This window comes from Stenotrophomonas sp. ATCM1_4, assembly GCF_004348115.1.
Lineage (GTDB): Bacteria > Pseudomonadota > Gammaproteobacteria > Xanthomonadales > Xanthomonadaceae > Stenotrophomonas > Stenotrophomonas capsici.
The window spans coordinates 3,663,723-3,721,216 of record NZ_QPFB01000001.1; the positions used below are offsets into that span (position 1 = coordinate 3,663,723).

General features: G+C 68.6%; 50 protein-coding genes and 1 pseudogene (2 of these 51 cut by a window edge). 22 read left to right on the forward strand and 29 right to left on the reverse strand.

Going from position 1 to position 57,494, the window contains the following annotated elements:
* Together ATCM_RS16725 and bla are read right to left on the reverse strand one after the other, a co-directional pair.
* Window positions 1–1,205, reverse strand: partial view of a serine hydrolase domain-containing protein gene (locus ATCM_RS16725; RefSeq protein WP_132865607.1) — the 5' portion only. 496 nt of this gene lie to the left of the window's left edge; 1,205 of the gene's 1,701 nt are visible here — the first part of the coding sequence; the start codon lies at window positions 1,203–1,205; its stop codon lies off the left edge, out of view.
* Between the two features lie 185 nt (window positions 1,206–1,390).
* Entirely contained in the window at window positions 1,391–2,251 is an 861-nt protein-coding gene (bla, locus tag ATCM_RS16730; protein ID WP_132865608.1) for a subclass B3 metallo-beta-lactamase, read from the reverse strand.
* 239 nt (window positions 2,252–2,490) lie between these two features.
* On the opposite strand from bla, the gene ATCM_RS16735 reads away from it, so the two are divergent.
* Window positions 2,491–4,173 carry a tetratricopeptide repeat protein gene (locus ATCM_RS16735; RefSeq protein WP_132865609.1) on the forward strand — a complete coding sequence of 561 codons (1,683 nt, stop codon included), beginning with the start codon at window positions 2,491–2,493 and terminating at the stop codon, window positions 4,171–4,173.
* 178 nt (window positions 4,174–4,351) lie between these two features.
* Here ATCM_RS16735 and ATCM_RS16740 read toward each other — a convergent pair whose 3' ends face one another.
* Window positions 4,352–4,765, reverse strand: a complete 414-nt coding sequence (locus ATCM_RS16740) for an H-NS histone family protein (protein WP_132865610.1) — start codon at window positions 4,763–4,765, stop codon at window positions 4,352–4,354.
* A 121-nt stretch (window positions 4,766–4,886) separates the two neighbouring features.
* Window positions 4,887–5,768, reverse strand: a complete 882-nt coding sequence (locus tag ATCM_RS16745; RefSeq protein WP_132865611.1) for a LysR substrate-binding domain-containing protein — start codon at window positions 5,766–5,768, stop codon at window positions 4,887–4,889.
* 167 nt (window positions 5,769–5,935) lie between these two features.
* Here ATCM_RS16745 and ATCM_RS16750 point away from each other — a divergent pair, with 167 nt between their 5' ends.
* Together ATCM_RS16750 and ATCM_RS16755 are read left to right on the forward strand one after the other, a co-directional pair.
* Window positions 5,936–6,565 carry an ankyrin repeat domain-containing protein gene (locus ATCM_RS16750; protein ID WP_343145380.1) on the forward strand — a complete coding sequence of 210 codons (630 nt, stop codon included), beginning with the start codon at window positions 5,936–5,938 and terminating at the stop codon, window positions 6,563–6,565.
* A 49-nt stretch (window positions 6,566–6,614) separates the two neighbouring features.
* The gene (locus tag ATCM_RS16755) at window positions 6,615–8,069 is read left to right on the forward strand and encodes an amidohydrolase family protein (RefSeq protein WP_132865613.1); all 1,455 of its coding nucleotides are present in this window, start codon (window positions 6,615–6,617) and stop codon (window positions 8,067–8,069) included.
* 95 nt (window positions 8,070–8,164) lie between these two features.
* On the opposite strand, the gene ATCM_RS16760 is transcribed toward ATCM_RS16755, so the two are convergent.
* The 5 genes from ATCM_RS16760 to cyoA all read right to left on the reverse strand — a co-directional run bounded on the left by ATCM_RS16760 (window position 8,165) and on the right by cyoA (window position 12,786).
* On the reverse strand, window positions 8,165–8,860 hold the full coding sequence (locus ATCM_RS16760) for an SCO family protein (RefSeq protein ID WP_132865614.1): 696 nt from the start codon (window positions 8,858–8,860) through the stop codon (window positions 8,165–8,167).
* A 77-nt stretch (window positions 8,861–8,937) separates the two neighbouring features.
* On the reverse strand, window positions 8,938–9,270 hold the full coding sequence (gene cyoD, locus ATCM_RS16765) for a cytochrome o ubiquinol oxidase subunit IV (RefSeq protein ID WP_132865615.1): 333 nt from the start codon (window positions 9,268–9,270) through the stop codon (window positions 8,938–8,940).
* A 2-nt stretch (window positions 9,271–9,272) separates the two neighbouring features.
* Window positions 9,273–9,902, reverse strand: coding sequence for a cytochrome o ubiquinol oxidase subunit III (gene cyoC / locus ATCM_RS16770; RefSeq protein ID WP_132865616.1), 630 nt, complete (start codon window positions 9,900–9,902; stop codon window positions 9,273–9,275).
* Window positions 9,899–11,881 (reverse strand): cytochrome o ubiquinol oxidase subunit I, encoded by a 1,983-nt coding sequence (gene cyoB / locus ATCM_RS16775; protein ID WP_132865617.1) that lies wholly within the window; start codon window positions 11,879–11,881, stop codon window positions 9,899–9,901. Before cyoB ends, cyoC begins: the two co-directional genes overlap by 4 nt.
* Before the next feature lie 5 nt (window positions 11,882–11,886).
* Entirely contained in the window at window positions 11,887–12,786 is a 900-nt protein-coding gene (gene cyoA, locus ATCM_RS16780; RefSeq protein ID WP_132865618.1) for a ubiquinol oxidase subunit II, read from the reverse strand.
* A gap of 185 nt (window positions 12,787–12,971) precedes the next feature.
* Here cyoA and ATCM_RS16785 point away from each other — a divergent pair, with 185 nt between their 5' ends.
* The 4 genes from ATCM_RS16785 (at window position 12,972) to ATCM_RS16800 (ending at window position 16,877) form a co-directional block, all read left to right on the forward strand.
* Complete coding sequence (locus ATCM_RS16785; RefSeq protein ID WP_132865619.1) at window positions 12,972–14,384, forward strand: PLP-dependent aminotransferase family protein; 1,413 nt, start codon at window positions 12,972–12,974, stop codon at window positions 14,382–14,384.
* Between the two features lie 70 nt (window positions 14,385–14,454).
* On the forward strand, window positions 14,455–14,718 hold the full coding sequence (locus ATCM_RS16790; RefSeq protein ID WP_132865620.1) for a hypothetical protein: 264 nt from the start codon (window positions 14,455–14,457) through the stop codon (window positions 14,716–14,718).
* Complete coding sequence (locus ATCM_RS16795; RefSeq protein ID WP_243694042.1) at window positions 14,715–15,320, forward strand: DUF6436 domain-containing protein; 606 nt, start codon at window positions 14,715–14,717, stop codon at window positions 15,318–15,320. Before ATCM_RS16790 ends, ATCM_RS16795 begins: the two co-directional genes overlap by 4 nt.
* Window positions 15,321–15,515: 195 nt before the next feature.
* Window positions 15,516–16,877 (forward strand): PLP-dependent aminotransferase family protein, encoded by a 1,362-nt coding sequence (locus ATCM_RS16800; protein ID WP_132865621.1) that lies wholly within the window; start codon window positions 15,516–15,518, stop codon window positions 16,875–16,877.
* 12 nt (window positions 16,878–16,889) lie between these two features.
* Here ATCM_RS16800 and ATCM_RS16805 read toward each other — a convergent pair whose 3' ends face one another.
* The 11 genes from ATCM_RS16805 to ATCM_RS16855 form a co-directional block, all read right to left on the reverse strand.
* Window positions 16,890–17,945, reverse strand: coding sequence for an AAA family ATPase (locus ATCM_RS16805; RefSeq protein ID WP_132865622.1), 1,056 nt, complete (start codon window positions 17,943–17,945; stop codon window positions 16,890–16,892).
* On the reverse strand, window positions 17,942–18,511 hold the full coding sequence (pnuC, locus tag ATCM_RS16810; protein WP_132865623.1) for a nicotinamide riboside transporter PnuC: 570 nt from the start codon (window positions 18,509–18,511) through the stop codon (window positions 17,942–17,944). Before pnuC ends, ATCM_RS16805 begins: the two co-directional genes overlap by 4 nt.
* Complete coding sequence (locus ATCM_RS16815) at window positions 18,508–19,857, reverse strand: AMP-binding protein (protein WP_207911829.1); 1,350 nt, start codon at window positions 19,855–19,857, stop codon at window positions 18,508–18,510. The genes pnuC and ATCM_RS16815 overlap by 4 nt, the downstream gene beginning before the upstream one ends.
* A complete protein-coding gene (locus ATCM_RS16820) occupies window positions 19,854–20,450 on the reverse strand; it encodes a hypothetical protein (protein ID WP_207911830.1) in 597 nt (198 codons plus the stop codon). The genes ATCM_RS16815 and ATCM_RS16820 overlap by 4 nt, the downstream gene beginning before the upstream one ends.
* A 25-nt stretch (window positions 20,451–20,475) precedes the next feature.
* Window positions 20,476–22,245 (reverse strand): VWA domain-containing protein, encoded by a 1,770-nt coding sequence (locus ATCM_RS16825; RefSeq protein WP_132865624.1) that lies wholly within the window; start codon window positions 22,243–22,245, stop codon window positions 20,476–20,478.
* A complete protein-coding gene (locus tag ATCM_RS16830; protein ID WP_132865625.1) occupies window positions 22,242–23,234 on the reverse strand; it encodes a hypothetical protein in 993 nt (330 codons plus the stop codon). The genes ATCM_RS16825 and ATCM_RS16830 overlap by 4 nt, the downstream gene beginning before the upstream one ends.
* Before the next feature lies 1 nt (window position 23,235).
* The gene (locus ATCM_RS16835) at window positions 23,236–24,816 is read right to left on the reverse strand and encodes a MoxR family ATPase (RefSeq protein ID WP_132865626.1); all 1,581 of its coding nucleotides are present in this window, start codon (window positions 24,814–24,816) and stop codon (window positions 23,236–23,238) included.
* A 160-nt stretch (window positions 24,817–24,976) separates the two neighbouring features.
* Window positions 24,977–25,615 (reverse strand): glutathione S-transferase family protein, encoded by a 639-nt coding sequence (locus tag ATCM_RS16840; protein ID WP_132865627.1) that lies wholly within the window; start codon window positions 25,613–25,615, stop codon window positions 24,977–24,979.
* Between the two features lie 67 nt (window positions 25,616–25,682).
* Window positions 25,683–26,045, reverse strand: a complete 363-nt coding sequence (locus ATCM_RS16845; RefSeq protein WP_132865628.1) for a hypothetical protein — start codon at window positions 26,043–26,045, stop codon at window positions 25,683–25,685.
* Window positions 26,046–26,066: 21 nt separating this feature from the next.
* Entirely contained in the window at window positions 26,067–26,957 is an 891-nt protein-coding gene (locus ATCM_RS16850) for a sulfotransferase (protein WP_132865629.1), read from the reverse strand.
* Window positions 26,954–27,958: a glycosyltransferase gene (locus ATCM_RS16855; RefSeq protein ID WP_243694043.1), complete on the reverse strand. Its 1,005-nt coding sequence runs from the start codon at window positions 27,956–27,958 to the stop codon at window positions 26,954–26,956. Before ATCM_RS16855 ends, ATCM_RS16850 begins: the two co-directional genes overlap by 4 nt.
* 175 nt (window positions 27,959–28,133) lie before the next feature.
* Here ATCM_RS16855 and ATCM_RS16860 point away from each other — a divergent pair, with 175 nt between their 5' ends.
* Together ATCM_RS16860 and ATCM_RS16865 are read left to right on the forward strand one after the other, a co-directional pair.
* The gene (locus tag ATCM_RS16860; protein ID WP_132865631.1) at window positions 28,134–28,847 is read left to right on the forward strand and encodes a response regulator; all 714 of its coding nucleotides are present in this window, start codon (window positions 28,134–28,136) and stop codon (window positions 28,845–28,847) included.
* Complete coding sequence (locus tag ATCM_RS16865) at window positions 28,844–30,298, forward strand: ATP-binding protein (protein WP_132865632.1); 1,455 nt, start codon at window positions 28,844–28,846, stop codon at window positions 30,296–30,298. The genes ATCM_RS16860 and ATCM_RS16865 overlap by 4 nt, the downstream gene beginning before the upstream one ends.
* A 101-nt stretch (window positions 30,299–30,399) precedes the next feature.
* Here the strand turns inward: ATCM_RS16865 and ATCM_RS16870 are convergent, their stop codons facing one another.
* Window positions 30,400–31,764, reverse strand: a complete 1,365-nt coding sequence (locus tag ATCM_RS16870) for a glutamate--cysteine ligase (protein WP_132865633.1) — start codon at window positions 31,762–31,764, stop codon at window positions 30,400–30,402.
* Between the two features lie 238 nt (window positions 31,765–32,002).
* Here ATCM_RS16870 and ATCM_RS16875 point away from each other — a divergent pair, with 238 nt between their 5' ends.
* From ATCM_RS16875 to ATCM_RS16885, 3 genes are all read left to right on the forward strand, one after another.
* Complete coding sequence (locus ATCM_RS16875) at window positions 32,003–32,701, forward strand: VIT family protein (RefSeq protein WP_132865634.1); 699 nt, start codon at window positions 32,003–32,005, stop codon at window positions 32,699–32,701.
* A gap of 3 nt (window positions 32,702–32,704) precedes the next feature.
* Entirely contained in the window at window positions 32,705–33,538 is an 834-nt protein-coding gene (locus ATCM_RS16880) for an AraC family transcriptional regulator (RefSeq protein WP_132865635.1), read from the forward strand.
* Between the two features lie 99 nt (window positions 33,539–33,637).
* Entirely contained in the window at window positions 33,638–34,624 is a 987-nt protein-coding gene (locus ATCM_RS16885; RefSeq protein WP_132865636.1) for an MBL fold metallo-hydrolase, read from the forward strand.
* A 240-nt stretch (window positions 34,625–34,864) separates the two neighbouring features.
* On the opposite strand, the gene yihA is transcribed toward ATCM_RS16885, so the two are convergent.
* Window positions 34,865–35,500: a ribosome biogenesis GTP-binding protein YihA/YsxC gene (yihA, locus tag ATCM_RS16890; protein ID WP_132865637.1), complete on the reverse strand. Its 636-nt coding sequence runs from the start codon at window positions 35,498–35,500 to the stop codon at window positions 34,865–34,867.
* Window positions 35,501–35,672: 172 nt separating this feature from the next.
* Here yihA and ATCM_RS16895 point away from each other — a divergent pair, with 172 nt between their 5' ends.
* From ATCM_RS16895 to ATCM_RS16910, 4 genes are all read left to right on the forward strand, one after another.
* Complete coding sequence (locus tag ATCM_RS16895) at window positions 35,673–36,458, forward strand: c-type cytochrome (protein ID WP_132865638.1); 786 nt, start codon at window positions 35,673–35,675, stop codon at window positions 36,456–36,458.
* A gap of 93 nt (window positions 36,459–36,551) precedes the next feature.
* Complete coding sequence (locus ATCM_RS16900; RefSeq protein ID WP_132865639.1) at window positions 36,552–37,202, forward strand: thiol:disulfide interchange protein DsbA/DsbL; 651 nt, start codon at window positions 36,552–36,554, stop codon at window positions 37,200–37,202.
* A gap of 128 nt (window positions 37,203–37,330) precedes the next feature.
* Window positions 37,331–38,134, forward strand: a complete 804-nt coding sequence (locus ATCM_RS16905) for a thiol:disulfide interchange protein DsbA/DsbL (protein ID WP_132865640.1) — start codon at window positions 37,331–37,333, stop codon at window positions 38,132–38,134.
* A 70-nt stretch (window positions 38,135–38,204) separates the two neighbouring features.
* Window positions 38,205–38,942: an endonuclease/exonuclease/phosphatase family protein gene (locus ATCM_RS16910; RefSeq protein WP_132866222.1), complete on the forward strand. Its 738-nt coding sequence runs from the start codon at window positions 38,205–38,207 to the stop codon at window positions 38,940–38,942.
* A gap of 118 nt (window positions 38,943–39,060) precedes the next feature.
* On the opposite strand, the pseudogene ATCM_RS16915 reads toward ATCM_RS16910, so the two are convergent.
* Window positions 39,061–39,471: pseudogene (locus ATCM_RS16915) on the reverse strand (biopolymer transporter ExbD).
* 178 nt (window positions 39,472–39,649) lie between these two features.
* Here ATCM_RS16915 and ATCM_RS16920 point away from each other — a divergent pair.
* Window positions 39,650–41,593 carry a transglycosylase SLT domain-containing protein gene (locus ATCM_RS16920; protein WP_132865641.1) on the forward strand — a complete coding sequence of 648 codons (1,944 nt, stop codon included), beginning with the start codon at window positions 39,650–39,652 and terminating at the stop codon, window positions 41,591–41,593.
* A gap of 111 nt (window positions 41,594–41,704) precedes the next feature.
* A complete protein-coding gene (locus ATCM_RS16925) occupies window positions 41,705–42,925 on the forward strand; it encodes a multifunctional CCA addition/repair protein (protein ID WP_132865642.1) in 1,221 nt (406 codons plus the stop codon).
* A gap of 102 nt (window positions 42,926–43,027) precedes the next feature.
* Here ATCM_RS16925 and ATCM_RS16930 read toward each other — a convergent pair whose 3' ends face one another.
* From ATCM_RS16930 to ATCM_RS16955, 6 genes are all read right to left on the reverse strand, one after another.
* The gene (locus tag ATCM_RS16930; RefSeq protein WP_132865643.1) at window positions 43,028–44,104 is read right to left on the reverse strand and encodes a S41 family peptidase; all 1,077 of its coding nucleotides are present in this window, start codon (window positions 44,102–44,104) and stop codon (window positions 43,028–43,030) included.
* Between the two features lie 175 nt (window positions 44,105–44,279).
* Window positions 44,280–45,347, reverse strand: a complete 1,068-nt coding sequence (locus ATCM_RS16935) for a DUF5009 domain-containing protein (protein WP_132865644.1) — start codon at window positions 45,345–45,347, stop codon at window positions 44,280–44,282.
* A 5-nt stretch (window positions 45,348–45,352) separates the two neighbouring features.
* On the reverse strand, window positions 45,353–46,501 hold the full coding sequence (gene nagA, locus ATCM_RS16940; protein ID WP_132865645.1) for an N-acetylglucosamine-6-phosphate deacetylase: 1,149 nt from the start codon (window positions 46,499–46,501) through the stop codon (window positions 45,353–45,355).
* Window positions 46,501–47,529: an SIS domain-containing protein gene (locus tag ATCM_RS16945; protein ID WP_132865646.1), complete on the reverse strand. Its 1,029-nt coding sequence runs from the start codon at window positions 47,527–47,529 to the stop codon at window positions 46,501–46,503. Before ATCM_RS16945 ends, nagA begins: the two co-directional genes overlap by 1 nt.
* Before the next feature lie 6 nt (window positions 47,530–47,535).
* A complete protein-coding gene (locus ATCM_RS16950; protein WP_132865647.1) occupies window positions 47,536–48,612 on the reverse strand; it encodes a LacI family DNA-binding transcriptional regulator in 1,077 nt (358 codons plus the stop codon).
* Between the two features lie 43 nt (window positions 48,613–48,655).
* Window positions 48,656–49,945 (reverse strand): sugar MFS transporter, encoded by a 1,290-nt coding sequence (locus tag ATCM_RS16955; protein WP_132865648.1) that lies wholly within the window; start codon window positions 49,943–49,945, stop codon window positions 48,656–48,658.
* 369 nt (window positions 49,946–50,314) lie between these two features.
* On the opposite strand from ATCM_RS16955, the gene ATCM_RS16960 reads away from it, so the two are divergent.
* The 4 genes from ATCM_RS16960 to ATCM_RS16975 form a co-directional block, all read left to right on the forward strand.
* Complete coding sequence (locus ATCM_RS16960; RefSeq protein ID WP_132865649.1) at window positions 50,315–51,337, forward strand: glucokinase family protein; 1,023 nt, start codon at window positions 50,315–50,317, stop codon at window positions 51,335–51,337.
* 92 nt (window positions 51,338–51,429) lie between these two features.
* Window positions 51,430–54,102, forward strand: coding sequence for a TonB-dependent receptor (locus ATCM_RS16965; RefSeq protein ID WP_132865650.1), 2,673 nt, complete (start codon window positions 51,430–51,432; stop codon window positions 54,100–54,102).
* Between the two features lie 291 nt (window positions 54,103–54,393).
* Window positions 54,394–56,697, forward strand: coding sequence for a family 20 glycosylhydrolase (locus tag ATCM_RS16970; protein WP_132865651.1), 2,304 nt, complete (start codon window positions 54,394–54,396; stop codon window positions 56,695–56,697).
* 391 nt (window positions 56,698–57,088) lie between these two features.
* Window positions 57,089–57,494 carry the 5' end (the start) of a glucokinase gene (locus ATCM_RS16975; protein ID WP_132865652.1) on the forward strand. Its footprint extends 695 nt past the window's final position, so 406 of the gene's 1,101 nt are visible here — the first part of the coding sequence; it begins with the start codon at window positions 57,089–57,091; its stop codon lies beyond the right edge, outside the window.

Genomic DNA, 57,494 nt, shown 5'->3' on the forward strand with positions numbered 1-57,494 from the left:
CGCACCCGCGCCGGGGTCGGATGGATCGTGGCCAGCGCCGAGGCCGGCAACCGCGGTGCGCGTGGCCCGAAGCGGGCCGCCAGCAATTGATCGATCACCGCGTCACCAAAGCGATAGCCGGCCGAGGTGGCGCGATTGAACATGGCCGCGAAGCCCACACCCGCTTCCACGCAGTAGGTGAACACGCAGCCGAAGCCAAAACCTCCGCCTCGATGGTGCAGCAGGCGCACCGGACTCTGGCCGTAGCGTCGCTCGGTACGCATCACGCCCAGCCCGTAGTCACCGCCCAGCCCGAAGCCATGCATCTGCTTCCATGACGCCGGCGCCAGCAGCTGGCGGCCCGCGTGGCGTCCGCCGGAAAGCATGAACGCCAGGTAGGTCGCCATGTCGCGGGCACTGGTCCACACCCCGCCGGACACGAGCAGCGGCGTCACCGAAGGCACTTCCGCATGGCCCTCCTGGAGACCGCGCGCGCGGTTGGCGCGCGCCTGGTGGACCGCCGCGTCGGCGGTGCTGTCCTGCATGCCGAGCGGCGCGAACAACCGCGTCTGCAGCCATTGCGCATACGGCATGCCCACGGCCCGCTCCAGGATATGCCCGGCCAGGTCGAAGCCGAGGTTCGAGTAGCGGTAACGCTCACCCACCGGGAAGCGCAGCCAGGTCTTCTCGATGCTGCGCACGTGCGTCTCGAAATCGGGAGAAGCAGCGTCATAGTTGTTTCCCACCGGTGCTTCATGGGTGAAGCCGGCGCGGTTGGCCAACAACAGGCGCAGGGTGATCCGCTCCTGCGGCGCGCGCTCGAAGCGGCTGTTCACCGTGAACGCCGGCAGGTAGCGGGTGATGGGCGCATCCAGATCGAGCAGGCCATCCTGCACCGCCAGCAACACCGCGACGGCGGCGAAATGCTTGGAGGTGGACTGGATGCTGAAAAGCGTGCGGGCATCGACCGCCTGCCCGTCCACGTCGGTGGTGTGGCCAAACCCTTCCACCCACTGCGGTGTCCCATCCTGCACAAGGCAGACCGCGGTCGCGCCGATCCTGCTGCCGGCCATGGCGGACACGATGGCGCTGCGCTCGCCATCGATGAGTGAAGCCATGCCGGCAGGCGCCGCGGCGGCGAGCGCGGCACTGGCAGGAACCAGGCCCACGGCCGGCAGCGCGGCCGTGCTGGCCAGGAAAGAGCGGCGATTGAGCGTGTAAGCCATGGATGCACCTGCCCTCTGCAAAGGGGCGATGCTTGCACTCCAGCAGCGCGCGGACATGTGTCGTTGGACACAGAAGCGGAAACTCCCTCGATTGCTGTCGCCCAACCACACCGGCTCGATGTCTCCGATCATCGCCTGCAGCGAGGCTGCGCCATGCCAGCACCCTCACCGGCCCCGGAGCATTCTCAGGGCTGACTGGCCTTGACCAGCGTCTGCTCGAATTCCTGGCTGAACTGCCGCACCAGCCGCGGCAGCAACGCCGGATCAATGAATGCATCATCGTCCCCGCGCGCACGCTGCTGCTCCCGCTCCAGTACCTCGGCCACCGACGGGTGGCTGGTCAGCACGATGTCGGCGCGCATCACCGCCAGCTTGGCGAAGGTGGTGCGGTAGTCCTCGACGATGCGGGGATAGGCACGATTGCCGACCAGGGTATTGCCGGCCACGGTGATGCTGCACAGGAACAGCACCTCGCGCGGCGTGCCCCGGTCGTTCACCGTCATGCTCCAGCTGGTGCAGCCACGCGTATGCCCCGGCGTCAGGTGCGCGGTCAGTTCGACATCGCCCAGGCGCACCCGTTCGCCGTCGCTGACCACCTGGTCGACCCGGATTGGCTCAAATGGCTGGATGCCGTAGTTGTTGTCGCCCTGGTTGCGTCCGTTCTCCAGGGCCCAGCGGTCACCCTCGCTGGCGATCACGCGTGCGCCGGTGTCGCGCTTGATCCGCGCCATCGCACCGACATGGTCGGCATGGGCGTGGTCGCTGATCAGCAGCTTCACCTCGGCCAGGCGTACGCCGAGGCTCTCGATGTTGCGTTCGATCAGTGCCGCGTTCTCCGGCAGGGTGGCATTCAGCAGGATCGCCCCCGCCTCCGTGGTGATGAGGTACGCGGACAATCCTTCGGTACCGACGTAGTGCACGTTCCCCGCGACCTGGAAGGGCGCGACCGGTGCCGACCATTCCGCCGGATCGGCCGCCAGCGCCGGCCAGACGCTGGCCGCGGCCAGTGCGGTGGCGAGGATGCCAAACCCGTTGCCAATCTTCATGCGTGCGCCTTCGTTGTGTGGAGGGAACCGAACGATGCGCCGCACCGGCATCGCCCACAATCGAGCAGATTTCGGCCCAGCCATCAGGTTTTCTCATGCCACGCCGGGGGCGGTGGCGCGCGGCGCCGGACTGGCGCCGATGTGCCGGAATCAACATTTGGCGCGTGCTTAACGCGGCGCTATCACATCCCGCATTCGCCGGCAGTATCGTCCGCCGTGCCTGTCATGGAGTGACCCCGATGACCCGTCGAACCCCGCTCCTGCTGTCCCTCGCCGCGCTTGCCACGCTGTTGTCGGCCAGCTGCGACCGCGGCACATCGCAACCGGCCGGGACCGCGGCGGCACCGCCCGGCACGGCCGTGCCGCTGTTCGAAACGTTCGGGGACCTGCATCGTGACGTTGGCACCCGCGTGCCGGCTGCCCAGCGCTATTTCGACCAGGGCCTGCGCCTGGCCTACGGCTTCAACCACGAGGCTGCGGCCCGCTCCTTCGCCGAAGCGGCGCGGCTGGACCCGCAGTGCGCGATGTGCGTGTGGGGCCAGGCACTGGTGCTCGGGCCGAACATCAACCTGCCGATGGATCCGTCGCTGGCCGGTGACGCCGCGATGCTCGCGGCCAAGGCCGCCGCACTGGCCGGCAATGCGCGCCCCGCCGACCGTGCGCTGATCCAGGCGCTGCAGGCCCGCTATGCCGCGCCCGCACCGGAAGACCGCAAGCCGCTGGACCGGGCCTATGCCGATGCGATGGCGCGCGTGGTCCAGGCGTTTCCCGCCGATGACGATGCCGCGACGCTGTACGCCGAAGCCCTGATGGATCTCTCGCCCTGGGCCTACTGGAGCGCGGACGGCACGCCCGCCGAATTCACCGCACGCCTCGTCGGCGAACTGGAACGCGTGCTGGCCCGCAATCCGCGCCATATCGGCGCCATGCACTACTACATCCATGCGGTCGAAGCCTCCCCCGACCCACGCCGCGCCGAGCGCCACGCCGACGCCCTGGCCGCGCTCGCCCCCGGTTCCGGCCATCTGGTGCACATGCCGGCACACATCTACATCCGCCTGGGCCGCTACCACGACGCCACCCTGACCAACCTGGCAGCGAGCACCGCGGACAAGGACTTCCTCGCGGTCTGTCGCGGCAGCAACGGCGTCTATCCGCTCGGCTACGTGCCACACAACTGGCACTTCGCGACAATGACCAGCGGCCTCACCGGCTCGCGCACGCTGGCGATGGAAGCGGCCAGCCAGACCGCGCGACGTGCCGACCAAGCCGCGATGGGCGAGGCACCGATGCAGTTCATGCAGCAGTTCGTGGTCACGCCGTTGCTCACCCAGGTGCGCTTCGGTGACTGGGACGCCATCCTCGCCGACACCGCGCAGGCACCGGCATTGCCGTATCCCTCGGCGATCGGCCATTTCGCGCGCAGCATGGCGCAGCTGCGCAAGGGGGCCCTGGCCGATGCCGCGCGCGAAGCCGAGGCATTGCACGCGATCACGCTGGACCCGGCGATGGCGCAGGTGAGCTTCTTCGACATCAACCACGCCGATGCCGTGTTGCGCATTGCCGACGCCCTGCTGCGCGGCGAACTGCTGCGCGCACAGGGCAAGCCCGCCGACGCCATCGCCGCACTACGTGAGGCCGCCACCGCCGAGGACGCACTGGCCTACAACGAGCCCGCCGATTGGCCGTTGCCGATCCGTCCCTACCTGGGCGCCGCGCTGCTGGAAGCGGGCGATGCCAAGGCCGCCGCCGATGTCTTCCAGCAGGACCTGAAGACCTATCCCGCCAACGGCTGGTCGCTGTTCGGCCTGGCGCAGGCGCAACAGGCGATGGGCCAGGCCGACGCCGCACGCGAGACCTCGCGCCAGCAACGTGACGCCTGGCAATGGGCCGATGCGCCGCTGACCTCGGCGCGGTATTGAGTGCCTGCTGCCACGTCACGATACGGACGTAGCCGCACTTCGTCCCAGGTGCACTTCATCGCGCGCCATCACGACGCGGACCGGCGCCGGCGTCGAGGTGCCTGCGCGGTGTGCCCTGCCCTCTGTTCGTCGTCATTGGCATGCCCTTGCCGCATATGTGCGCAAGGGGCACGAGCCATCAGCCCTGCTTGAACAACTTGCGCTTCGGGTTGGCCGGGGCCGCCTTGGGCGTGAGCTTGGCCACGCCGGGGACGAGGAAATCGACCGGGTCCTGGCCGAAGCGAACCTTGGAGGCGAGCCAGCGCGGCATCTTGCCGCGGCCGGTCCAGGTGTAGCGGCGGTTCTCCGGGTCACGGTACTTGATGGCCACCTTGGGCAGCTTGCGGCGGCGCGTACGCGGTGCAGCGCCTCCGTCCGTGCCTTCTCCGAACACTTCCTCGATCGTGTAACCGGCCTTCCTGGCCAGCGCGGTCAGCTGCTTCTTCACCTTCTCGGCAGGTGGGCGGCTGACAAGCGCCTTGCGCGTCTGTTCCGCGGTGCGGATCAGCTGGTTCAACTCCCGCACGCTCAAGGAAGTCAGGTCTATCGTCATTGGTAGGGATCCCATGAAAAACAGGCCGGGGCATGGACACCCGGTTGCAGGCAGTTTAGCGCGTCGCCGCCCTCGTCCGGACATGCGGCGGCGGATACCCCGCCAGCACCGGCACCCGCGATCAGGCCGGCTCCTCGCCGAGCATCCGCACCAGCATCGCCGCCAGCGTCTTGACCTCCGGTTCGGCCGAGGGACGCTGCAGCAGCACCCGCTCGATGCTGTCCACCACCGGCAGTCCACTCGCCGGACCCAGCACCACGTGCGCGGCGGTCACCGCGCGTGCCGGCAGCAGGCTGATGCCCAGGCCGTCGGCGACCGCGGCCTGGATCCCGCCCAGGCTGGAGCTGGTGAAGCTGATCCGCCAGCGCCGGCCCAGCGCCTCGACGGCATCGATCATGTCCTCGCGGTACAGCCCACGCGGGGGGAAGGCCACCAGCGGCACCGGGTCCTGCGCGAAGGTGGGCGCGGCGGCGGCGTCGATCCAGCACATCGGCTCGGGCCAGCAGGCCAGGCCCTCGCGGCTGCCGCGGCGCTGCTTGACCAGCACCAGGTCCAGTTCGCCACGGTCGTAGCTTTCGGCCAGGCCGCGGCTCAGCCCGCTGCTGACCTCCAGCTTCACGCGCGGGTGGTCACGGCTGAAGTCGGCCAGCAACCGGGTGGTGCGGCCGGCGGCGAAGTCCTCGGGCACGCCGATGCGGATGGTGGTGCCCGCTCCTTCGCCGGACAACGCGGCGGCCAGTTCCTCGTTCAAGGCCAGCATCCGGCGCGCATAGCCGAGCACCGTCTCGCCGATGTCGGTGGGGCGCGCATCGCGCACGCCACGGTCGAGCAGGCGCTGCCCCGCCAGCTCCTCCAGCCGCCGCACCTTCTGGCTGATGGTGGACTGGGTCGAGTGCAGGCGCGTGGCCGCGGCCGTGAAGCTGCCGCAGTCAGCCACCGTCACCAATGCACGCAGCAGATCGAGGTCGAAGATCGACCTATTTGATTTCTGAATATCACCCATCGCCATATTTCATTTCTGGATGGAGCGGCCGACTTGTAGCATCGGCGCCAGCCCCGGGCAACTGCGCCGGCGGTCTGGAACGGCAAGCGGCGCGCCCGCGCCACGCATCTGGAGACGACATCATGGCTACCCGGCATTGGGTCACCACGCATGCATTGGCCGCGGCCATGCTGACCTCCTGTTCGGCCGGCGCCGGCGAGCCGGCACTGGCTGAAGCGCTGCACCAGGCCGCCACGCACGGCGACGCCCGGCAGGTGACTGCCCTGCTCGAACGCGGCGCCCCGCTGGAGGCCCGCGACGGGGAAGGCCGCACCCCGCTGCTGGCCGCCGTGCGCCAGCGCCGCGCCGATACCGCGCGCGTGCTGATCCATGCCGGTGCCGACGTCAACGCCAAGGACCGGATCATGGACAGTGCCTACCTGCTCGCCGGTGCCAGCGGCCAACGCGAGATCCTGGAACTGACGCTGCAGCACGGCGCCGACCTGCGCAGCACCAACCGCTATGGCGGCACCGCGCTGATCCCGGCGGCCGAACGCGGGCACGTGGAGGTGGTGCGCACGCTGATCCAGGCCGGCGTCGATGTCGACCACGTCAACCGGTTGGATTGGACCGCGCTGCTGGAGGCCATCATCCTCGGCGACGGCGGCCCCGATCACGTGGCCATCGTGAAGCTGCTGATCGACGCCGGGGCCGACGTCAACCTCGCCGACGGCAATGGCATCACGCCGCTGCAGCATGCCCGTCAACGCGGCCAGGCCGAGAACATCCGCCTGCTGCTCGCCGCCAACGCGCGATGAGCACGGCGTCCTTTCCCCTGCGCACCCGCGCGGCCCACGAGAACCCCTGATGAAGACCACGCTTTCCCTGGCCATTTCGGCCCTGTTCGCGGTTGCGCTGCCGGCGCTGGCTGCCCCGTCCAGCGCCGATGTGCTGATCCGCCATGCCACCGTGGTCGACGTGGAGCACGCCCGCCTGCAGCCCGGCCAGGCGGTGGCCATCCGCGGCCAGGACATCGTCGCGGTCGGCGATGACGCCAGCTTGGCCCGGCAGTGGCGGGCCACGCAGGTGGTCGATGCCGGCAACCGTTACCTGATCCCCGGGCTGTGGGACATGCACGTCCACTTCGGTGGTGGCCCGGCCCTGGTCGAGGAGAACAAGGCGCTGCTGCCGCTGTACGTGGCGCATGGCATCACCACTGTGCGCGATGCCTCCGGCGACCTGCCCGAGCAGGTGTTGTCGTGGCGCGGGCAGATCGCCGCCGGCCAGCTGTTTGGCCCGCAGCTGTTCACCTCCGGCGCCAAGATCGAAGGCATCGCGCCGGTCTGGAAAGGCACCCTCGAGGCCGGCGACGAAGCCGGCGTGGACGCGGCGCTGGACCGCGAGCAGCGCGACCAGGTGGACTTCGTGAAGATCACCGACAGCACGCTCAAGCCCGAGCTGTTCCTGTACGCGCTGCGCCAGGCCAAGCAGCGTGGCCTGCGCACCTCCGGCCACATCCCGATGGCGTTGACCGTGGAACAGGCCGTCGATGCGGGCATCAGTTCGATCGAACACCTGGACTACGCGTTCAAGGCGGGCGTGAAGGACGAGGCGGCCATCGCCGCCGACTTCGCCGCCGGGCGCATCGACCGCGCCGAGGCCAACGCGCGGCTGCGGCGTGGCTTCGACCGGGACACCGCGATGGCGGCCTACCGCCGCTTCGCCGCACACGGCGTGGCGGTGACCCCGACCCTGGACGGTGGGCGCATCATCGATTTCCTCGACGTCGAACCACATGCCGACGACGCCTACCTGGCCTATATCGGCCCGGGCCTGCGCAAGACCTACGCCTGGCGCGTGGACCGTGCCGCCAAGGCCACGCCACAGCAGATCCAGGACCGCCATGCGCACTACGCGCAGGTCGCCGCGGTGTTGCCGATGCTGCAGCAGGCCGGCGTGCAGATCATGGCCGGCACCGATGCGGGTTTCCTCAACTCGTACAACTATCCCGGCATCGGCCTGCACAACGAACTGGCGTTGTACGTGCGTGAAGGGTTGAGCGCACCGCAGGCGCTGGCGGCGGCGACCCGCGCCGGCCCGGCCTGGTTCGGCAAGCTCGACCGCTACGGCGCGGTGCAGGCCGGCAAGGCCGCCGACCTGGTGCTGCTGGAGCGCAACCCGCTGCAGGACATCGGTGCGACCACCGCAATCAATACAGTGATCCTGCGCGGCCAGGTCCAGGACCGCGCGGCGCTGGATGCACTGCTCGACGCCACCCGTGCGCAGGTGAAGGCCTGGAACGCAGCCGACGCCGCCGATTGAACCGGCACTTCGGCCGGCGCGCGTGACCGCATGGCGCACGCGCGCCATCCGTGGATTCGACCAAGGGGACGTGCAGGCGTCCCCGCCTGACCGGCTCAGCCCTTGCCGGCCACGCCCGGGCACTGCCCCGCACCCGGTGCCTTGACTGGATGGTCCGGCTCCAGCGTGAGCCGCTGGATGTCGGAGAACAGCTGCTCCACCGGCATGCCGAACGGCACGAACAGGCGCACCTTGCCCTGGCGGTCGAACAGGTAGCCGCCCGCGGTATGCGTCATCGCGTACGCGCCGGGCACCGGGCCGTCCTCGCGCTCATAGAACGCCTTGAAACGCGACGCCATGGCGGCCAGTTGATCGGCATCACCGACCAACGCGGTCGCGCTGGGATCGAAGGCTTTCACGTAAGTCTGCGCGACCGCGGGCGTATCCCGCTCGGGGTCGACGGTGACGAACACCACCTGCAACTTGTCCGCGTCCGAACCCATCAGGTGCTTGACCTGGCCCAGCTCGACCATCGTGGTCGGGCACACGTCCGGGCAGCTGGTGAAGCCGAAGAACAGGTAGGTGACCTTGCCCTGGAAGTCGGCCGGCGAGCGGTTGACGCCGCTGCTGTCGGGCAGCGTCCAATGCTGGCCCAGGTCCTGGCAGGAGATGTCCTTGCCGTAATAGTCGAGCTTGGGCTTGGCCGCGCAGGCGACCAGCAGCAGGCTGGCGGCGGTGACCAGCACGACGGGAAGGGAAAACGTGCGTGCCAGCGCGGCCAGGCCGGTGGCAAGGGGAAAATGACGGGACATGGCGTTGGCAATGCGAGGGACGGCCTGCGACGGACACGCAACGGGCCGGCAGTTGCCTGCCGGCCCGTGCGACGGCGTCAGTTGACCATCATGTGGAAGTGCATGCTCCAGATGATCCAGACCGAAAGCGCGACCACGATGAAAAGGATGACCAGCGTGAAAACGAAACTGGCCAGGTTCCAGCCGCCTTCCGAGGAGCGGTTCATGTGCAGGAAGTAGACCAGCTGCACGATGATCTGCACCACGGCGAAGGCCACCAGCAGGAACAGCGTCAACGGCCGCGACAGCGTCGGGTTCATCACCAGCAGGAACGGGATGACGGTCAGTACCGCGCAGATCACGAAGCCGATCAGGTAGGAACGGGTGGAACCGTGGCCGCCACCGGCGCGGGAAGTATCGATGTCGGACATGCTCAGAACGCTCCAACCAGATAGACGAAGGTGAACACGCAGATCCAGACCAGGTCCAGGAAGTGCCAGAACAGGCTCAGGCAGGAAATGCGGGTGACGTTGGTGGCGGTCAGGCCGCGGCGATGCACCTGGTGCATCACCACCGCCATCCACAGCAGGCCGCTGGCCACATGCAGGCCGTGCGTTCCGACCAGCGCGAAGAACGCCGACAGGTAGGCACTGGTGCTGGGCCCGGCACCTTCCTGGATCAGGTGGCTGAACTCGAACAGCTCCATGCCGATGAAGGTGGCGCCGAGCGCGAACGTCACGCCCAGCCACGCCAGCACAGCCTGCTTGTTCCGGCGGTGCATGGCCAGCACGGCCTGGCCGTAGGTGATGCTGGAGAACAGCAGCACGAAGGTTTCCACCATCACGAACGGCAGCGAGAACAGCTCCTTGCCGGTCGGGCCGCCCGCATACTCGGTGCTGAGCACCGCGTAGGAAGCGAACAGCGAGCCGAACAGCACCAGGTCGGACATGAGGTAGATCCACATGCCGAAGACCTTCATGCCGCCCTGCGCATGGCCGTGGTCATCGTGGCCGTGGTCGGCCACCGGCTCGGTGATGGCGGCGGTGTTGGACATCAGGTTCATGCGGTCACCCCGTGCTGCTTGAGCTTGCTCTGGTGCTGGTTCTCGATGCGCGTCACTTCCTCGGCGCTGACGTAGTAGTCCACGTCCTCGTCGTAGGAGCGCACGATCAGGGTCACGATCATCGCCACGAAGCTGGCGCCGGCCATCCACCAGATATGCCAGATCAAGGCAAAGCACAGCGCCAGGATCCAGACGTTGAGGATCAGCGGCACGCCGGTGTTCTTCGGCATGTGGATCGGCGCGTAGGCCTTCGGTGGCGGTGGCAGGCCTTGCTTCTTGGCCTCATGGAACGCATCCAGCTGGTCGGCCTTCGGTACCACGGCGAAGTTGTAGAACGGCGGCGGCGACGGCGTTGCCCATTCCAGCGTGCGGGCATTCCACGGGTCGCCGGTGACGTCCAGGTTCTTCTTGCGGTCGCGGATGCTGACGTAGATCTGCACCAGCATCAGCACGATGCCCGCGAACACGAACAATGCACCGACGAAGGCCACGATCAGGTACGGTGTCCACGCCGGGTTGTCGTACTGGTTCATGCGCCGGGTCATGCCCATGAAGCCGAGCATGTACAGCGGCATGAAGGCCAGGTAGAAGCCGATCACCCAGCAGGCGAAGGACCACTTGCCCAGGCGCTCGTTGAGGGTGAAGCCGAACACCTTCGGGAACCAGTAGGCGAAGCCGGCCAGGTAGCCGAACAACGCGCCACCGATGATGGTGTTGTGGAAGTGGGCGACGAGGAACAGGCTGTTGTGCAGCAGGAAGTCCGCGCCCGGGATGGCCAGCAGGACGCCGGTCATGCCGCCGATGGTGAACGTCACCAGGAAGGCGATGGTCCACAGCATCGGCACGCTGAACTCCACGCGTCCGCCGTACATGGTGAACAGCCAGGTGAAGATCTTCACGCCGGTGGGGATGGCGATGATCATCGTCATGATGCCGAAGAACGCATTGACGCTGGCGCCCGAGCCCATAGTGAAGAAGTGGTGCAACCACACCACGAACGACAGGATGCCGATCGCCAGCGTCGCGCCCACCATCGACTTGTAGCCGAACAGCTTCTTGCGCGCGAAGGTGGCGGTTACTTCAGAGAAGATGCCGAACGCCGGCAGTACCAGGATGTACACCTCCGGGTGGCCCCAGGCCCACACCAGGTTGACGTACATCATCGGGTTGCCACCCAGGTCATTGGTGTAGAAGTGGAAGTCCAGGTAGCGGTCCAGCGTCAACGCACCGAGCGCGACGGTCAGGATCGGGAACGCGGCGATGATGATCACGCTGGTGACCAGCACGGTCCAGGTGAACACCGGCATCTTCATCAGGGTCATGCCCGGCGCACGCATGCGCAGGATGGTGATGAACAGGTTGACGCCGGTCAGCAGTGTGCCCACGCCCGACGCCTGCAATGCCCAGATGTAGTAATCGACACCCACCCCCGTGCTGAACTCCAGCCCCGACAGCGGCGGATAGGCGACCCAGCCGGTCATCGCGAACTCGCCAACCCCCAGCGAGATCATCATCAACGCGGCGCCGACCACGAAGATCCAGAAGCTGAAGGCATTGAGGAACGGGAACGCCATGTCGCGCGCACCGATCTGCAGCGGCACGATGATGTTCATCAGGCCGACCACGAACGGCGTGGCGACGAAGAAGATCATGATCACGCCATGCGCGGTGAAGATCTGGTCGTAGTGCTCCGGCGGCAGGAAGCCCTCGCTGCCCGGGCCGGCGGCGGCCAGCTGCGCACGCATCATCAGCGCGTCGGCGAAGCCGCGCACCAGCATCACCAACGCCACCACGACATACATGATGCCGATCTTCTTGTGGTCCACGGTGGTGAACCAGTCGCGCCAGAGCGTGCCCCAGAGCTTGAAATAGGTCACCGCGCCCAGCAGCGCGAGGCCGCCGAGCACCATGCCCAACAATGTCACCACGACGATCGGCTCGTGCAACGGCACGGCGTCCCACGTCAACTTACCGAACATGCTCATTACTCCTGCGAGGCCTGGGTTTCTGCGTGATGGCCCGAACTGGCTGCGGTGTTCTCGCCCACGCCGATGAACTGGTCGATGACCTTCTTGAACAGCAGCGGCTCGACCGAGGCAAAGTGACGCACCGGCGCCTTGCGGCTGGGTGCGGCCAGCTGCTTGAACGCATCGAAGCTGAGCTGTTCCGGCGCACTGCGCACCTCGGCGACCCACGCATCGAACTGCGCATCCGTCATCGCGGTGGCGGTGAACTTCATGTTGGAGAAGCCGTGGCCGCTGTAGTTGCCGGACATGCCGCGGAACTCACCCGGTTCGTTGGCCACCAGGTGCAGCTGCGTGCGCATGCCGGCCATCGCGTAGATCTGCCCGCCCAGCTGCGGGATGAAGAAGGTATTCATCGTCGAGTTGGAGGTGATGTCGAACGCCAACTGGCGCTTGGCCGGGAAGTTGAGCTGGTTGACCGTGGCGATGCCCAGGTCCGGGTAGACGAACACCCACTTCCAGTCGGTGGCGATCACTTCCACGTGCAGCGGCTCGCCGGGGATGTCCAGCGGCTTGTAGGGGTCGAGGTCATGGGTGGACTTCCACACGATGGCGGCCAGCACCGCGATGATGATCAGCGGCACGCCCCACACCACCACTTCCACCTTGGTCGAGTGCGCCCAGTCGGGCATGTAGCGGGCGGCGGTATTGCCCGCGCGGTAGCGCCAGGCGAACACGAAGGTCAGCACGATGGCGGGGATCACCACGATCAGCATCAGCCCGATGCAGATCAGGATCAGGTCGCGCTGGGCCAGGCCCACGTCCCCCTTGGAGTCCAGCAACACCCAGTTGCAGCCAGCCAATCCCACGCATGCCAAAGCGGCCAGCGCTGGGCGGATGCGTTTCCAGCAGATATTCATTGAAGGTCGACCCGGTTGAAGGAGCTGTTTGACCGGGGACATCCAGCACCCGGCGCGGGCGCGCGGAGCGGCTACACTGTCCGTACGGCGGCACCTACAAAAGGAACTCCGCCCCAGTCAAGTCCATACAAGATACATCATTGTATGGCTTGATGCACATGCCATGTATGGAAGGTGCCTCCCCGATGCAGCAACACGCCACTGGCCGACGCCTGAAAAAGCCGAACCGGACCTGGGTCCGCCCATTCACCGAGGGTGCCGGCCCGCTGTACCTGCAGATCGCCCAGCAGGTCCGCGCCGCGGTCGATGACGGCGTGCTGCAACCGGGCGACCGGCTGCCGCCGCAACGCGACCTGGCCCAGCAGATGGGGGTGGACCTGACCACGGTGACCCGCGCCTATGCCGAGCTGCGCCAGTCCGAACTGCTCGACGCACAGGGCGCCGGCGGCACCTTCATCGCCCTGTCCGCCGGCAACAGCGCCACCTCGGTGGACCTGAGCATGAACATCCCCCCCTTGCTGGGCAGCGGACCGTTCGCGCAGGGCATGGAACGCGGCTTCCACCAGCTCAGCCAGCAACTGGGCCAGGGCGAGCTGATGAGCTACCACGTCGGCGCCGGCTCGCGCGAGGACCGTGCCGCGGCCGTGCAGTGGCTGGCCCCGATGCTGGGCACCGTCGCCCCGGAACGGGTGGTGATCTGCCCCGGCGCCCAGGCCGCGCTGTGCGCGATCCTGCTGGCCAAGACCCAACCCGGCGACGTGATCGCCGCCGAACAGCTCACCTATCCCGGCCTGCTGGCCGCCGCGCGCGTGCTGCAGCGGGGCATCGCGCCGATCGCGATGGACGCCGAAGGCATGCTCCCGGAGGCGCTGGAAGCGGCCTGCCAGCAGCGCAAGCCAAGCCTGGTCTACCTGATCCCCACCATCCAGAACCCGACCACGGCAACCCTGTCGCAGGCCCGCCGCAGCGCCCTGCTCGCGGTGGCACGCCGGTACGGCGTGGCCGTGGTCGAGGACGACCCATACTGGCTGCTGGCCGGCGATGCCGCCGCGCCGCTGGCCGTCGACAGCAGCCCGCAGGCGCCGGTCTACTACGTCTCCACCCTGTCCAAGTGCCTGGCGCCGGGCCTGCGCACGGCCTATCTGGTGGTGCCGCCGGGCGAGCCGATGGAACCGGTGCTCGACGCGTTGCGTTCGATCGCGCTGATGCCGACCCAATCGATGGTGGCGGTGGCCTCGCACTGGATCCGCAGCGGCCAGGCCGACGAGATGGTGCGCCGGTTCCAGCAGGAGCTGCGCCAGCGCCAGCAGATCGCCGCACGCCTTCTGCCCACGCCCTACCAGGCGCATCCGGCCGGCCTGCACCTGTGGCTGCCGCTGCCCGCGCGGCTGGACCAGTACCGGCTGATCCAGACCGCGCAGGCCCAAGGCCTGGGCATCGCCAGCTCCGAAGCATTCAGCATCGAGGAGCAGGCGGGCAACGCGATCCGCCTGTCGCTGGGCGGGGCAGTCGACCAGCCCAGCCTGGCCGCAGCGCTGACCCGCCTGACCGAGATAATCTCGACAGCACCTGAGACGCGGGCCCAGGCCATCGTCTAGCCTCTCCCCGGCCATATCCATACAAAAGTGATAGAGTTTTAATCTTGTATGGATATGCGTGTGCTTCGTTATGCGTCGGGACAAGCTGAAATTCCACCTGGTCATGTTCGGCTGCGCCGGCTTCGTCGGTCTGGCCCTGGCCTCGCTGGCCTATGTCTGCACCCGCCCGCAGACCGCCAGCGTGCAGGCCGCCGAACAGGCGGCCATCGCCCAGTGCTGGGAGCGCAGCCGCGCGCCTGACCGCACCGAGATCTACCGCCGCGCCCAGGCCGATTCGTGCCGGGAAATGGTCAAGCAGTACGAGCACAAGTTCGGCGCAGGCACTGCGTCGTGAACACCCCTCCCGCGACGCCTGCGCGTCGCCGTGGCATGCGCCTGCTGATCGCCGCGGCCTGCGTCTTCATGCTCGGCGTGGGCGTGGCACTGTGGCAGTACTTCGGCTTCAGCGAACAGACCAGCTTCGCCGAGCAGGCCATCGTGTTCGACGACGCGCAGTTGCAGCTGCCACCGCAACTGGCCGGTGCCAATGGCCGTATCCGCGTGGTCCATTTCTGGGACCCGGCGTGCACGGTCTGCAATCGCGAAACCGGTGCGCACCTGAGCTACCTGATCAGCATGTACCGCCGCGCCGGCATCGACTTTTATGCGGTGCGTCGCCCCGGCACCACCGGTGAGCTGCCCGACTACCTCAAGGGCCGCCTGCAGGAACTGCCCACCCTCACCGGCGTGGAGCAGATCCCGGCCAGCCCGGCGGTGGCGATCTGGGACCGCGATGGCCACCTCGCCTACGCCGGCCCGTACAGCATCGGCATGGTGTGCAACTCGGCCAACAGCTTCGTCGAGCCGATCCTGGACAAGCTGGTCGCCGGCAAGCCCGTGCGCCCGCGCGGCCTGCTCGCCGTCGGTTGTTATTGCCGCTGGCAAACCACGCCCTGACATCGCCATGTGCCTTCCCTTCGCCCTCGTTGCGCGGCGCCGCCGCGCGTCCACGAAAAACAGCGGGCACCCACTCCAACCGACCGATGGTTGTGAGCAGGCGCCCGCCGCTGAGGTAAACGATAGGGCACGACATCCTCCCTACATGGCGCGACCGTTTGTCGCAGCCCTGCCCCGCTTCCACGAAGGTGCGCGATGACCTGGATCGACAACGCGCTGGCCAGCAACGGGCCGATCTACCTGCGCATCGTCGATACGATCGAGCGCACCGTGAACACCGGCGAGCTGGCACCCGGGCATCGCCTACCCTCGCAGCGTGCATTGGCCAAGCAGTTGGGCATCGACCTGACCACGGTCACGCGCGCCTTCGATGAAGCACGCCGACGTGGCTTGATCGAGGCACGCGGACCGCAGGGCAGCTTCATCGCCCCGCCCAAGGCCGCCTTCGGGCAGCCGGTGGACATGAGCATGAACGTGCCGCCGGTACCGGATGCCGCCGCGTTGAATGACGCGTTGCGCCGCGGTGCCGCCGCCGTGCTCGCACGCAGCAACGCGCCCAACCTGATGACCTACCACCTCACCGGCGGCAGCCGCACCGACCTGCACGCGGCGACCGGCTGGCTGGAACCGATGCTGGGCAAGGTGGATGACGCCCGGCTGGTGGTCGCCGAAGGCGCGCAGTTCGCGCTGGCCGCGCTGCTGGTAAGCCAGACCCGCGAAGGGGATGCGCTACTGTGCGACCGGTTGGTCTACCCCGGTTTGCTGCAGTTGGCCGACTCGCTCGGGCGCCGCCTGATCGCGGTCGACGCCGATGCCGACGGCATGCGCCCGGACCAGCTGGAGCGTGCCGCGCGGCTGCACGACGCGCGACTGGTGTACTTCAACCCGACCTGCAACAACCCGACCGCGCTGACCATCCCGCCGCTGCGCCGCGCCGAACTGGCGCGCGTGCTGCAGCAACACGACCTGCTCGCCATCGAGGACGACCCGTACTGGCACCACGATGCCAGCAAGCCGGCGCCGATCGCCGCGTTCGCACCGGCGCACGTGCACTACGTCTCCACCTTGTCCAAGGCGATCAGCCCCGGCCTGCGCACCGCCTTCGTGCATTGCCCGTCGGCCGCGCACGCCGAGGCGCTGGCGCGCGTGCTGCGGGCACTGTGCCTGATGGGCCAGCCGTTCGGCATGGCGCTGGCCAGCCAGTTGCTGCTGGACGGCTCGGCACAGGCGCTGCTGGAACAGGCCCTGGGCGAGGCACGCGAGCGCGCCCGGCTGGCCGATCACCTGCTCAGCCCGTATCTGCGCGCGCAGGTCGGCGGCCTGCATGCCTGGTGCACGATGCCGCCGCCGTGGACCGACACCGCGTTCGCACATGCAGCGCAGCTGCAGAGCCTGGCGGTCTCCCCGTCGTCCACTTTCAGTGCCGTGGACCAGCCCTTGCACGATGGTGTGCGGCTCTCCCTCGGGCTGGCGCCGGACCGCCGCCAACTGGAAAGTGCCCTGCGCCGCATCAACCAGCTGCTCACCGACACCGCCCCGGCACGCCTGCAGGGCTGAAACGCACGCCCCTCAGGCCACCGCGTCGGCCTGCTGCAATGCCTGCCAGGCGGCCTGCGTGCGCGCCTGCCAGTCCCCGTGCAAGGTCTGGTAGGGCACGCCGCGTGCGTCCAGCTCGCGCACATACCAATCGTGTTGCCACTGCCGGAATGCCGGGTCACGGCGGGTGCCATCCTGCACGAACGGCACGTCCGGCCCGCACAGCAGCACCAGGTCGTAGCGGCGCGTGGCCAGCGCCGCCAGTGCCGGGTCAGCCCGGTCGAACATCGCCTGCGCATACAGCAGCGTGGTCAACGGCGAGGTATCACAGACCAGCCAACGCCGCGCATCGGCCAGCAATTGCGTTTCACGCGCCACCTGGGTGCGCGCGATCCGCAGCAGGTCCGCCTCCTGCAGTACGCCCTCCTGCGCTTCCCACAGCTCGCGGCCGTACTCGGCGGCATGCACACTGCCGCAGCGCTGGGCCAGATGGATCGCCAGCGTCGACTTGCCGGTCGATTCCCCGCCCAGCAGCACCACCCGGCGCACGAAGTCGCCGTACACCTGCGGCGCCAGCAACTGCCGGTGCGCGTGCAGGTCGCGGCGGATCGCGGTGCCCGAGGTGGGCACGCGCATGCGCGCCGGGTCCACCGCGACATGCACGACCGCGCGCCCACCGCGCTGTTGCTGCTCCTGCGACAACACCGCGGCGAAGCCCGGCCCGTAGGCCTCGCTGGTGAACACCGCATCGACGTCGCTTCGTACGATCTCGCGCAGCAGCCAGGCCACGAAATGACGGTGGGTGGCATCGTCCTCGTCGTTGTGCGGCAGCGCCCGCACCGGCACGCCGCGTTGTTGGCAGAGCGCGGCCAGCCGCGCGTCATCCAGCACCCAGTGCTGTGCCTGCGGATACAGATTGCGCAACCACTGCTCGCGCCGCGCCGGCCACAGGCCATCGAACTCGGGCCGGGTGTAGCTGACCACGACCAGCCGCTCGCAGGCGGCCTGCGCATGGTCCAGCAGCACCTGGTGGCCGCGGTGCAGCGGGCAGAACTTGCCCACCACCAGCCCCACGCGATGCGGCTTCACGCGCGCGCTTCCTGTGCCCGCCACAGCCGGTGCCAATGCCGCCACGCCAGCCAGGCGTTGATCCAGTACGCGGCATACAGCACCGAGGTCAGGCTCAAGCCGCGCGAGGCGTACAGCGGCACGGCGATGCTGTTGACCAGTATCCACACCGGCCAGGTTTCCACCCGCCGCTGCATCAACAGCAGCTGCGCCAGCACCGACAGGCACAGCACCGCCGAGTCGGCGAACGGCGCGTACGCGTCGGTGAAACGGTGCAACAGCGTGCCGTAGGCCAGTGCGGCCAGCACCGCGGCCACGCTCATCAGCGCAAAGCTGCGCAGCCACGTGCGCTGGATCGGCAGCGCGGCATGGTTGGCGCTTGCATGCCAGTTCCACCAGCCAAACAGGCTTGCCACGACGAAGAACACCTGCAGCAGCACGTCGGCGTACAACTGGGTGTGCCAGAACAACAGGCCGAACAACGAGCAGCCGACGATGCCGGTCCACCAGGTGTGCACGCTGTTGCGCGCGGCCAGCAGGATCGAAGCGGCGGCCATCACGTTGGCAGCGATTTCAAGAACGGTCATGCGGTGAAGCCTTCCGGTAAGTCAGTGGTGTATTGCAGCAGCTTGTCCTCGGCATGCAGCCGCTGCACCTGCACGGCGCGTCCGTCCAGGGCCTGTCGCAGGCGGGCGACGGCATCGTCGGCCAAACCGGCTTCTGCCACCGGCAGGTGCAGGGTGATGCCGGCATCGGCGTGCTGGTGCACGCGGTAACGCGACAGCGGCAACGGGGCCAGCGCGTGGCTCACGTCGATGTTGTTGATCCAGCGGCCGTTGGCAGTGAGGTAGCGCACCGGGCGCCGGCCCTGCAGGCCGACGATCATCGGCACGTCACCGGCCATCGCCAGTGCGCCGCGGTCGCCGGTGCGGTAGCGCAGCAGCGGCAGGCAGAAGTTGAAACCACCGGTCAGGGTGATCTCGCCTTCCTGCCCGGCCGGCAATGCCCGGCCCGCCGCATCCACCACTTCCACGTACATGCCCGGCTGCAGCAGCACATGGCCACCATAGGCATCGTCGTGCACCGCCAGCGGGCCGGCTTCATTCATCGAGTACAGGTCCAGCACCGGGCAACCGAAGCGCGCTTCAAGCGCAGTGCGCAGGCCGGTCGACAAGGCCATCGACACCGACAGCAGCACGCGCGGGCGGTGCGAGAGTGGCAATTGGAGCAGAGTGGCGAAGGAGATCGGGTCGCCGGCGATCACTTCCGGCTGCATCTGGTCGATGTAGCGCGCGCGGTCGTCCACGTCGCGCCAATCGTTGGGGTGCAGGTTGATCTTGGCCAGCCCCGACTCATCCATCGTCGGCGTCACCGACACATAGGTGAAGCAGCGCTGCTGCATGCCCAGCAACATCACCCCCATCTGCCCGCGCCCATGCTGCAGGCTGATGCCGAACCGGGCCAGCGCACGCTTGTGGTAAGCCAGGTAACGCGCGGCCACCACCGGGTGCGACGGCAGCACCAACGGATGGCCGGTGGTGCCGGTGGTACGGAAGTTCATCATCCGCTCCAGCGGCACCGGGTCGGGCACGAAGCGGGCGATGTCGGCGGCCAGGTCGCCCCGGTCGGTGGTCGGCAGCGCCTCGAACGCCGTGCCACGGCCGCGCGCACGAAAGTACGGCACCTGTGCATGCACCGCGTCGAGGAACCCCGTCAACCATGGCGGCGGCACACCGGGCTGCCATTCAAACCGCGTCGCCATCACCTGCTGCTCATAGGCACGCAGCTGCGTCACCTCCTCGGCCAACAGGCGGTTGCCGCTCTGGTTGCGGAAGATCGGCGCGGCCGGATGCTCGCGCATCCGCTGCAGCAAGCGCCGGCCCTCCTCGCTCAGGGTCGGATAGCGCTCGGCATCGGTGGGCGCCTGGCTCACTCGCGCGTCCACTTGTCCGCCGATTCCTCGGCCGCCTTGCGCGCCAGGGCTTCACGGATGGCACGTGCACGCGCTTCGGCGGCGCGGCTGGCGGCGAGCAGGCGGCGCCGCTCCACCCCGCTGACGCTGGCCAGCCGGTCGGCCGCCTGTGCCGCGGTTTCGCCGGCGGGCAACAGACCCAGCCGCGCGATGGTGGTACGTGCCAGCTCTTCGCGCCGGTCCGGCTCCAGCACGTAACGCGTCGCCGCCGCCTCGGCCGCCAGCGCCGGCACCGCCTCGCTGAACAACGCCTGCAACTGTTCGCCGTCGCGGTCGAACGACTGCCACGTCGCATCGGCCAGCAACCACGCCATCACCGCCGACAGGCTCAACTGGTTCGTGTTGACCCCCTGCAATCCGCCCGACAAGGTCACACGCAACGGCGCGGCCATCGCCGTGCCGTGCATCGCCAACACGTCGTTGACCACGGCGGCAACGTGCAGTTGCCCTTCGCGGCCGCGCCGTGGCGGGTCGAGGAAGTCCGGAGGCGTGTCGAGCAGGCGGCGCAACAGGACGTCGAGCGACGGGCCGGTGGTCATGGGCATGTCAGGCATGAAAACAGGTTTCCTATTTGCCGGCTCATCGCCGCGCCTCCTGCTGGTAGTGACGGCGGCTGAAATCGCGGGCGAACGCCAGCAGATCGGCCATGTCGCGCACCACATGGATGTCCCAGCCGGCGTCGCGGGCGCGCAGCAGATCGGCGGTCCAGCCCTTGGCACCGGCCAGGTGATCGGGCAACGGGCTGTACAGGTTCAGTGCCATCGTGCCGCCGGCGCGGCCCGCGCGCAGTGCCTGCGCGGCCACGTCCCAGCCGCTGTTGCCACGTTCGTCGTCCTCGAACATCGTGGTGATGCCGTCGTCGGAGATATGCAGGATATGCACGGCGCGCCCGGTGCGGCTGCGTTGCGCGTAGGTATCGCGCAGGCGATGGATCGGGAAGGCCGTGGCGCCGCCGAAGTAGCCGACCAGCACCTCCAGGATCGCGTTCTCGTCGCGGACGAAGCCCTCGGTGTGCAGGTACTGGTGCTTGCCACTCCACAAGGTTACCTGCACCCGCGCACCTGCGCGCAGCGCCGACAGCGCGATCACCGCGCCGGCCAAGGTCAGCCACGACGTTACCTGCTGGGGATTGGGCATCGAGCCGGAGCTGTCCACGTACAGGTCCAGGTCGATCGGCTCGGCCGCCGGCTCGTTGCCGGGGGCATCGCCATAAACGCGCCGCACCGTGGTCACGCCCGGCACCACCCGGGGCGACTGCATCAGCGTCTGCAGCCAGTCCACCGCATCGAGCGGGTCGCCCGGCTCCCACGGCTCCAGGCCTTCCATCTCCGGTTCCATCGCCTGGGGCCGTGCATGGACCGGGAAGCGGATCAGGTGCGGCAACGCACGTTCGCGGTAGTAGCGGATCGCCAACTGGCTAGGGTCCAGTTCCAGCCCCGCCGCGCGCAGGATCTCGCCGTACTCGAACGGCTCGCGCGCCTGGCCCACGCTGTGCGCGGTGGCCGGCTCGGCCTCGGGCTCGGCCAGGGCAGCGGCGTCCGATGCCTCGCCGGTGATGCGCGGGTCATGCGCCGGGTGCACGGGCGGGTCCAGCTCGTCTTCCTCCAGTCGGTCCAACCCGGACGGCTGGCTGCCACGCCCGGCGTGGCGGGTATCCATCAACGCATCGACGCGCGCGTCGCTCACCGTCTCCAGCAGGTAGGGCAGCAGCAACGCCGAAAAGCGGTTAGCGCCGATCATCCATTCGTTCGCATAGGTGCGGATCACCCGCGCGCCGAGCCAGGCATCGCCGCGCAGGGCCGCATCGTCCACCGGCCCACCCAGGCTGCCGGCCGGCTGCTGCCACAGCTGCTCGTAGATGCCCATGTACAGGGTCCACAGCGGGGTGCTGCCCTGTGCGCCGGCCGCCAGGCGCTGGTAGACCTCGGTCATGCGCAGGCCGCACTGCCGCTGCAGGCGGTCGTTGATCAGCAGGTCGGTGTAGAGGTTGGCCACCATCGGCGCATGCGCCTCCAGCGTCGGCAACGCGCGATGGATGCGCGCCAGCAGACGGGCATGGTCAGTGGCGGTGGCCGGCGCCAGGACGTGGTGGCCGATCTCATGGGCGAGGATCTCGCGGGCAAACGCCTGCAGGCCCAGCTGCTGCACGCGCGGCAGGTCGATCACCACGCGCTGGTCGGCCAGCCGGATCATCGCGAAGCTGCCGGTCAGGCCTTCGGCGGCGGCGTCCACGCTGGAATCGCACAACCGTGGGTCCTGCAGCCGGGTGAACCGGCTCCAGTCGGCCAGCGCCTGCGGCCAGGCGGTACGCCAAGCGGCCAGCAACGCGTCGTGATCAGGCGAATTCACGCGACCTCCGGCACCACGCGCACGTGATGCGAATACGGCGAATGGATCGCGATGCCGGCCGGCCCCGCCACCAGCTGCAGGCCTTCGCCGGGTGCCGCAAACCGCACGTGGCGTGCGCCGACCTGCACGCCCTGCGCATCCACCACCGCGGCCCGTGCCGGCACCGCACTGGCCTCGGCGAACTCTGCCGCACTGGCGGGCAGCACCACGGCGCCGAAGGCATCGGCCAGCAACAGGTGGTAACGCTCGCCACTGCGCGCGATGAAGCCCAGCGCGCAGGCGCGCAGTTCCGGCGGCGCGGCGAACGGGCCACCCAAGCCGGTGAAACCGCCCAGCAGTTGTCCCTGCGCCTCCACCGCCTGCGTGCGCGGGTTCCACCAGCGCTCCCGCTGCAGCTGTTGGCGCACCGCGTCCACCTGCCCGCCTGCGACGCCCAGGGCCTCGGCCACCAGGTGATCGGGCAGCTGCGCCGATTGCGCCAAGGCCGCCTCGCGCAGCTGCACCATGCCGGCCTGCCAGGCGCACAGCGCGCCGACAGCGCGCAGTTGCGCGCCCGAAGTGCAGCGCGCGGCCAACGGCTGCATCGCGGCGATCCATTCCGGCACGCGCACGCCAGGCACGCTGTCCATCCGCACCACCGCATTGCTCAACGCGCCCAGCATCTGCAGCGGCTCGCGGGCAATCAGCGCCGCCGCCGGCGTGGCCAGTTGCTGCCAGGCCGCGTCCACCCACGGCAGGCGCGCGGCCGGGCCGGCCAGCCCCTGCGCGACCAGTTCCAGCCCGATGTCGAAGCCGGTCGCGGCCACCGCCAACGTGGCCGCCGCATCAACCTGCGCGACCGCCACGCACACCGGGTCCAGCGTCTGGGTGATGAAGGCCGACAAGGCCGCCGTATCGAAGCCGGGCCAGCGGTGCCATGCCTCGGCCACACGCTGGTTGAACAGGCTGCGCCGCGCGGCCAGTGCCCCGGCCAATACCGACGACACCATCTCAGCGCGCCCGCAGCCAGTGCAGGTAATTGGTGTAGCGCTGGTGCAGGTACTTGAGCTTGAGCAGGTCGTCGTAGAGATGGCCGTACAGCTTGCGCCCCTTCACCCGCTCCTCGATCAACCGCTCGATGCGGGTCAGGCGTGCGCGCGTCTCGCGCTCGGTCACGCCGTCCAGCCCGCGTGCGAACTGCGCGGACAACTCCCCGACCGGGTCGTTGCGGTCCAGGTCCAGGCGGTCGTACTCGGCGTTGGAGGCATCCAGCAGCCAGCGCAGCCAGCTCAGCCGGTCGCTGCGGTAGGCCGCGTTCTCCGGCAGCGCGAAGAACGGTGCGTCCAGGTCGGGCTGCAGCTTGTCGTTGAGCACGAACGGCAGCACCTGGCGCACGTCGTCCAGCGCCACCGCCTGGTTGCCGCGGAACCACGCCAGCGCCTTGGCGTACACCAGCAGCGTGCCCAGGTTGCGCACCGACAGGCCGTTGCGGGTCTGGCAGCCCAGGTCCTTCATGCGGTCGCGGCCACTGTCGGCGGCGGTGGCCTGCGCCCAGTCGGTGCCGGCCAGGCGCACGGTGTCCTTGGTCAGGTACTCGAACTGCGCGCCGGCGGTCTCCATCAGCTCGAACTGGCTGCTGAAGAATTCGATGCGGCGGCGCACGTCGTCGGGCACGTCCACCGCACGGATCTGCGCCATCATCTGCTCGGACTCGGCCTCGCTGAAGATGATCTCGCGCGGCACCAGCTCCTCCGGCCGCAGGTTCTGCTCGATGCGCAGCAGCATCTCGTCCAGGAAGCGCGGGTTGAACGCCAGCGCCTGCACCACCACGTCGATGCGGTCGCGCAGCGCCTCGATCACCTGGTAGGTGCCGCCGCCACGGTCGTCGTTGGCGGTCAGGTACCACGCCGATTCCGGGCATTCGTAGACCTGGTTGAGGATCTCGGCGTAGTTGTCGCCCATCACCGTCAGCAGCGCGCTCTGGGTGCGGGTCGGGATGCGGTTGTACTCGTCGATGATCTTGACCCGCATGCCCAGCCAGTTGCGCCAGGCGATGCGGATCTGGCCCATGTCCTGCGCCGCCACCAGGTCCGCCGGCAAGGGGTTGCCGAGCAGGTCGGCGATGGTCATCTGCGGATGGCCATGCTGCATGGCGCGGCGCACCTCGCGCACCGGGTAGCCGGCCAGCACGCCCATCAGGATCGCGCTGGCGGTCTTGCCGCGGCCGGGGCCACCGACGAACAGGCATTTGCGCCGCGTGGCGAAGGTCAGCAGCGGCAGCAGCACGTAGCTGGAGTAGCTCTGTGCCGACGGCAGGGTCAGGGTACGGCGGGTATCGCCGACGCTGAAGCTCGCCGACGGGCCATCGTGGTACTCGATGTCGTAGTGCGGGCTGATGATGGCGTTGTTGACGATCCAGAAGTACGCCTGGCGCAGCTTCTCATCCAGCGCCAACGGCGCGGCCTCGCCGGGGCCCTGCAATTGTACCGGCCCTTCGTACAACTCGGCCACGTCGAAACTGCGCGCGACCGGCTCGGCGCGGGGGTTGGTGGGCGCCTGCGACAGGCGCTGGAACAGGTTGAATGGCGACACCGGGCATCCCTTCGACAACGTGCCCGGATTCTAGCGTGGCCACGATGATCCGCCGGTCATGTCCTGCACGGCAGGCTGCCTGCCAGCGCCGAGCCCTGCCCGGCCCTGCCCGGCGAGGCATTCCCGCTCCCGCGCGGCACCGCCACGCGTTACCCGCACGTCATCCGCGCGGCGGGATCAGGGCATCATCCAGCGCCGTCGCACGCTGCCACGCCGCGCGCTCGCGCAGGCGCTGCCCGTACCCGGCGAAGGCCGCGCGCTCGGGCAGGGTCTTGAACATCTGTCCCCACAGGATCTGGCTGCCAACGTAGACATCGGCCGCACTGAACTGCTCGCCGAGCAACCACGGCCGCGCATCGGTGGCCACCTGCTCCAGCGTGTCGACCACCTGCTCGAAGCTGCCATAGCCCACCATGCCCGACCGCTCGGCCGGTGCCAGCAAGCCCAGTGCCTTGGCGCTGACCGCCGCCTCCACCGGGCCAGCGGCGAAGAACAGCCAGCGCAGGTAACTGCCACGCAGTGGATCGTCATTGGCCGGGGCCAACCCGGCCTGCGGGAAGGCATCGGCCAGGTAGGCGCAGATGGCCGCGGCCTCGGTCACCACCACGCCCCGATGGACGATGGCCGGCACCTTGCCCATCGGGTTGATCGCCAGGTAGGCCGGGGCCTTGATGCTGTCGCCAAAGCTCAGCACCTCGGCCCGGTAGGGCTGGCCCACCTCTTCCAGCATCCAGCGCACGATGCGCCCGCGCGACATCGGGTTGGTGTAGAAGACGATCTCGTCGCTGCTGTTGCCCATGCCGGTTGCTCCGCGAAAGGAATGCGGAGTCTAGCGCCGGGCCTGTGCATCCGCCGCGGCGGGCATCTCAGTCGCGCGGCGGCGGCGGCGGGGGTGGCGGCTGCACGCCCTTGTCCTTCAGGCAGGCGTCCATGGCCTCGCGGTCATGGCCCTGCGGCGGTGCCGGCGGCTTGCCGCCCGTGTCACCGGGCTTGGGCAGCGTGATCCCGAGTGCGGTGGCGCATTCCTCCAGCGCCTGGGTGAATGCCGGATCCCGCGGCCGATGCCCGGGGTGCGGCGCACCCGGTGGCGGCTCGCGGTGTTCGCCCGGCGGGGCCTGGTCCGGCGCGCTGGCGTTGGCATCGTTCATCCAGGCACCGGCCACCAGCGCCAGCCCGAGCAGCGCGGCGGTGGCCGGTGCATGCCCGCGCAGGGTTTCCATTGGCTTCATCGTTGTTGTCTCCGTTGTGGGCTAGGCGGCCGCAGCGTGCTGCAACGCGCCGGGAAGCGGCAGCAGGCGCGCGCGGATGCGGGCCTGCTGCCGTGGGGTGAACATCTGCTCGAACTTGCGGTGATCGCGCAGTGGGCCGGTGGCATCACGCTTCCAGGGTTCGTCGGCGCGTACCAGCGGCAGGCCGTGCGACGGGTGCCGCAGTGCGGCCGCGTCGCCGGGCAGGCCAAGGAAGGCACGCAGGCGCGCCAGCGTGGGGCCCGGTGCCTGCAGCACGTGTTCGTAACGCAGCAGCAGGTGGGCGGGATGTCCCTGCCAGCGCAGGCTTTCCTGCAGCGCGCGGTTCCAGCGGTCCACCGCCAGGTCCAGGTCGAGGAACGGTCGCCATGGCGGGTAGCGGTGTGCGGCGGCATGCAGCGACGCCACCACTTCCGCGCCATCCCGCACCAGGTGGATCACCCGCGCGCCGGCGACGTGGCGCTGGATCTGCGCCAGGTAGAACAGGTGGTCAGGCGTCTTCTCCAGCCACGCACCGGCGCCGTGCCGCGCGCAGTACGCATCGAGCGCGGCCACGAACGCCTGCAGCTGCCGTTTCGCCGGCTGCCAGCGCGCCCTGGTGTCGATCGGACAGGCCAGCTCCGGGATGCCTTGCCATGCCCGCTGCACCTGATGGCGCGGCACCCAGCCCAGGCCGGCCTGGCAGCGGCGGCGCAGCTGCTGCAGCTGATGCCACGGCGGCCCTGCCGCGCGCGCCTGCCTCCGGTGGTCCTCGCTACGCAGCAGCCGCTGCACGAAATGCGTTTCAGGCAACGACACCACCTGCGCCTGGCTGGCCAGCAGGTGCTGCAGCACGGTGGTGCCCGAGCGCGGACACCCCACCAGGAAGCACCGGCCCGGCACGGCCGCGCTCATCGCTCGACCTCGGCCAACGGCAGCGCCGCGGCACTGCGCGTCCAGGCCAGGACCTCACGCCGGAAGCGCCGGGCGAAGGCCTGGTCATTGCACAGGTAGTAGCTGCGCGCGGCGTGCGAGAGCCGCGCCAGCGCCGCCGCGTCCAGGGCCAGTGCCTGCTCGACCGCCGCGGCAATGCCTTCGCCGTCGACGAAGTAGCGGCGTGCCAGTCCGTCGGTCCGGCTGCCCGCCACCGGGATGTGGATGCCACGCTGCGCCGCCACCAGTTCGGCCATCGGCTCGGCGTCGGTCGTCAGCACCACCGCCCCCACGCTCAGCCCCTCCATCAGGTAGTGGCCGAAGCCCTCGGTCTCGGACGGGCACACATGGAACAGGCACTGGTTCTGCAGGGCCTGCAACGCGGCATCGTCGAGGTAGGCGATGCGGTGGTCGATGTTCGCCGCCACCACCTTGGCCGTGGCGATCTTCGGGTGCTGCACCACCACCAGCAGCGGCCAATGCGGATGCCGCTGCCAGGTGGCCAGCAGCGCCTGCGTACCCTTGGCCGAACTGCGCCCGGCCAGGTGCAGGAACACCCGCTGGCGTGGCACCGCCGCCTGCATCCGGTCCGGGCTGGTGAAGCCGATGTAGCGTGCGTCGCAGCCCAGCGCGTGGAAGATGCGTTCGGCATGGCGGGTCTTGCACAGCACCGCGTCGAAGGCCGGCAGCAGTGGCAGCCAGCGCTCCAGGAACCATTCCGGGTTGGGCACCAGCAGGTTGCGTTCGGCCAGCGGCAGGCAACGGCGGTAGACCCGCTCGGCGAACAGCTGCAGCGGCGCCTTGCCGTGCAGCAGCCGCCGGCCCCACAGGCCCAGCTCCTGCAGCCGCATGCGGCTGCGCCCGCCGATGCCCAGCCGCTCGACCCGGGCCTGCCCGGCCAGCAGGCCCGCCATCAGGTCCAGGTCCCGGCTCAGGCCCACCCCGTTCTCACGGCTGATCAGGCGTACTTGCGGAAGCCCCATCGACTGCACCCGGCGAAAAGAGGGCGCAGTCTGCGCCCCCCCGATGGCCATGCGATGGCCCGCCCCTGGCACCGGCCACAAGCACTGACAAGCATTGACAAAGAGCGGCGCTATGATCGGCGGTCCGCCATACCGGCGCGGATGCCGGCACTCTTCCCTTCGCTGAAGGAACCCCATGTCCAGCCATATCCTGGTGGTCGACGATGATCCGGACCTGCGCCGCCTGATCGCCGATTTCCTTGCCCAGCACGGCTTCCACGTCGCCACCGCCGAGAACGCCGCCCAGCTGCGGCTGGCCGTGCGCGACCAGCGCCCCGACCTGATCGTGCTGGACGTGATGATGCCCGGCGAGGACGGCCTCAGCGCCGTGCGCCAGCTGACCAGCGAACGCAATCCGCCGCCGGTGATCATGCTCAGCGCGCTGGGCAGCGACACCGATCGCATCATCGGCCTGGAAGTCGGAGCCGACGATTACCTGTCCAAGCCCTGCAACCCGCGCGAGCTGCTGGCGCGCATCCGCGCCCTGCTGCGGCGGGCGCAGACCAGCGTGGAGCCGACCTCCTCGGCGCCGCATCCGATCTACGAATTCGGCGGCTGGCGGCTGGATGCCCTGCACCGCGACCTGCGCGACCCGGAGGGCACCTACATCTCGCTGTCCGACGGTGAGTTCACCCTGCTGCGCAGCTTCGTCGAGCATCCCCAGCGGGTGCTCAGCCGCGACCAGCTGCTCACCCAGGCCCGCGGCCAGGACTGCGAGGTCTACGACCGCGCCATCGACAGCCAGATCAGCCGCCTGCGCCGCAAGCTCAACGAGCGCGGCCACCCGGAACTGATCCGCACCGTCCGCAACGAAGGCTACCTGCTGCTGCCCACGGTCCGCCGTTTGTGAAGCCCCTGCCGATCTTCGCCCGCACCTTCCTGCTGCTGCTGGGCGCGCTGCTGGTGGCGCTCGCGCTGGGTTTCGGGCTGTTGCTGACCCGGCCGCCGGTGCGGCCGGTGGGCGTGCCGCTGTCCGAGGTGGTGGCGCTGCTGTCCAGCCAGTTGCCACCCACCAACAGCCGGCTGACCGTCACCGACAGCGCGCAACGCCCGGCCTGCCCGGATGGCCAGCAGGAAGACTGGTTCATGGGCCGGCGCCTGGCCGGCTGGATGAACGTTGACGTGGGTGCCCTGCACTACTGCCGCGGCATGCGCCTGCCGGTACCGGTGGACGTCCTGCGCCAGAGCCGCCAATGGCAACGTCCGTTCGATCCGACCCGTCCGCCCGGGCATGGCCCCGGGCCCGGCCCGGGTTTCGATCCGGACGACCGCCCGCCACCGGTGGCCGGCCAAGCCCCGCGGCAACCGCCTTCGCCCGACGACATCCGCCGCGCCAACGCGCCACTGTTCGGCGACTTCTTCGTGGCGGTGCGCAAGCCGGATGGGCATTGGCGCAGCGTGACCCACCGCATGCCCGGCGCGCTGCCCAGCGTGGCGCGCCACGTGCTGGTGCTGTTCCTGCTCGGTGCGGCGGTGATGCTGCCGTTGGCCTGGTGGTTCTCGCGCGCGCTGTCGGCACCGATCCGCCGCTTCGCCCAGGCCGCCGACCGGCTCGGCAGCAACCCCGGCGCGCCGCCGCTGGACCGCAGTGGCCCGGCCGAGCTGGCCCGCGCCGCCGATTCGTTCAATGCCATGCAGGCCCGCATCAACCGCCTGCTGGACGAACGCACCCGCACCATCGGCGCGATCGCGCACGACCTGCGCACGCCGTTGGCGCGGCTGTCGTTCCGCCTGCATGCGCTGCCGGAGGAGGCCCGCGACAAGGCCAGCGCCGACATCGCCGAGATGAACACCATGATCACCGCCGCGCTGGATTTCCTGCACGGGCAGTCACAGCGCGGCCCACGCAGCCGCCTGGACTTTGCCTCGCTGGTGGAAAGCGTGGCCGGTGACTTGGCCGACACCGGGCACGATGTCACCGTTACCGCCTCCGAGCCGGCGCTGGTCAGCGGCGACCCGCTGGCGTTGCGGCGCGCCCTGTCCAACCTGATCGACAACGCCCTCAAGTACGGCCAGCACGCGCGGCTGCGCCTGCAGCGCGAGGGCTGCAACGTGGTGCTGGACGTGGACGATGATGGCCCCGGCATCGACCCCGCGCGCGAGGACGAATTGTTCCTGCCGTTCGCGCGTGGCGAGGAATCGCGCAACCGCGATACCGGCGGCATCGGCCTGGGCCTGTCGGTGGCCCACAGCGTGGTGCTCGACCACGGCGGCACCCTGCGCCTGCGCAATCGCGACGATGGTGGGCTGCGGGCGACGCTGAGCCTGCCCTGCCTGTCGCCGGACCTGGCCAACGGCTGAGCCGCCCACCCCCGCGCTCAGCCGTGCACGGGAAGGCAGGGCTGCACCGGCAACAGTCGGAAGGGAGCGGCGGCGGGAAGCGGATTGCGCCCCGCGCCGGCTCAATAGGCGAAGGTCGTGAACACCGGGTCGATGTTGCCGTTCCATGCCCCATGGAACAGTTCCAGCTTGCGCTCGGCCGCGGTCTTGCCCGAATCCACGATTTCCTGCAGCACGTCCAGGAACCGCGTTTCGTCCTGGCCATCGCCATTGAGCGCGGCACGACGGCGCAGGCCGTCGCGCGAGATCTCCAGCGCGCGGCGCGCCAGGTCACGCACCGTGCCGTCGCGGAACGGCAGGTGCATCGCGTGCTTCGGCACGCCGTCGCGCAGCGCGTGGCGCTCGGCCAGGCTGAAATCCTTGACCAGGTCCCAGGCCGCGTCCAGCGCGGTCTGGTCGTACAGCAGCCCGACCCAGAACGCCGGCAGCGCGCAGATGCGGCTCCACGGGCCGCTGTCGGCGCCACGCATCTCCAGGTACTTCTTCAGCCGCACTTCCGGGAACGCGGTGGTCATGTGGTCGGACCAGTCGCGCAGGGTCGGCAACGCGCCCGGCAGCACCGGCAGCCTGCCCTGCAGGAAGTCGCGGAAGCTCTGGCCGCTGGCATCGTGGTAGATGCCGTCGCGGTAGGAGAAGTACATCGGCACGTCGAGCAGGTAGTCCACGTAACGCTCGTAGCCGAAACCGTCCTCGAACACGAAGTCGAGCATGCCGGTGCGGTCGGCGTCGGTGTCGGTCCAGATGTGCGAGCGGTAGCTCAGGTAGCCGTTGGGCTTGCCTTCGGTGAACGGCGAATCGGCGAACAGCGCGGTGGCGATCGGCTGCAGCGCCAGCGACACGCGGAACTTCTTCACCATGTCCGCTTCGCTGGCGTAATCAAGATTGACCTGCACCGTGCAGGTGCGGGTCATCATGTCCAGGCCGAGCGAGCCGACCTTGGGCATGTAGCTTTTCATGATCTGGTAGCGGCCCTTGGGCATCCACGGCATGTCCGCGCGCGTCCACTTGGGCTGGAAACCCATGCCCAGGAAGCCCAGCTGCATCTCGCCGGCCACCTGCGCCACCTCGTTGAGATGCGTGCCGGTTTCCACGCAGGTCTGGTGGAGGGTCTCCAGGGCCGCGCCGGACAACTCCAGCTGCCCGGCCGGCTCCAGCGACACCGACGCGCCGTCGCGCAGCAGCGCGATGGTGCGGCCGTTCTCCAGCACCGGCTCCCAACCAAAACGGGTCAAGCCGGTCAGCAGTGCCTCGATGCCGCGGTCACCGTCGAAGGCTGGCGGGCGCAGGTCATCCAGCCGGAAGCCGAACTTCTCGTGCTCGGTGCCGATCCGCCATTGCGCCTTGGGCTTTTCGCCGGAAGCAATGCTCTGGACCAGTTGGTCGCGGTCAGTGATGGGGGTATCGGCGACGTGGCTGGGGCTCGACAAGGGCAGGCTCGCAAGGTTCTGTTCTGGGCGGGGATGTGGGGACCCGGCCCCGGCATCACAAGTGCGCACTATATCGCGGAGCCCGTTATCCACCGGTCACCGTGGCGGTTTTCAGCATCCCACCGGCAACGGCTTGACCGGCCCCTGCCGGCGCCCCGGACGCGCCGCCGGCACGGCATGCAGCTGATAACGCGTTTGATTCCGCTGGCCCCGGGCCATGCGTCCTACACTGCCCGGCATGACCCGCACCCCGCATCGCGAAATCCACCGTTCCGACCGCGTCGGCTGGCTGCGTGCCGCCGTGCTGGGCGCCAACGACGGCATCGTCTCGGTCGCCGGCCTGGTGGTCGGCATCGCCGCCAGCGGCGCCCCGGCCTCCACCGTGCTGGCCACCGGCGTGGCCGGCACCGTTGCCGGCGCGATGTCGATGGCCGCCGGCGAGTATGTCTCGGTGCAGTCCCAGGCCGACACCGAACACGCCGACCTGGCGGTCGAGCGCCGCGAGTTGCACGAGGACCCGCACAGCGAACTGCAGGAGCTGGCGATGATCTACCGCCAGCGCGGCCTGTCGCCGGAACTGGCGCAGCAGGTCGCCGAGCAGCTCACCGCGCACGACGCGCTGGCCGCGCATGCCCGCGACGAACTGGGCATCACCGAGGAACTGCGCGCCCGCCCGCTGCAGGCCGCGTTGGCTTCGGCCGGTGCCTTCATCACCGGCGCGGCCCTGCCGGTGCTGACCACGGTGTTGGCCCCGCATGCGCACGTGGCACCGATCACCACCGCGGCTACCCTGGTCGGGTTGAGCATCACTGGCGCGCTGGCCGCGCAGGCCGGCGGCGCACCCGTGCTGCGCGGTGCCTTGCGGGTGATGTTCTGGGGTGCGTTGGCTATGTCCGCAGCCGCCGGCATCGGTCAGTTGTTCAATACTGCGGTCTAAGCCATGAACCTGCCCGCCGACCATGCCACCCAGGTGCTGGCCCAGTTTGCCTCGTTGGCCGACTGCCAGTTCGCCAATGGCTACGCCTGCATCACCGCCCGACGCGAACACGGTGCCAGCTCGGTGGAGATTCCACAGCCGCAGTTCGCCATCCTGCTGCAGGGGCGCAAGCAGGTCCGTACCGCCCAGCAGTCGCTGGATCTGGGGCCGGGGGATCTGTTCGTGGTCACCCGCCGCTGCCGCTTCGACGTGGTCAACAGTCCCGACCCCGACACCGGCAGGTATGTGAGCGCCATCGTGCCGTTCTGTCCCGATGTACTCAGCGCCGCGCGGATGTTGTGGAACGAACCGCTGCCCGAACCCGGGCAGGCGCTGGCCGTACAGCCGCTGCACGAACACGCCCCGATCCTGCTGCAATGGCGGCAGGCATTGCGCGAAGCCCGTTACAGCGAGGCCCGCTCGGCGCTGGCCACCTTCACCCTGACCCTGTGCCGGCGCGGTCTGGGCGGCCTGCTGATTCCCCCAGAACCCGGCCTGGGCGAACGCATCCGCGATCTGGTCGCCGCACAACCGGAACGCGACTGGCAGTCGCGCGATTTTGAACAGCATCTCGGCATCAGCGGCGCCACCCTGCGGCGACGTCTGGCAATGGAAAAACTCGGACTGCGCGAGCTGGTCGTCGATGCCCGTCTGGCCCATGCCATGCAGCTGCTTTACACCACCCGGCTGCCGCTCAAGACGGTGGCCTCACGCTCCGGCTACAGCTCGCTGGCCAGCTTCAACAAGCGCTTCGTCGACCGCTACGGCATGGAACCGGCAGACATCGGCAACGACTGAGCACCACGAGCGGTTCGCGCACCATTCTGAGCGGAACGCTCGCCGCAACCGACGCACCATGCAGACACCGCGGCGCCGCCGCAAACGGATGAAACCTGCATGTCCCCACGTTCAAAGCGCTCACTGACAGCTCTCCTGCTGTTGGCCGCCACCTGCGCCGGCAGCGCCCAGGCCGGCACCTCGCACACCCCCGACCGACAGGTCCCGGGCGTCTATCACCAAACAATCGGCTCGCTGCGGATCACCGCGCTGTTCGACGGCACCGTGGCGCTGGGCCGACAGGAAATGGCCGGCGTGGACACCGCGACCGTCACCCGACTGCTGGACCACCGCTACGTCCCGGAGAATGATCAGGGCCTGCAGACGGCGGTCAATGCCTTCCTGATCCAGAACGGCAATCACCTCACGCTGATCGACACCGGCACCGCCCAATGCTTCGGCCCGGGGCTGGGCCAGGTACTGGGCAATCTGCGCGCCGCCGGTTACGACCCGGCCGAAGTCGATGAGGTATTGCTGACCCACGCGCACCCGGACCATATGTGCGGGCTGCTCGACACCGACGGCAAACCGGCCTATCCGACCGCCACGGTCTGGCTGTCACGCGCCGATGCCGACTACTGGCTGGACCCAGCCAGCGAGACCGCCGCACCGAAGCGCGTGCAGGCCGCGTTCCCGCTCGCCCGCAAGGCCGTCGCCCCGTACGCGGCCAGCGGCCGCCTGCATCGCTTCGTACCGGCCGATACTCTGCCCGCCGGTATCAGCGCACTGGACAGCCACGGTCATACGCCCGGCCACACCTCCTACAACGTGGACGCAGGCAACGGCCAGCAACTGCTGGTGTGGGGCGATCTGGTGCATTTCCATGCCGTGCAGTTCGCCCGCCCCGACGTGTCCTTCGAGGCGGACAGCAATCCCGAAGCGGCCATCGCCAGCCGCCGTCGCATGCTGGCCGAGGCCGCCGACAAGGGATGGTGGGTCGCCGGTGCGCACCTGCCTTTCCCGGGCCTGGGCCACGTCCGCCGTGAAGGCGAGGCCTACGCCTGGGTACCGGCAGAGTTCTCGCCGCTCTCGCCGCTGACACCGTGACACACCGGCCCAGCCCCCTCGCTTCCGCACCGCGAGGGCCATGACCGGCCCCTTACCTTCCGCACGACGAAGGGCATGACCGGCCCCTCCCTTTCGCACAGCGAAGGAACACGACTGGCTCCCTCCCTTTCGCGCAGCGAAGGGGAGGGCTGGGGAGGGGTGCCTTGGCGGAAACCACCACCCGGCAGCACCGGGCCGCGCGGCGGCGGCCCTGCCGATGGCCTACGTGCCGGGCAGGGCTCAGCCCTGCGGGGCCGGCGCTTCCTCGGCCGGCGGGTTCAACCCCAGCCAACCACCGATGATCGTGCGGGCTTCTTCCACGCCCTGCTTCGACTCACCGGAGAACACCTGCACGCTGACCGTATCGCCGAACTTGGCGTGCAGATCCTTGCGCACCTTCTGCAGCGTCTGGCCCTGCTGGCCACGGCCGAGCTTGTCGGCCTTGGTCAGCAGCGCGTGCGCGGGCAGGCCGCGCTGCACCGCGTAACCCAGCATCTGCAGGTCGTATTCCTTCAGCGGGTGACGGATGTCCATCACCACCACCAGCCCCTTCAGGGCATTGCGGGTGCGGAAGTATTTGTCGATGAAAGCCTGCCAGTGCGCCTGCAGTTCCAGCGGCACCTTGGCGTAGCCATAGCCGGGCAGGTCGACCAGATGCGCCTCGGGCGTGATCTGGAAGAACACCAGCTGCTGGGTGCGGCCCGGTGTCTTGGAGACGCGGGCCAGGGCGTTCTGGCGGGTCAGGGCGTTGAGGGCGCTGGACTTGCCGGCGTTGGAGCGGCCGGCGAAAGCCACTTCGGCCCCTTCGTCGTCCGGCAATTGCCGGGCATTGTGGGCAGAGAGCAGGTAACGGGCGCGTTCGATGAGCTGTGACATGCGCATAGGATCGCATGTTGCGGTGCCGCGCGTGGTTCACGCTGCCCTGCAGCACCGCCCTGCCCCGACTTTTTTGCTGCACTGCTTCGTTGACCCTGCCGCAAAACGGCGTTGATAATCCGACCGATGCCGGCGCACAGCCCCGCCCGGCCGGTCCACACGGAGCTTCCGCATGCGCCATGCTCGTGTTCTTGCCGTTACCGCGTTAGTCGTTCCCGTCATTGCCGCTGTTGCCTTTGCCCAGAGTTCGGTCGTCCCGGTCCCGGACAACGCGCCGGTGCAGACCGCCTCGCTGGAGGTCGATTTCAGCAAGACCAAGCCCGGCGACGCCAAGGCCGGCGAAGCCAAGGCCTCCACCTGCGCCGCCTGCCATGGCGCCGACGGCAACTCCGCGGTGGAGATCTACCCCCGCCTGGCCGGCCAGAGCGAGCGCTACATCGCCAAGGAAATGGCCCTGATCGCCAACGGCCAGCGCAACGAAGGCGCGGTCGCGGCGATGCTGCCCTTCGTGCAGGGCCTGACCCCGCAGGACATGCGTGACATCGGCGCGTTCTTCGCCACCCAGAAGCCCGGTGCCGGCGTGGCCGACGATGCCGCCGTCGCCGAGGGCCCGTATGCCGGCATGAAGTTCTTCGAGATCGGCCAGAAGCTCTACCGCGGCGGCGACGCCAGCCGCAACATCCCGGCCTGCATGGCCTGCCACGGCCCCACCGGTGCCGGCAATCCCGGCCCGGCCTACCCGCATATCGGCGGCCAGCACGCCGGCTACGTGGCCCAGCGCCTGCAGCGCTACCAGTCCGGCCAGACCCAGGAAACCGACGCGGCCCAGTTCAGGATCATGCAGCAGGTCAGCCATGCGCTCACCGAGCAGGAGATCCAGGCGCTGGCCAGCTACATCCAGGGCCTGCATGATCGGGCTTCGGACGCCAAGGTGGTCGCCGCCGCCTCGCAACCCTGACCCTGCCGGTCGCTCCGGCGACCCGGCAACTGCACGATACGCAGACACGCCGGCCGCAAGGTCGGCGTCGCTTTTTCCACTGGAGACTCCCCCATGACGTTGTTCCCCCGCCTGATCCTGCTGTTGTGTGCCCTGCTCCCCCTGGCCGCCTGCGCGGCCAGCAATGCCACCCCGGTCGAGGGCCAGGACTACGAGCTGATCGGGCAGCCCGGCCCGTTCGCACCGCTGGCCGGCAAGATCGAGGTGGTCGAAGTGTTCGGCTACACCTGCCCGCATTGCGCCCACTTCGAGCCGCAGCTGGAAGCCTGGGCCGCCAAGCTGCCGGCCGACGTGCGCTTCACCCCGGTACCGGGCGCGTTCGGCGGCTATTGGGATGCCTACGCCCGCGCCTTCTACGCCGCCGAGCAGGTGGGTGTGCTCAAGCGCAGCCATGCCGACGTGTTCAAGGCCCTGCATGAGCAGCGCAGCCTGCCGGTCCAGAATGTCTCGCCCAGCGAACTGGCCAACTTCTACGCCAGCTACGGCGTGCAGCCGGACCGCTTCATCGAGGCCCTGCGCAGCGAGGCGGTCGAGCAGAAGGTCCGCAATGCCCGGACCTTCGCCCAGCGCGTACGCGTCCCGGGCACCCCGGCGCTGATCGTCAACGGCAAGTACCTGGTGCGGGGCGCGACCTTCGATGACCAGCTGCGCATCGCCAGCGCCCTGATCGCCCGCGAACGCGCCGGCGGCGGCAGGGCCCGCTGAGACATTGCGATCCATGGCTGGACCGATCTGCCGGTTCAGCCAAGCCTGTCGATAATGGCATCATGCGAGCGCCGGCCGCGACGCTGCGGCCTGAATGCATCCAAGAATCCCGCTGGAGATCCCACCCGATGAAGATCCGCTTCGCCCTGGCCCTGACGGCCCTGCTTCCGTTGATGGTTGCCTGCAAGGCCCAGGACGGTACCGCCGACACCACCGCCCCGGCCACCACTCCGGCAGCCCAGACCACCCCGGAAGCGGCCCCGGCCGCCACCGAAGCCGCTCCGGCCAGCGAGGCCGCCCCGGCCGACGCTGCCGCCAACACCCCGGTGCCGGCACCGGCGCGTCCGGTCGGCCCCGAGCCGGTGGCAGGCACCGACTACGTCGCCATCGAAGGCGGCCAGCCGTTCCAGCCGGCCACCGGCAAGGTCGAGGTGACCGAGATCTTCGGCTACGTCTGCCCGGCCTGCGCCCGCTTCCAGCCGCTGGTGAACTCCTGGAAGGCCGGCCTGCCGGCTGACGTGAACTTCGTCTATGTCCCGGCCGCCTTCGGCAGCATGTGGGACAACTACGCCCGCGCCTTCTATGCCGCCGAAACCCTGGGCGTGCAGGAAAAGACCCATGACGCGCTGTACTCGGCCATCCACATCGAGCAGACCCTGAAGGGCGAGCGCGGCATGGACACCCCGGAAGACATCGCCAACTTCTACGCCAAGTACGGCGTGCAGCCGAAGACCTTCACCGACACCATGGCCAGCTTCTCGGTGGCCGCCAAGGTCAACCGCGCCAAGCAGTTCGCCCAGCGCAGCAAGATCAGCGGCACCCCGTCGCTGATCGTCAACGGCAAGTACCTGGTCAAGGGCAAGAGCTATGAAGACATGCTCCGCATCGCCGACCACCTGATCGCGCGCGAACGCGCCGCCAACGCCCAGTAAGGACACCAGGGCCTCGGAAACGGGGCCCTTGGTTTTGCACGTCGTGAAATCCCAGACCCAGACATTGCGGTTGCTGACTGCCAACATCCAGGCCGGCTCCAGTACCCGCCGCTACAGCGACTACGTCACCCGCAGTTGGTCCCACGCCCTGCCCGCCGGACAGAAGCGCTCCAGCCTGGACGCCATCGCCAAGCTGGCCAGTGGCCGCGACATCGTGGGCCTGCAGGAAGCCGACCCCGGCAGCCTGCGCTCGGGCTTCACCAACCAGACCCATTACCTGGCCGAGCGGGCCGGCTTCAATTACTGGAGCCACCAGCCGAACCGGCGCATGGGCGGCGTCGCTTCCAGCGCCAATGGACTGCTCAGCCGGCTGGAGCCGGTCGAAGTGCAGGACCATGCCCTGCCCGGCCGCCTCGGCGGGCGCGGCGTGCTGGTCGCCCGCTTCGGTGACGGCGACCAGGGCCTGACCGTGGCGGTGGCGCACCTGTCGCTGGGCATGGCCTCGCGCCTGTCGCAGCTGGACTTCATCTCCGACCTGCTGTCCGACCTGCCCAATGCCGTACTGATGGGCGATTTCAACTGCATGGCCGACCGGCCCGAGATGCGCGTGCTGTACCACAAGACCCGCTTGCAGCCGCCCAGCTGCAACGTGCTGACCTTCCCGAGCTGGGGGCCGGACCGTGCCATCGACCACATCCTGCTCACCGACAACCTGAAGATGGTCGACACCCGCGCGGTCGCTGCGGCGCACTCGGACCACCTGGCGGTGGAAATGGAAGTCCAGGTCCCGGGCGAGAGCCTGCGCTGAGGCCGGGCAACGCGGCAACGAAACGAACAAAACGAAGGCCGGCATTGCCGGCCTTCATCATTTCATGGCGGTTCCCGCCGGCATCGGCGGGCCTGTCCGCGTGCGCCACCCCGCCTGCTCAGCGCACGAAGCTGATCCGCTGCATGTGCGCGTTGCTGGCATCGGCCAGCACCTGCGCCATCACCTCGTACTGCGCGTCGGGCGAAGCGTCGATCCGCAGCTACGGCAGGTTGCCGGCATGCGCCTGCGCCTGTTCCTGCAGTTGCGCCTGCAGCGTGGCGCGGCCGATCGGCTGCCCGTTCCAGAACAACTGGTTGCCGGCATCCACGCGCAGCTCGATCGGCGGCGGTGGATCCGGGCGCGGGACCCACCGCTCGCTGCGCTGCGGCAGGTCGACCGGGATGGGAACGGCCACCATCGGCGCGGTGACGATGAAGATGATCAACAACACCAGCATCACGTCCACCAGCGGGGTGACGTTGATGTCGGCCAACGGACGTCCGGAATTGCCTGCCGCACTGAATGCCATGTCCAGTTCCCCGGGGCGAGGCCGGTTGCCTCGGATCCAACGCTACGCCGCTGCCGGAGCAATGCCATCGCGGCTGGCCTGCCCGTTCAGCCTGCGTTGGCGTGAGGAGGCCGGTTCCATTCATCCACCAGTTGGAATGTCGCTCGGTCGTTGACGCCGCGGTCGGTATCCTTCGGCCATGAAGCATTTTTTCCTGACGCCACTGGCCGCCCTTTCCCTGCTGACCGGCTTTGCCGCCTGCGCACAGAACCTTGATGCCCAGCGCGCGACGATGCGCAGCGCCATCGACAACGCCGAACGCGGCCAGTTCGATGCCAATGCCGCCGCCAGCCTGCGCAATCACCCGCTGTACGGCTGGCTGGAGTACAGCGCCCTGCGTCGCAACATCGACACCTTGGGCACGCCGCAGGCGCAGGACTTCCTCAAGCGCTACCAGGGCCAGGCGGTGGCCGAGACCTTCCGTGCCGCCTGGCTGCCGGCGCTGGCCCGCCGCCAGGATTGGCCGACCCTGTTGGCCAACTGGAAACCCGGCAACGATGCCGGCCTGCGTTGCGCCGAACTCAACGCCCGCCAGGCCACCGGCAAGGCCGACGCACAGTGGACCAGCGATGCGCAGGCGTTGTGGCGCAGCAGCGGCAAGTCGCTGCCCGACGCCTGCGACCCGGTGTTCGCGGTGCTCGCCAGCCGCGGCGGCCTGTCACCGGCGCTGCGTTGGGAACGCATCGATGCGGCCGCCGATGCCCAGCAACCGGCGGTGATGCGCGCCGCCGCACGTGGCCTGCCGGCCGCCGAGTTGGCCCAGGCCAATGACTACGCCGCCTTCGTCGACAAGCCCGACGCCCGCGCACTGAACTGGCCGAAGAACGAGCGCAGCCGCCGCATCGCCACCGACGGCCTGCAGCGGCTGGCCAAGGCCGACCCCGGCGCCGCCGAGCAGCAGTTGCCACAGTACGCGCAGGCGCTGGGATTGAGCGCCGAACAGCAGGGCCAGGTGCTGTATGAGATCGCACTGTGGACGGTGGCCTCCTACCTGCCGGACTCGGCACGCCGGCTGGCCGCGGTGCCCGAATCGGCCTACGACGAACGCCTGCACGAATGGCGCACCCGCGAAGCCATGGCCCGCGGCGACTGGCCGGCGGCATTGGCGGCCATCCGCAAGATGCCGGCGACGCAGCGCAATGATTCGCGCTGGCGCTGGTTCGAGGGCCGGCTGCTGGAGAAGACCGGCCGTCCCGGCGAAGCCACCGCGCTGTACCGTGCCGCCGCCACCGAACCGACGTTCCATGGCTTCCTGGCCGCCGACAAGCTCAAGCAACCCTACGCGCTGTGCCCGTGGAACCCCGGCGACAGCGCACAGGCCAAGGCAACGGTGGCACGTGACCCGGCACTGGTCCGTGCGATCGAACTGTTCAAGATCGAACGCCCAACCTGGGCCGCGCGCGAGTGGGCCGACGCGCTGACCCGCTTCGATGACACCCAGCGCCGTCTGGCCGTGGACGTGGCCAGCACCAACGGCTGGTTCGACCGCGCCGTGTTCGCGCTCAAGGGCGCGCAGGAACAGCGCCTGTACACGCTGCGCTTCCCGCTGCACCACGACGACACCATCCGCCGCGAAGCCAGTCGCAATGCCCTGGACCCGGCCTGGGTGGCCGCCGAGATCCGAGCCGAGAGCATCTTCAACCCGAAGGCCCGCTCGCCGGCCAATGCCATGGGCCTGATGCAGGTGCTGCCGGCCACCGGTGCCAGCGTCGCCAGGAGCATTGGCATGAGCGGCTACGGCGGTGCGGCCAGCCTGTACGACTCGGACACCAACATCACCCTGGGCACCGCCTATCTGCGCCAGTTGATGGACAAGTACGGCGGCCAGCCGTACGTCACCATCGCCGCCTACAACGCCGGCCCCACCCCGACCGCGCGTTGGCAGACCCAGCGCCCCAACTACGACCCGGATTTCTGGATCGAGACGATCAGCTACAAGGAAACCCGCGAGTACGTGGCGCGCGTGCTGGCCTTCAGCGTCATCTACGACTGGCGCCTCAACGGCAACGCGTTGACCCTGAGCGACCGCATGGTCGGCAAGGTCGACGGGGCACGCAAGACATTCACCTGCCCCACGCCCTGACCAACGCCGCGTGGCCAAGCGCAGCCATGCGGCGCTGAAGCGTTGCCCTGGAGTCCTGCCGGGCACGGCCCGGCACTACCGTTGACGCGCCCTGCGCCGCATCATGTCGGCATGAAGATCTATCTTGTAGGCGGCGCGGTCCGCGACGCACTGCTCGGCCAGCCGGCCGGTGACCGTGACTGGGTGGTGGTCGGTGCCACGCAATCGGACATGGAGGCGCGCGGCTTCAAGGCCGTGGGCAAGGATTTCCCGGTGTTCCTGCACCCGGACAGCGGCGAGGAATACGCGCTGGCACGTACCGAACGCAAATCCGGGCGCGGCTACCGTGGCTTCGTGGTCGACGCCGACCCGTCGGTGACGCTGGAAGAAGACCTGCAACGCCGCGACTTCACCATCAACGCCATCGCCCGCGACGAGACCACCGGTGAGCTGGTCGACCCCTGGGGTGGCGTGCGCGACATCGAGCGGCGCGTGCTGCGCCACGTCGGCCCGGCCTTCATCGAAGATCCGCTGCGGGTGCTGCGCGCGGCCCGTTTCATGGCCCGCTTCGCACCGCTGGGTTTCACCCTGGCCCCCGAAACCGCCGAATTGATGCGGCAGATGGCCGCCAGCGGCGAACTCGACGCGCTGGTGCCTGAGCGCATCTGGCAGGAGCTGCGCCGCACCCTGGCCCTGCCACGGCCCTCCGCGTTCCTGCGCTGCCTGCACGATACCGGCGCACTGAAGGCGATCCTGCCCGAACTCGATGCGCTGTACGGCGTGCCGCAGCGCGCCGAATTCCACCCGGAAGTGGACACCGGCATCCACCAGGAAATGGTCAGCGACATGGCCGCGCGGCTGGCGCCGGGCGACGACCTGATCGGCTTCGCCGCGCTCACCCATGACCTGGGCAAGGCGCTCACGCCCAGCGACGAACTGCCGCGCCACATCATGCATGAGCAGCGCGGGCTCAAGCCGTTGGCGGCACTGTGCGAGCGCCTGAAGGTCCCGACCGATCATCGCCAACTCGCCGAAGCGGTGTGCCGTGAGCACCTCAACGTGCACCGCATCGATGAACTGCGCGATGCCACCGTGCTCGAGCTGATCCAGCGCTGCGATGGCTTCCGCCGCCCCGAGCGGATCGCACAGATCGCACTGGCCTGCGAATGCGACAAGCGGGGCCGCCTCGGCTTCGAGGACAGCGGCTATCCGCAGGGCCAGACGCTGCAGCGCCTGCACGCCACCGCATTGGCGATCAACGCCCGCGACATCGCCACCGCAGGCCTGCAGGGCCCGGCGATCGGTGAAGCATTGAAGAAGGCGCGCGTCAACGCGATCCACAACGCTCGCTGACGCACGGCCCGAGGCACTGCCTTTACCGGTGCCCGCCAATGCGAAGAAGAATCGTGGACGCAGCGGCACTGCCTGCAAGCTGTCGGACCGCGACGGACGAGCTCAATGCGAGCCGTTGCCGTGTGGCTGCACCGCCACCGCAACGGCTGGCTTCTCCCTGCATGCCGGCTGCTGCAACAACCAATGCTCGGCCAACCGCAAGGTCTCGGCATCATCGGCCGCCGCCACATCCGGCGGGATGCGCGAGCCATCGCCCACGCTGTTGCGGTCCTTCATCACCGAGCCGGTGAGCAGCAGCAGGCTGCCATCGACCAGTTGCACCGGACTGTTGCCGGTTGAATAGCCGGCCGTGGGATGCCCGAAACTGCGAGTGTCCGGGCGGCCACGGAATGCCAGCACGATCGCTTCCCCGGAACTGGCGGTGCGCCCGGACTGCAGCACCGCTACCGGCGCATCCGGATGCTTGAGCACATAGGCGCTTGCGCCCAGGCTGATACGCACCTGGTCATCGTTCCAGACCGCATCGTTTCGATAGCCCCAGGCCTGCAGGCCGTCACCGGTATCAAACGTGCCAACCTGCTGCCCGGGATCGCCGCCGCCGTGCAACAGCGGACCAACGCCGAGCAGCATCGGCCACATGTTGCCGCCCGTGTTACCGCGCAGATCGACGATCCAGCCACAACGGCTGCCATCGTCCTGCGAGCGGATCTCCGCCTGCAGGCCCTGCGCCCATTGGCGATCACGGGCGAACCGGTCGGCCCGTGGAAGGGAGCGATCGGTAGCGTAGGGGCCAACGTTGACCCGGCCCAATCGGGGGTTCTGCATCTGCGCCGCTGCCGCCGGCAGTGCTGCGGACGCGCTCTTCGTCGCGTCAGTGGTACTGCCCTGCGGCGTCCTCATCGCAGCCTGCCGCTCCACCGATATCCACTTGCCATGCCCCGCGGAGGAACGCCTGATCGCATCGGCCAGCAAGTCCTCCTGGCGACTGGGGTCCGAGGTCGCTGCCAGATCCGCGCGCAGCTTGGCCCAATCGACCTTGTCCCGATACAACGCGCCACGCTCCAGCAATCCCAGCATCTGTTGCTGCGCGGCAGGCGTGGGGGCCTGCGCCATTGCCCCGCCCGCCACCATCGTGCCGACCAGCGCAACCAACGCTGCTTCCTTGATCATCTTCCGCATTGCCCCGCTCCCTGGATCAAGCCTCGGCCAAGCCTAGGAGCCCGGCAGGTGTCCGGCAAGCCGCCCATGGGAAAAATGCCCAGCGGCGGCGGCGACGCGCCAAGCTGTGACGCGCGCCATCCCATCACCCGCGGTAGTCCCTGAATGATCGGGAGTACCCAGGCAATGCCATCGCTCAGATCTTCAGATAGATCTTCCGCCGGTCCATCCATGCCATCGGCAGCCACCACAGCGCGACGAACACCAATGCCATCGCCAGCGACGCGCCCTGCGCGCCGGCCAGCGGCGTGATCCAGCGCTCGAATACGTGCGTGTACAGCCAGCCCCAGCTGCCGGTGGCCATCATCGCCAGCACCATCGCCGAGGAGCCGGCGTAGGCGGTGATCGCGTTGACGCCGAAGCGTCGGCCCAGCGCAGGCCAATGGCGGATATCGATCAGCACGTGCGCCAGCCACAAGGCCGCGAACGCCCAGCCCGCGGTCCACAGCACGTAGGGGGGTGTCCACAGGTTCTTGTTGAACGGCAGCCACATCGACCACACCGCGCCCAGCGCCAACAGCACGCCCGCACCCGGCAGCAGGCGCGCGGGGCGTGTACGCAGCAATGCACCGGCCTGCAGGCCGATCAGCGTCGATGCCAGTGCGCCCAATGTCGACAGCAGGCCTTCCGGATCGTGGCCGTGGCCGGTGACCGGGTCGTATTGGTACAGCAGCGAACCGAACAGCGCGGTGTCCACGCGGCTGGGCAGGTTGAGCCAGGGCGCCAATGAACCGCCCGCGGCCAGCAACAGCGCGTAGCCCGCCAGCAGGCTGAACAGGCACAGCCACTGGGCGCGCGGTCGCAGCCAGATCGCGGCCATGCCCGCCACCGCGAAACAGATGCCGATCCGCTGCAGCACGCCCCACGGCCGGTAGTGGGCCAGGTCCAGCCACCACCAGGCCAGCAGGTGCAGCAGCAGGCCCAGGCCAAGGATGCGCAGTGCGCGCACCAGCACCGTGCGGCTCAGCGCCGCGCGGTCGGCGCCCTGCTCCACCCGTGGCACCACGCCCAGCGCGATCGACACGCCGACGATCACCAGGAAGAACGGGAACACCAGGTCGGTCGGCGTGCAGCCGTTCCACTCCGAATGCAGCAGCGGCGCGAACACATGCCCCCAGCTGCCGGGGTTGTTGACCAGCAGCATCGCGGCCACGGTGAGGCCACGCAGGGCGTCCACCGAGGCATAACGCAGGGGTTTGCTCATGGCGATCAGGCCTGTTCGGGTTGACCGGCAATCCAGGTGGCCCGCACCTGCAGGGCCTCATCCAGCAACACGAAGTCCGCCGCGTAGCCGCCGGCGATATGCCCGTACCGCTCGCCCAGGCCAATGAACCGGGCCGGGTAGGTCGAAGCCATGCGCGAGGCTTCTGCCAGCGGCAGGCCCAGCAACTGCACGGTGTTGCGCACGGCCGTGGCCATGTCCAATGCCGAGCCCGCCAGCGAGCCGGCGGCATTGCGCACCACGCCATCGACGGCGGTGATCACCTCCCCGTACAGCTCGAAGGCCGGGCTGTCCGAGCCGACCATCGGCATCGCATCGGTCACCAGGAACACCTTGCCGCGCGGCTTGGCCGCCAAGGCCACGCGCAGGCTGGCCGGGTGCACATGCACGCCGTCGACGATCACGCCACACCAGCTGTGGGGGTCCTCCAGCGCGGCACCGACGGTGCCGGGGTCACGCCCCTGCAACGGTGACATCGCGTTGTACAGGTGGGTGAAGCCGCTGACACCGGCATCCAGCCCGGCGCGGATTTCCTCGTAGGTCGCCGCGGTGTGGCCGGCCGCGACGATGGCGCCGTTGGCGACCATCTGGCGGATGGTTTCCACCGGCACGCGCTCGGGTGCCAGCGTGATCAGGGTGACGCCGTTGTCCAGCGCGGTGGCCATGCGCACTTCATCGGCATCGGGCACGCGGAACTTGCCGGCATCGTGCGTGCCCTTGCGGGCCGGCGCGATGTACGGGCCTTCCAGGTGGATGCCAAGCACGCCGGGCACCTTGGCGGCGATGGCGTCGCGGGTGGCCTGCACCGCGCGCGCCATCACCTCGGCGTCGTCGCTGATCAGCGTCGGCAGCATGCCGGTGGTGCCGAACCGGCGGTGGCCGGACATCATCGTGCGCAGCGCATCGACGTCGGTCTGGTTGTTGAACAGCGCGCCACCGCCGCCGTTGACCTGCACGTCGATGAAGCCCGGCATCAGCCAGCCACCGCCCAGATCGACCTGGACATCGGCCGCCTGCAGCGACGCGTCGTCATCGGCGAGCACCGCGACGATGCGGCCGTCCTCCACCACCACCGCGACGTCGTCGCGGAAGTCCTCGCCGGCAAGGATCCGGCCGTTGCGCAGTACGGTGTTCATCAGACCGTTTCCGTGACCTTGTTCAGGTGCGGCGGCAAATCCGGATTGTGGCCACGGCGCAGGGCCAGCGCGTTGATGGCCCGGTAAAAGCTCTGGATGGTGAGCAGCGGCGCGCACAGCGGGTGCGGCGCGACCACGGTCGGCAGGCTGCCGCCTTCGCCGGCCAGCCACACCTGCGCGCCACGCGCGGCGAACTCCTCGGCCACGGCGCGGGTGCCACTGCCGGTTTCATCCGGCTGGGCGAAGGCCAGCACCGGGAAGTCGCGGCCGACCAGCGCCATCGGGCCGTGCTTCACTTCCGCCGAGCTGTAGCCCTCGGCGTGCAGGCCACAGGTTTCCTTGAACTTGAGCGCGGCCTCCTGCGCGGCGGCCAGGCCCGGGCCGCGGCCCAGCACGAACAGGTTGTGGGCATCGACCAGGCCATCGGTCAGCGCGGTCCAGTCGCATTCCCAGGCCTGGGACATGGCGGCCGGCAGGGCGTCGAGCGAAGCGATCAGCGCCGGATCGTTCTTCCAGTAAGCGCCGAGCTGCAGGATCGCGGCCAGCGAGGCCAGGTAGCTCTTGGTCGCCGCGACGCTGCGCTCGGCACCGGCGCCCAGCGGGATCACCGTGTCGGCCAGCTGCGCCAGCGGCGAATCCTCGACGTTGACCAGCGCCACCACGCGCGCGCCGCCGGCCTTGGCGGCCTCGGTGTTGCGCAGCAGGTCCGGGCTCTTGCCCGACTGCGAAATCACGATGTACAGCGCGCCGCGCACCTGCAGCGGCGCTTCGTAGACCGAGCCCACCGACGGCGACGCCGAGGCCGTCACCAGGCCCAGCTGGGTCTCGAACAGGTACTTGCCGTAGGTTGCCGCGTGATCGGAACTGCCGCGTGCGCAGGTGACCACGAACGGCGGCGGGTTCTGCCGCAGGTCGTTGGCCAGTGCCTGGACCACCTCGCGGTTGCGCGCGAACTGGGCGGCGATGACCGAGGCGCTTTGCGCGGCCTCGTTGAACATCAGGGTTTGCGTCTCACTCGGCAGTGCCATGGATCGTTACTCGGAAAGGTCGGGGGGGGATGAGGGAGGCCGCGCCGGCTGCTGCCGCAACGGTGCGGTGGAACCGCGCACCACCAGCTGCGGCACGAAGCCCTGGTTGTGCAGCTGCACCGGGGCGTCGTCATAGGCATCGGTGCGCAACTGGCTGATCAGCAGCCGCGCGGCATGCCGGGCGATGTCGCCGGTGGCCTGCTTGGCGGTGGTCAGCGCCGGCCACGACTGGCGCGAGAACGGGCTGTCCTCGAAGCCGGCGATGGACAGGTCGTACGGCACGTTGAGCCCGGCCGAATTGGCCGCGGCCAGCACGCCGGCGGCGATCTCGTCGTTGGAGCCGAAGATGGCCGTGGGCGGCTCGCGCAGCGCCAGCAGGCGGCGTGCCCCCCGGAAACCATCGTCGAAGGTGTAGTCACCCGGGATCACCAGGTGCTTGTCCAGCGGGATGCCGTAGTCCTTCAACGCGGCCTCGTAGCCGGCGTAGCGCTCGCCGCTGGAGTGGTGCGAGGTACCGCCCCACAGGAAGCCGATGCGCTGGTGGCCCAGTTGGATCAGATGCTCGGTAATCTCGTAGGCGGCGTCGCGGTCGTCGACGAACACGCACGGGCCATCGCCCGGGTCCTCGGTGGCGGCGATGATGCGCACGTTCTTGATCCCGCGCGCGTTCAACGCGGCGACCAGCTCCGGCCGCTCGGACATCGGCGCGGTCAGCACCAGCCCGGCCAGGCGCGAGCGCTGCACCCAGTCGGCCAGCTCCTCGGCCAGCATCGGCGAGGTGGAATCGCAGGGGTGGATCTGCAGCCCGAAGCCGGTTTCACGGCAGGCCGAGAGCACGCCGTTCTGCACGCCGATGATGTGGTACGGGTTCGGGTTGTCGTAGACCAGCCCGATCACGAAGGTGGTGTTGCTGCGCAGGTTGCGTGCGGACGGGTCCGGCTCGTAGTCCAGCTCGGCCACGGCCCGCAGCACCCGTGCCCGGGTGGCCTGCATCACCGAGGGTTCGTTGTTGATCACCCGCGACACGGTCTTCAGGGAGACCTTTGCCCGCTCGGCGACGTCCTTGATGGTGGGTCTGCGCATTACCGGTTCCCGCGTTGGCTCGATGGTCGCCATGATGCTTGATTCACGCGCCACGCGCCCTGCCCGCGTTGTGGCCCAGGGTGCCGAAGAACAGGATGTACAGGTAGCACGGGACCATCAGCGCGGCGAACACCAGCTGGAAGTGTTCCGGGTACGCATGCTTGAGCAGGGCGAAGGCCTGCGGGATGATCGCGCCGCCGGCGATGCCCATCACCAGCAGGGCCGAGCCGGTCTGGGTGAAGCGGCCCAGGCCGCGGATGGCCAGCGGGAAGATCGCCGGCCACATCATGGCGTTGGCGAAACCCAGCGCGGCGACGAACCCCACCGAGACATAGCCATGGGTGAAGTAGGCGCCCAGGGTGAACACCACGCCCAGCACCGCCGACACCGCCAGGTACTTCTCCTGCGAGATGAAGCGCGGGATCAGCACCAGCCCGGCCACGTAGCCGACCAGCATCGCGAACAGGGTGTAGGACGTGAACAGCTTGGTCTGGTCCAGCGGCAGGCCGAAGGCATTGCCGTAGGTGCCGATCGCGTCGCCGGCCATCACTTCCACGCCGACGTACACGAACAGGCACAGCACGCCCAGCCACAGGTGCGGGAACTGGAAGATGCTGCGCCGGGCGGCCTTGCCATCATTGGCGGCGGCATTGGCCTGGTCCGGCTTCACTTCCGGCAGCGGCGAGAACAGCACGCCCACGGCGACCAGCAGCAGCACGCCGGCGATGGCCATGTACGGGGTGTGGATCTTGGCGGCGAAGGCATTCAGCAGTTCGGTCTTGGTGGCCGCGTCGGCCGCCTGCACCTGGGCTTCCAGGTCACCGATGCCGTGCAGCACCAGCGAGCCGATCACCACCGGCGCGAGGATGCCGGCGATCTTGTTGCAGATGCCCATCAGCGCGATGCGCTGGGCCGCCCCCTCGATCGGGCCGAGGATGCTGATGTACGGGTTGACCGCGGTCTGCAGCAGCGCCATGCCGCCACCGATCACGAACAGCCCGCCCAGCGCGCCGCCGAACCAGCGGCGGGTGGCGAACTCGCCGAAGGCCATCGCACCGACCGCCATCACCGCCAGGCTCAGCGCCAGGCCCTTCTTCATGCCGGTGCGGTTGAGGATGAACGAGGCCGGCAGGGCCAGGAAGAAGTAGGACAGGTAGAACACCATCAGCACGAGGAAGGCCGAGACCTCGCTGACGTCGAAGGCCAGCCGCACGAAGGTGATCAGCGGCCCGTTGATCCAGGTACAGAAGCCGATGATGAAGAACAGCACGCCGACGATGGCGATGGACGACAACGTACTGGTGCGCGGCGGATAGGCGGGAACAGCAGACATGGGCAAGGCTCCTGCGAATGCGGGATACGGATCGGGGCCGCTCGGGAAGACGTGGGAACAACGTTGTCACATTTATGGTTTGCTGCTGACGGATTTGTCAACAACGCGTGATCGCCCGGCCGATACTTGCATTTGAGAGCAATCGGCGCGAACGCCGGAGGGATCAGGCTTTCCCTCGCAAAACCCCTATACGTCGGCATGCCATCGCCGGGGACGGCGGAAAATCGCTTTCCCGCGAGGTTTGCGCAATCGCGCTGCGGCGCAGCATCGAAAGTTGTAATTACTCGTTGACATCGTTGTCAGAACGATTACAGACTCGGCCCCCGAACGGCGCCCCCGACGGGCGCTCCCATGCCATAGGGAAACCGAGTGACTGCAGTCGCCCCCCCGCTACAGAGCACCCGCCCTGCGCTCGCGCCCCGGCCCTTCTTCGCGGCCGACGTCGGCGGCACCCACGTCCGCGTGGGCCTGATCCAGGCCGGCAGCGGGCTGGGCCCGGCCGTGGAGGTGCTGTCCTACCGCAAGTACCGCAACGCCGATTACCCCGGGCTGGGCGCGATCCTGGCCGACTTCGCCAGCAGCCAGCCGCCGGTCGCCGAGTGCGTCATCGCCACCGCCGGCTACGCGCTGCCCGATGGCACCGTGATCTCCGCCAACCTGCCCTGGCCGCTGTCGTCCAACCGCATCCGCGAGGACCTCGGCTTCGACGCCGTCCATCTGGTCAACGACTTCGAAGCCGTCGCCCATGCCGCCGCGCACATCAACGGCAGCCAGGTGCTGCAGCTGACCGGCCCGGCCGAGGCCCCGCGCGGCCCGACCCTGGTGGTCGGCCCCGGCACCGGCCTGGGCGCGGCGGTGTGGATCCCGGTCGGCAACCGCTCGGTGGTGTTGGCCACCGAGGCCGGCCAGGCCTCGCTGGCCGCCAGCACCGAGCTGGAGATGGCGGTGCTGCAGCAGATGCTGCGTGGCCGCAGCCACGTCTCCATCGAGCACGGTGCGTTGTCCGGCCCGGGCCTGCTCAACCTCTACACCGCCCTGTGCGCGGTGCGCGGCGTCGCCCCCACGCATGCCACGCCGGACGCGGTCAGCGCCGCGGCCTGCGACGGCAGTGACCCGCTGGCGGTGGAAACCCTGGAACTGTTCTGCGGGATCCTCGGCTCCACCACCGGCGACATGGCCCTGCTCTATGGCGTGCAGGGCGGCATCTATCTGGCGGGCGGGATCCTGCCGAAGATCAGTCAGTTCCTCTTGAACAGCGCCTTCGTCGAACGCTTCCTCAACAAGGGGCCGATGGGCAAGGCGCTGCAAAGCATTCCCGTGAAGCTGGTAGAGCACGGGCAACTGGGCGTGATCGGCGCGGCCAGTTGGTATCTGGAAAAGTCGGCCACCTGAGCCTTCGCAGCATAAGCAACAGATCCACCAGCAATACCCAGCAGTAACGCGGCACCCCGGTGCCATCCAATCTGATGTTGAGGAGAGACAACATGCATCGCAAGACCCTGCTTTCGGCAGCGATCGTCAGCTGCCTTGCTTTCAGTGCCCACGCGCAGGAAGCCGCCCCCACCGCCACCGACCTGGACACCGTGGTCGTCACCGGCATCCGCGGCTCGATGGAAAAGTCGCTGGACACCAAGCGCGAAGCCAATGCCCGCGTTGAAGTGGTGACCGCAGAAGACGTCGGCAAGCTGCCGGCGCACAACGTCGCCGACACCCTGCAGCGCCTGCCGGGCGTGAACATCAGCTCCTCCAGCGCCGACGAAGGCGGCTTCGACGAAGCCGACCGCGTCAGCCTGCGCGGCACCAGCCCGAGCCTGACCCAGACCCTGATCAACGGCCACACCGTCGGCTCGGCCGACTGGTTCGTGCTGTCCCAGGCCGGCAACGTCGGCCGCAGCGTCAGCTACTCGCTGCTGCCGTCGGAGCTGGTCAGCTCGGTGGAAGTGAACAAGTCCTCGCAGGCCAAGCTGATGGACGGTGGCACCACCGGCACCGTCAACATCATCACCCGCAAGCCGCTGCAGTTCGCCAAGCAGTTCACCGCCGAAGCATCGATCGGCGCAGTGCGCTCGGACCAGGCCGAATCGACCGACCCGCAGCTGTCGGCCCTGTTCAACTACAAGAACGAAGACGGCACCTTCGGCGTGATGGTGCAGGGCTTCAGCCAGAAGCGCGAGCTGCGCCGCGAAGCCCAGGAGTTCCCGGGTGGCTGGTTCAAGATGGGCCGCAATGCCGATGGCACGGTCAACGCCCTGGGCCAGAGCAATCCGGACCTGCTCGATGTGTGGGCCCCGAGCCTGCTCGGCTCCACGCTGTTCGAACAAACCCGCGAGCGCAAGGGCGGCCTGGTCGAGATCCAGTTCAAGCCCAACGATGACCTGACCCTGGGCGTGAGCGGCTTCAGCTCCAAGCTCGACGCCAACAACTACAACCGCAACTTCATGCTGTGGGGCGGCAACTTCGCCAACTCGCAGGCCCCGCAGGCCGGTTACGTGGTCAAGGACGGCGTGCTCACCAACGCCACCTACGCAGGCGTGGCAGGCACCAACTACGGTGTCTACGACATGATCTACCGCGAGTCGTCGGCCAAGACCAACTACCTGACCTTCGACGCGGACTGGCAGATCAACGACAGCCTGACCTCCAGGTTCCAGGCCGGCAGCACCAAGGGCGAAGGCAAGACCGCCCGCCAGTACATCGCCGAGGTCACCCTGGCCAATGGCGGCGGCGCCAGCTGGAGCACCCATGGCAACAGCTCGCCGACCGACTGGAGCCTGGGCGGCGACCTGAGCCCGTCCGGCGTGACCAGCTTCGGCACCTGGGGCAACCAGCAGATCGTGGCCGAGGACAAGGAAAAGTGGGCCACGCTCGACTTCAACCAGTACATGGATACCGGCGTGCTGAGCTCGCTGGACTTCGGCCTGCGCTTTGCCAAGCACAGCCGTGAAGCCATGTCGCCGGAAGGCGCCAGCCCGGGCGACATCTGGTCGGACCTGCAGAACGGCGCCACCGCCAACTACCCCAGCGGCTTCGCCAGCGGCATCGGCGGCAACTTCCCGCGCAACCTGTGGTACTTCACCCCGGGCGCGCTGAAGGAAGCCATCACCAACAACTCCACCTGGCTGTCCAACAACGACGGCCCGACCGGCCGCCACAACTACGGCTCGGAATGGAAGGTCGAGGAGAAGAACCTGGCCGCCTACGTCCAGGCCAACTTCACCGGCGACAACTGGGCCGGCAACATCGGCCTGCGCTACGTCAGCGTGAACCAGGACATCGACTCCTACCGTGCGGTCAGCAATGCCGCCAACGCTGACGTGAGCAGCCTGTTCGGCATGTGGGAGGCGCTGGCATACAGCAACACCCACCGTCGCCTGCTGCCCAGCGCCAACTTCAAGTTCGACCTGGCCGAGAACCTGGTGTTCCGCGTCGCCGCTTCGCAGACCCAGACCCTGCCGGACTACTCGGCACTGGGTGCTTCGGCCTCCGGCTCGGACCTGGACAAGACCGGTTCGGCCGGCAACCCGAACCTGAAGCCGGTGGTCTCCACCAACTTCGACGCCAACGTGGAGTGGTACTTCATGCCGCGCGGCCTGCTGTCGTTCGGCGTGTTCTCGATGAACATGAAGGACTACGTGGCCTACGGCACCGAGAAGCAGATGCTGTTCAGCGAGCTGACCAATCAGCTTGAGCAGTACGAGATCTCGCTGCCGACCAACGCCGACGCGCAGGTGCAGGGCCTGGAAGTGGCTTACCAGCAGCCGATCGGCGAGTACTTCGGCATCGATGCCAACTACACCTACTCCGACGGCAGCACCTCGCACACCTGGGCCGACGGCAGCAACAACCTGCTCGGCAACTCGAAGGACACCTACAACGTCGGTGCCTACTTCGAGAACGACACCTTCGGTGCGCGCGTCGGCTACACCTACCGCTCCTCGTTCCTGATCGGCCTGTCCTCGGTGAATCCGTACTACCAGGATTCGTTCGGCACCGTGTCGGTCTCGTTGAACTACAAGGCCACCGACTGGCTGAGCTTCAGCCTGGATGCGCTGAACCTCAACGACCCGACCTACAAGTACTACCAGAGCTCGGCCATTCCGGTTGCGTTCTACAACAACGGTCGCCAGTACTACTTGAACGCCCGCATCAAGTTCTGATCCATCCCGGCACGCAACATCGCCGGACAGCGTGACGCGCCGGGCCTGGATCACTCCGGGCCCGGCGTTTTTCGTTGGGAGTGCGCCACGCCCCTCCACCGGCATGCCGGCCGATGGTGGGCGTCCCGCAACGTGTCCCCTTGGGCACCTTCCGCGCAGGGTCCGGCGCTGCCGTTGCACAATCCTGCTTTCGTCGTGCCGCGCATGACCCGGCACTGCACTGCCCGCAATCCCGCACCACCTGCCAGGCCTGGCCCGGCACCACCGCCTTACAACAGGAGCTCCGCCCCGATGACGAAGTCCCTCCGTGCGCGCCGTCGCGCAACCCTGCTCGGCAGTTGCATGCTGCTCGGCCTCACCACCGTGCAGGCCCACGCCGCCGCCGGCGCACCGTCGCTGATTCCCCTGCCCGCCAGTTACCAGGCCGACGGCGGCAAGGACTTCGTGCTGAAGCATGCCGCCCGGGTCGGCGGCAATGACGAAGCCTCGCGCCGCGTCGCCGCCCAGTTCGTAGAGCTGCTCAAGCAGAACGGCGGGCCCACGCTGGCCGTGGCCGAGAACGCCAACAAGGCACAGATCCGCTTCCGCATGGACCCTTCGGCCACCAATCCGGCCGAGGCCTACACGCTCAAGGCCTCCAACACCGGCATCGACGTCAGTGCCAGCGATGACCGCGGCCTTTTCTACGGCGCCGTCACCGCCGCCCAGCTGCTGACCGACCAGACCCCCGGCGAGGTCGCCGCGGCCACCATCACCGATGCGCCGCGCTTCGTCTGGCGCGGGCTGATGCTCGACTCGGCCCGCCACTTCCAGAGCATGGAGGAGATCAAGAAGCTGCTCGATGCGATGGCCCAGCACAAGCTCAATACCTTCCACTGGCACCTGACCGACGACCAGGGCTGGCGCATGGAGATCAAGCGCTACCCGAAGCTCACCGAAACCGGCAGCTGCCGCGTGCCGCTCGGTGATGCCGGCCGCAACGAGGCCACCGGCCAGCCCCGCACCTACTGTGGTTTCTACACGCAGGAGCAGATCCGCGAGATCGTCGCCTACGCCGCGCAGCGGCATATCCAGGTGATCCCGGAGATCGATGTACCCGGCCACGCCACCGCGGCCATCGTCGCCTACCCGGAGCTGGGCGTGACCGACCAGAAGCTGGTCATCGACAACCAGTGGGGCGTGTTCCCCAACCTGTTCAACACCGAAGAAAGCACGATGCAGTTCCTGGAGAACGTGCTGCTGGAAGTGATCGACATGTTCCCGGCAAAGTACGTGCACGTGGGCGGCGACGAAGCGGTCAAGGACCAGTGGATCGCTTCCCCGCGCGTGCAGGCGCACATGCGCCAGCTCGGCCTGAAGGACGAGATGGAAATGCAGAGCCACATGATCAAGCGCCTGGAAAAATTCCTGGAGCAGCACGACCGCCGCCTGATCGGCTGGGACGAGATCCTCGAGGGCGGCCTGCCGCCGGAAGCCACGGTGATGTCCTGGCGTGGCACCGAGGGCGGCCTGAAGGCAGCCAGCGAAGGCCACGACGTGATCATGTCGCCGGTCACCCACATGTACATGGACTACCTGCAGACCGAATCGCCGAACGAGCCGCCGGGCCGCCCGACCACGATCCCCCTGCAGAAGGCCTACGAATTCGAACCGGTGCCCGCCGAACTGGCCGCCGACAAGCGTTCGCACATCCTGGGCCTGCAGGCGAACATGTTCGTCGAGCACACCCGCAACAACCGCCACCTGGAACACAACCTGTTCCCGCGCGTGGCGGCGGTGGCCGAGACCGGCTGGAGCCCGCAGGACAAGCGCGACTTCCGTGGCTTCACCCAGCGCCTGCCGCGCCAGCTGCAGCGCTACCGTGCGATGGACATCGCCTACGCGCAGACACCGTTCCAGGTGGACCTGCGCGACAAGGGGGATGCTGCCACCGGCAACGTCACCGTCACCCTGGACAATCCGCTGGGCTACCCCGTGCATTACACGCTCGATGGCAGCGCGGTCAGCAGCCGCTCGCCGCTGTACAGCCAGCCGCTGCAGCTGAAGGTTCCCGTGCAGGTGCAGGCGGCGGCCTTCTTCAACGACCTGCCACTGGCCGCGGCCAGCAACTTCGCGCTTACCGCCGACTCCCTGCGGGTGCGCGAGGACACCCAGCTGGGCCTGTGCCCGAACGGCGGCAAGCTGCTGCTGCGCCTGGAAGACGACGGCCCGGCCGAGGGCGAGCGCGAAGTGTTCAACGTCAACATCTTCAACCCGTGCTGGTTGTGGGAAGACGTGAACCTGGCCGGCATCAGCAGGATCAAGGTGCGTGCCGGCCGCATCCCGTACAACTTCCAGCTGGCCCATGACGAACCGGCACGCAAGTTCGCTCCGGCGCACAGCAGGTACGGCGAGATGGAGATCCTGGCCAACTGCGAAGGCACGCCGCTGGCCTCGGTGCCACTGCCCGCCGAACCCGGTGCCGACGGCTTCCTGGAACTGGAGGCACCGATCACCGCGCCAGCCGCACGCGGCGACCTGTGCGTGCGCTTCACCGGCGATACGCGACCGAACATGTGGACGCTGGACTGGATCCGGCTCGAACCGGCCCGCTGACCGTCCCTGCCGTCGTCTCCCGGAAGGCCACCGCTCGCGGTGGCCTTCCGCGTTTCCGGCCCTCGCAGGGGCCATCCGCACCAACCCGCGTGCCGCTTCCTGCCTGTCGCGGGGCGGCTGCATGCCCCGCCGGAGGGGACTTCGCACGCCCGGGACGGCTTGCCAAAAAATTTCACAGACATCCCGTTCAACCCGCTCGCCGGCGGCAAGATGCCGACACCCATTGCAATTAAATCTAAATTTCCATTGAAATCATCAGCCTATTGATGACCAAAGTCATGCCCGGCACATGAAAATTTTTTGCAACACAGCTTGACATCGTTGTCACGCAGCACGGAAACTCCACCTGCCGTAGCGCCAAAGGGGGCCGCACGGACTTCGGGGGAACTTCGTGGTTGCCAGTCTTCCAGCAGCGTCCAAGCACACCACCGCCACGGCCCGGCCCTTGCTGGCTGCGGACGTCGGCGGCACCCATGTGCGCGTGGGCCTGGTCTGGCCGGCCAGCGGCGGCCAGCGCCTGCAGGTGCAGGACTATCGCCAGTACCGTTGCGCCGACCACGATGACCTGGCCGCGATCCTGCGCCAGTTCCCGGTCGACCCTGCCTCGCTGTCCGCCTGCGTGATCGCCAGTGCCGGCCATGCCCTGGCCGATGGCACGGTGATCTCGGCCAACCTGCCGTGGCCGCTGTGCACCACCGCCATCCGTACCGCGCTCGGCACGCCGGCCGTGCACCTGGTCAACGACTTCGAGGCCGTGGCCCATGCCACCGCCCACATCGACCACGACCAGTCCACCC

Excerpts from the sequence above, each read along its gene's own strand:
- bla (WP_132865608.1), bottom strand. The coding sequence starts at position 2,251 with ATGAAGATTGGCAACGGGTTTGGCATCCTCGCCACCGCACTGGCCGCG.
- ATCM_RS16735 (WP_132865609.1), top strand. The coding sequence starts at position 2,491 with ATGACCCGTCGAACCCCGCTCCTGCTGTCCCTCGCCGCGCTTGCCACG.
- ATCM_RS16740 (WP_132865610.1), bottom strand. The coding sequence starts at position 4,765 with ATGACGATAGACCTGACTTCCTTGAGCGTGCGGGAGTTGAACCAGCTG.
- ATCM_RS16745 (WP_132865611.1), bottom strand. The coding sequence starts at position 5,768 with ATGGGTGATATTCAGAAATCAAATAGGTCGATCTTCGACCTCGATCTG.
- ATCM_RS16750 (WP_343145380.1), top strand. The coding sequence starts at position 5,936 with ATGCTGACCTCCTGTTCGGCCGGCGCCGGCGAGCCGGCACTGGCTGAA.
- ATCM_RS16755 (WP_132865613.1), top strand. The coding sequence starts at position 6,615 with ATGAAGACCACGCTTTCCCTGGCCATTTCGGCCCTGTTCGCGGTTGCG.
- ATCM_RS16760 (WP_132865614.1), bottom strand. The coding sequence starts at position 8,860 with ATGTCCCGTCATTTTCCCCTTGCCACCGGCCTGGCCGCGCTGGCACGC.
- cyoD (WP_132865615.1), bottom strand. The coding sequence starts at position 9,270 with ATGTCCGACATCGATACTTCCCGCGCCGGTGGCGGCCACGGTTCCACC.
- cyoC (WP_132865616.1), bottom strand. The coding sequence starts at position 9,902 with ATGAACCTGATGTCCAACACCGCCGCCATCACCGAGCCGGTGGCCGAC.
- cyoB (WP_132865617.1), bottom strand. The coding sequence starts at position 11,881 with ATGTTCGGTAAGTTGACGTGGGACGCCGTGCCGTTGCACGAGCCGATC.
- cyoA (WP_132865618.1), bottom strand. The coding sequence starts at position 12,786 with ATGAATATCTGCTGGAAACGCATCCGCCCAGCGCTGGCCGCTTTGGCA.
- ATCM_RS16785 (WP_132865619.1), top strand. The coding sequence starts at position 12,972 with ATGCAGCAACACGCCACTGGCCGACGCCTGAAAAAGCCGAACCGGACC.
- ATCM_RS16790 (WP_132865620.1), top strand. The coding sequence starts at position 14,455 with ATGCGTCGGGACAAGCTGAAATTCCACCTGGTCATGTTCGGCTGCGCC.
- ATCM_RS16800 (WP_132865621.1), top strand. The coding sequence starts at position 15,516 with ATGACCTGGATCGACAACGCGCTGGCCAGCAACGGGCCGATCTACCTG.
- pnuC (WP_132865623.1), bottom strand. The coding sequence starts at position 18,511 with ATGACCGTTCTTGAAATCGCTGCCAACGTGATGGCCGCCGCTTCGATC.
- ATCM_RS16820 (WP_207911830.1), bottom strand. The coding sequence starts at position 20,450 with ATGCCTGACATGCCCATGACCACCGGCCCGTCGCTCGACGTCCTGTTG.
- ATCM_RS16830 (WP_132865625.1), bottom strand. The coding sequence starts at position 23,234 with ATGGTGTCGTCGGTATTGGCCGGGGCACTGGCCGCGCGGCGCAGCCTG.
- ATCM_RS16840 (WP_132865627.1), bottom strand. The coding sequence starts at position 25,615 with ATGGGCAACAGCAGCGACGAGATCGTCTTCTACACCAACCCGATGTCG.
- ATCM_RS16845 (WP_132865628.1), bottom strand. The coding sequence starts at position 26,045 with ATGAAGCCAATGGAAACCCTGCGCGGGCATGCACCGGCCACCGCCGCG.
- ATCM_RS16850 (WP_132865629.1), bottom strand. The coding sequence starts at position 26,957 with ATGAGCGCGGCCGTGCCGGGCCGGTGCTTCCTGGTGGGGTGTCCGCGC.
- ATCM_RS16855 (WP_243694043.1), bottom strand. The coding sequence starts at position 27,958 with ATGGGGCTTCCGCAAGTACGCCTGATCAGCCGTGAGAACGGGGTGGGC.
- ATCM_RS16860 (WP_132865631.1), top strand. The coding sequence starts at position 28,134 with ATGTCCAGCCATATCCTGGTGGTCGACGATGATCCGGACCTGCGCCGC.
- ATCM_RS16875 (WP_132865634.1), top strand. The coding sequence starts at position 32,003 with ATGACCCGCACCCCGCATCGCGAAATCCACCGTTCCGACCGCGTCGGC.
- ATCM_RS16880 (WP_132865635.1), top strand. The coding sequence starts at position 32,705 with ATGAACCTGCCCGCCGACCATGCCACCCAGGTGCTGGCCCAGTTTGCC.
- ATCM_RS16885 (WP_132865636.1), top strand. The coding sequence starts at position 33,638 with ATGTCCCCACGTTCAAAGCGCTCACTGACAGCTCTCCTGCTGTTGGCC.
- yihA (WP_132865637.1), bottom strand. The coding sequence starts at position 35,500 with ATGTCACAGCTCATCGAACGCGCCCGTTACCTGCTCTCTGCCCACAAT.
- ATCM_RS16895 (WP_132865638.1), top strand. The coding sequence starts at position 35,673 with ATGCGCCATGCTCGTGTTCTTGCCGTTACCGCGTTAGTCGTTCCCGTC.
- ATCM_RS16900 (WP_132865639.1), top strand. The coding sequence starts at position 36,552 with ATGACGTTGTTCCCCCGCCTGATCCTGCTGTTGTGTGCCCTGCTCCCC.
- ATCM_RS16905 (WP_132865640.1), top strand. The coding sequence starts at position 37,331 with ATGAAGATCCGCTTCGCCCTGGCCCTGACGGCCCTGCTTCCGTTGATG.
- ATCM_RS16920 (WP_132865641.1), top strand. The coding sequence starts at position 39,650 with ATGAAGCATTTTTTCCTGACGCCACTGGCCGCCCTTTCCCTGCTGACC.
- ATCM_RS16925 (WP_132865642.1), top strand. The coding sequence starts at position 41,705 with ATGAAGATCTATCTTGTAGGCGGCGCGGTCCGCGACGCACTGCTCGGC.
- ATCM_RS16930 (WP_132865643.1), bottom strand. The coding sequence starts at position 44,104 with ATGCGGAAGATGATCAAGGAAGCAGCGTTGGTTGCGCTGGTCGGCACG.
- ATCM_RS16935 (WP_132865644.1), bottom strand. The coding sequence starts at position 45,347 with ATGAGCAAACCCCTGCGTTATGCCTCGGTGGACGCCCTGCGTGGCCTC.
- nagA (WP_132865645.1), bottom strand. The coding sequence starts at position 46,501 with ATGAACACCGTACTGCGCAACGGCCGGATCCTTGCCGGCGAGGACTTC.
- ATCM_RS16945 (WP_132865646.1), bottom strand. The coding sequence starts at position 47,529 with ATGGCACTGCCGAGTGAGACGCAAACCCTGATGTTCAACGAGGCCGCG.
- ATCM_RS16950 (WP_132865647.1), bottom strand. The coding sequence starts at position 48,612 with ATGCGCAGACCCACCATCAAGGACGTCGCCGAGCGGGCAAAGGTCTCC.
- ATCM_RS16955 (WP_132865648.1), bottom strand. The coding sequence starts at position 49,945 with ATGTCTGCTGTTCCCGCCTATCCGCCGCGCACCAGTACGTTGTCGTCC.
- ATCM_RS16965 (WP_132865650.1), top strand. The coding sequence starts at position 51,430 with ATGCATCGCAAGACCCTGCTTTCGGCAGCGATCGTCAGCTGCCTTGCT.
- ATCM_RS16970 (WP_132865651.1), top strand. The coding sequence starts at position 54,394 with ATGACGAAGTCCCTCCGTGCGCGCCGTCGCGCAACCCTGCTCGGCAGT.